Genomic DNA, 41,745 nt, shown 5'->3' with positions numbered 1-41,745 from the left:
GAGGCGATGGCCTCCTCGAGGCCCTTCACGTGGTCAGGGTGATCAGCCGCAACGTCGGAAACGAGGGCGCTCGGCCCCTTGGGGGTTTCCACGACGATCGCGGTGACGATCGAGGAGTCCGTGGTCTCCAGTTTGTAGCCCTTGTTTTTCTTATCAAAGCCGTAGGTGGCTTGAACGATCCACGCGGGGTGGCCGTCGACAGTTGTCGATTCGCTCTTGTAATCGGTCACGGTGGGGTTTTCCCCGAACTGCTCGACGACATTGAGGTGGGTCGCGTAGCACTGGAACATCGTGACCGCCATGTGTTCGGTGCCGGGGTACTTTCCTTCGACGTCCTCTTGCCACTCGATGCGCCCGACCGTGACGACGCTGTACCAGAACGACTCCACCTGTTTCGAGTAGGCGCCGGAGTCGTAAAGGTAGGGCACGTTTTCGTTTTGGTACCACACCGAATCCCAGCCCTTGGGAGTGGTGAATTGCAGCCCGCCGCCTTTGATCGAGCTGCCGCGCTGGTCGCGGGACACCGTCGGTTTCGTTGACATAAGGCACTGTGAGGTGGGCGCCTCGGTGAAGATTTCAGGGGGCGGCTCATGCGGGGCGGCCGGGGTCGGCTGTTCTTCGGTGCGGTTAGGGTCGCCCTTGGTGTTGACGCCGACCGTTGAATCGTGGCTCGCGATGGGGTCGTTTTCAATGCTGCGCATGGCAACTTGCGAAACGAACAGCCCGACTGCGGCGATGAGCGCGATGCCGCCAATGACGACACCGACCACGATCTTGCGCGAACCGTTTTCTTCACTCTCATTGCGGGAGTGCGCGTTGAGCGCCGCACCTGAATCGCTTCCGAATGTCGAGACTCCGGGAGTGCGGGAAGCGTCGGACTCATGCCTTCCTGCACCGGCCGAGCCCGCGGAAAAATCGGGGAGCGCAGGCTCCTGGGAGCCCTCCGGGCTCGAGCCTTCCTGATCGGGTGTGCTCACACGCGCCCCTTTCTCCCTCGTCACGATCGGTTGTGCTCGCCCCTATTCTCACACTGCGGGGCGTCGCGGACATTCAGAGGGCGTCTACCCAGGTCGCGATAGAGTTGTGGAGCGTGACTCGGGGTGCCCATGGGCCCAATTGCGGGCCTCGAGGGCTGAGATCATACCCGCCGAACCTGCTCTGGAAATCTACCTGCGAAGGAATGTCACTCGTGACGCAACCGTTTTCTGACGGAATCGAAAAAGCTGTTGAGACCGCGCGCGAAGCCACGCCGCTCGTGCACTGCCTGACCAACACCGTGGTTCAGAACGTCACCGCAAACGTGTTGCTCGCGGCGGGCCAGGCCCCCGCGATGGTCGACCACCCTGGCGAGGCCGCGACTTTTGCCTCGATCGCAAGCGGCGTGCTCATCAACACGGGCACGGTTGCGCCGCACCAGGTCGAATCGATGCCGCTTGCCGCGGAGGCCGCCGTCAAGGCCGGTGTTCCGTGGGTTCTCGATCCCGTCGCGATCGGTGCCCTCGACGTGCGCACCGCTCTCGCGCATCGTTTACTCGAGCTTGCCCCGACGGCGATCCGTGGCAACGCCTCAGAAATTTCCGCACTCGCCGGTCTCGGTGCAGGCGGTCGCGGCGTGGATACGACGGACTCAGTTGAGGAGTCCCTCCCCGCTGCCGCGTCCCTCGCGGAGCGCACGGGCGCCATCGTTGCGGTATCTGGCAAGCGTGATCTCGTCGTGTGGGACCGCGAGGGCGATATTCGTGCCCTCTGGCTCGAATCGGGCCACGACCTCATGCCGCGTGTGATTGGCACGGGATGCGCGCTGGGAGCCACAATGGCCGGGTATGTGAGCATCGCCCCCGTTCTCGAGCCTCTTTTTTCCGACGCCACCTTCGCCCCCATCGATGCGAAGGCGCTCGCGGTGCTGACCGCCCACGCACACTTCGGCGCGGCAGGGCAGCTTGCCGGCGAGCGAGCCTCGCGACCCGGCTCGTTCGCGGTCGCGTGGATCGATGCTCTCGATGAGCTGAGCGGGGCTGACATCGCTTCGCGCGTAAGCGTGGCGGAGGCTTCGGCATGAGCGCCTCATCGCGCGAGCGCGCCTCTCAGGTCGATTGGGCGCTCTATTTCGTGACCGATTCGGCGATGGCGGGTGGGGCGAAGAACGTTCCCGCCCAGGTTGCCGAAGCGATCGAGGGTGGCGCCCACGTGATTCAGGTACGCGACAAACACCTCGATGATACCGCCTATCTCGAGCTCGCGCGCAAGGTGCGCGCCGTGGCCCGCGAGGTGGGGGAGCGGCACGGTCGCGAGATCACGGTGATCGTGAATGACCGCGTGGAGGCAGCGCGCGAACTCGGTCTCGATGTTCACGTGGGCCAGGCAGACATGCCTGCTTCCCAGGTGCGCGAGATCCTCGGCCCGGAGGCGATCATTGGCGTGAGCGTGTCGAACACGAAGCAGCTTGAAGAGGTGATCGCCGAAGGCGCCGCTGATGTCGTGGGCATCGGTCCAATTTGGACTACCGCAACGAAAACCGACACCGACCCCGCCGTGGGGCTCGAGGGTCTCGCCTCGCTCACGGCACGTGCACACGAGGCCGGTATCGTGTCGGTCGCGATCGGCGGGATCTCGATCCGCAACGCGGGCGAGGTCGCGGCAACGGGCTGTGACGGCATCTGTGTTGTGTCGGCGATTGCCGCATCCGAGGACCCCGCGACATCCGCGACGTTCTTGCGCCGCGAGTTCGTCATGAACCAGCCACTCTAGTTTTCGTCAAAGGCTCATCCGCGAGCTGTTTTTCGAGGAGGAAATACCATGCGCCCACCCATTGCCCTCACGATCGCCGGAAGTGACCCGAGCGGCGGCGCCGGCATTCAGGCCGATCTCAAAACTTTCACGGCACTCGGCACCTACGGCTGCGCCGTCATCACCTCGCTCACCGCGCAAAATACGCAGGGCGTTGATGGTGTATTCACGCCCCCCGCGTCGTTCGTGCGCGATCAGCTCACGACTCTTCTGGATGACGTGTACATTGACGCGACGAAGATCGGGATGATCCCGAACGCCGAGGTCGCTGAAACGATTGCCACGTTCATCGAGGAGCGCCGCAGCGATTTCGGCACGATCGTGCTCGATCCCGTCATGGTCGCCACCTCGGGTGACATGCTCATGGCCGAGGACGCAATGTCGATCCTCCACGATCGCCTCCTCCCGCTCGCCGACGTGCTCACGCCCAACATCCCCGAAGCGGCACTGCTGCTCGGGGAGAACCCGGCGACCGACGAAACCGAAATGAAGGAGCAGGGATTGAAGCTCCTCAACCGCGGGCCGAAATCCGTGCTCGTCAAAGGCGGGCACCTTCGTGGCTCCGAGCTTGTGGACGTCTTCGTTCAGCGTGGCAATGTCGTGGATGTGCTCAAGGGAGACATGATCAATACGCGCAATACCCACGGCACGGGCTGCACCCTCTCCTCGGCTATCGCCGCGCAGTACGCCCGCGTTGCCGGTGGACTCGACGCGACCGATACCGGCGTGATCGCGAGCGCGCGTGAGTTCCTACAAAGCGCGATCACCCACGCGAAAGAGTGGGAGATCTCGAAAAAACCGGAAAGCGGGCACGGCCCAACCAACCACCTCATCACCGTTCAAGGAGGATAACCATGGCACTCATCGAACCAGCCGGCCCGCACACGGCCCGCATGTGGGAAGAAACCGCAGATATCCGCGCTCGCATCGACGCCCTGCCGTTTCTCCTTGAACTCGGCGCCGGAACGCTCGATCCCGAAAAGTTCACGTTCTACATCCAGCAGGACGCCAAGTACCTCGTCGCCTACCAAAAGACGATGACGACCCTTGCGGGCAAGGCACCCGGGCCCAAAGAACTGAGCTTCTGGGCGCAGTCAGCCGTCCAGGCGATCGCCGAAGAACAGGCAATGCAAGAACAATTGTTCACGAACGACACGGTTGCAAAGCACCGCGTCGAGGGGCTCGGCATGAGCCTGCACACGGCGGCCTACAGCAATTTCCTTCTCACGAGCGCTGCACTCGATTCCTACGCCGTGGCGACCGCCGCCGTGCTTCCGTGCTACTGGATCTACGCTGAATCCGGCGTAGCCGTGCTCGAAGCGAGCAAGGGAGCGCTCGACGGCCACCCGTATGGGACGTGGGTCGAGGCGTACGCTGACGAGGCCTTTACCGAGATCTCTCGCGATGCCGTGCGTCTCGTCGAGGAGGCGTGCGAAGTTGCGGGCGAGGCCGAGCGCGCTCGCGCTGTTGAGGCCTTCCGCCAGGCGACCCACTTCGAGGAGCTTTTCTGGACGCAGCCCATGGACGAGCCGGAGGATCGCATCCTTATTTGAGGCGCCGCGTTTAGGCTAGGTCTACACGGCAACACCGCTGTTCGAGAGAGGACTGAGCATGAGCGACCCACATCTGTGGCTCGAAGACATCACCGGCGAAGAGCAGCTTGCCTGGGTGCGCGAACGCAACGCCCGCACCGAGAGTGAACTCGACGCCGAGCCGCTGACCGCCGAACTCGAAGCGGAAATCCTCGAGATCCTCGACGCGAGCGACCGCATTCCCGCGGTGGCAAAACGCGGCGAGTTCCTCTACAACTTCTGGACCGACGCCGAGCATGAGCGCGGCCTGTGGCGCCGTACAACCCTCGAGTCGTACCGCACCGAGAGTCCCGAATGGGAAACTCTCATCGACGTCGACGCCCTCAACGAAGCCGAAGGCGAGGACTGGGTGTGGCACGGCGCCCACGCACTGCGCCCCGCCGAAGGCGAACCGTACCGCCGCTTCCTCGTGAGCCTCTCGCACGGCGGGAGCGATGCCGATGTGACACGCGAATGGGACCTCGAAACGCGAAGGTTTGTGCCCGAGGGCGAAGGCGGTTTTGTGCGGCCCGAAGCGCGCGGCTTCGTCTCGTGGATTGACGAGGACACCGTGTGGGTCGGCACGGACTTCGGTGAGGGCACCACGAGTAGCTCGGGCTACCCGCTCCAGGCGCGTATCTGGAGGCGCGGCACGGCCGTCACCGATGCCGAGCTCGTGTTCTCGGGCGAGCCAACCGACATGCTCGTGTACTCAAGTCACGACCAGACTCCTGGGTTTGAGCGTGACTGGGTCACGGTCATGCACACCTTCTACACGTCGACCACGTACGCCGTGAGTCGCGAAGGCGACGAGATCCAGCTCGTCAAGGTTGATGTGCCGAGTGACATCGACGTGAACGCGCACCGTGACCTCGCGATCCTGCGGCCCCGCAACGATTGGGACACGGGCGAGCGCACCTACGCTGCGGGAAGCCTCCTCGCGTGCGACTTCGAGGCGTTCATGGCGGGAAGTCGTGATTTTGACGTGCTCTTCGATCCCACGCCAACGACCTCGCTCGATGGCCTCACGATCACGAAGGACTACCTCGTTGTGACGGTGCTCGACGACGTCAAACATCGCCTCGACGTGCACTACCAGAGCGGCGATGGCAGCTGGGAGCGCGAGGATCTCTACCCCGAGCTCACGGGCTCGCTGAACGTTGCCGCGGTCGACTCCGACGAGAGCAACGACGTGTGGATCACCCGTAATGATTTCCATGCGCCCGTGACCCTCTCGCTTGCAAGCCTCGCCGGCATCCGTGAAGGAGACGGCGCAGGCGAGATCGAGACGATCAAAACCACGCCCGAGCGCTTCGATGCGAGCGGTGTCGAGGTCACTCAGCACTTCGTTGAAAGTGCCGATGGCACGCGCGTCCCGTACTTTGAAATCGCGAAGGCCCAGGAAACCGTCGGACCCCGCCCCACGCTGCTCTACGGTTACGGCGGCTTCGAAGTGTCCCTCACCCCGCACTACCTCGGTGCGATCGGTAAGGCGTGGATTGAGCGGGGCGGCGTGTATGTGCTCGCGAATATCCGCGGCGGCGGCGAATACGGGCCCGCGTGGCACCAGGCAGGTCTCAAGGAGAACCGCCACCGCGTGTACGAGGATTTCTCGGGAGTTGCGAAAGACCTCATCGAACGCGGCGTGACTGACGCCGATCACCTCGCCGTGCGCGGCGGCTCCAACGGCGGCCTGCTCACCGGCAACATGCTCACGCAGTACCCCGAGCTGTTCGGCGCCGTCGTGATCCAGGTGCCGCTTTTGGACATGAAGCGCTACTCGCACCTTCTCGCGGGAGCGAGCTGGATGGCCGAATACGGTGACCCCGACACCGACGACTGGGACTTCATCAAGACCTTCAGCCCGTACCACCTGCTGCGCGATGACGTCGAGTACCCGCCCACCTTCGTGCTCACCTCGACCCGCGACGACCGCGTTCACCCCGGCCACGCCCGCAAATTCACGGCCGCGCTCGAGGAGCTCGGCGCCCCCGTCAAGTATTGGGAAAACGTCGAAGGCGGGCACGGCGGTGCCGCGTCCAATGCGCAAGCGGCACGCATGAACGCACTGGTCCACGCTTTTTTGTGGGCAACCGTCGGAAAGAAATAAACCGAGCGCATGGACCTATACGACCGCCCCGCAGCGAACGAGCTTCTCGCCTCCCGCAATGACGTGATGACCGTCTACCGGGAGTTCGAGAATTCCGAAGGGCGCCTATTCCCGCTCAGGTATGTGCGGGCCGGCTATCAGTCCGAGCTTCCCACGATCATGGTTCTTCCCGACGGGCCGGGCGTTGCGAGCGTGTTCCCGTACGAGATTCTGCGGCGCGACATGGTCAAAAAGGGACTCGACGTCATCATGATGGAGCATCGAGGCGTGGGCATGAGTCGCGCGGATGCCCAGGGCAATGACCTTCCGGTCAACGTTATGCGGGTCGAGAACGTGCTCGACGACGTGCGCGCAGTGCTCGACCATGCCCAAGTGCCAAAGGTTGTGCTCTACGGGACGGGCTACGGCGCCTACATCGCGCAACGGTTCGCCCTGCGCCACCCGGAGCGCGTGTTTTCCATGGTTCTCGATTCGCCCTTCACGGGCGTGCGCGACGGGCGCGCCCTTCGCGAACTCATGCGTGACCTGTATTGGCGCGGAACGTTCGACGCGACCGAATCGATCGCCCGCGCCGTGCGGATGCTCGTCGAGCAGCGCGTCGTCCCCATCGATGAGACCGGCGTTGTGCTCGCCGCCGTCCACGAGTATGGCGGCGTGAACTCAGTACGCGACCTCGTGGATCTTCTCGTGCAGGGGCGCGGTCAGCTCGCGTGGGCATCGATTCACCAGATCATCACCGGCCGCGAGTGGTTCAACACCACGCCCTACGTATATGAAAACGACCTGGCTGGCCGGATTTCCGCGACCGAACTCGGATTTGCCGAAGCCAGCGACGGCAAGCCGCTCGACCCGCTCACCGTATACGCGCGTCGCGCCGCGCAGTTCCCGCCGTTCACGAGGGAGAGCTTTGACCTGGAAACGGCGAGGCGCTCAATCACGACTCCCACGCTCGTTGTGGGCGGGGCGCGCGATGTGATCGTGCCGCTGTGGCGCTCGCGCCTCGCAGCCGACGAAATCCCCGGCGCCCACGTCGGATCCGATCCGTCGAATCCGAGGCTGCGATTCATCTCCGCACACAACGTCGGCCACGCCCTCATTGACTCGCACATCGAGCTTTCGGTCGTCGCGATGCGCTGGGCCGCCGCGGGGGCGATCGATGCCCTCCTCGATCGCGACATCAGTTCACTCAATCGCAGTGTGCGTAACGAGGCCTACGGCCGCGGCATCCGCACGGCGCTTCTCGCCGAGCAATATTCGCCGCTCAAACTCTGGTCGGTTCGCTCACTCGCCGCGGGGCCGCTCGCCTCCGCCGATGCCCGCGGACCTCGAGGGCTCACTCGCCGCTAGGACTCACTCGCTTCTAGGGCCGCCTTGGCACGCGACCTGCACGTAAGAGTTCGCAAACACGAGTTCGTACGGCTCGCGCGCGCTCGTGATGACGGATGCGCCGTTGAGTCGTTCAGGTTTGGCGCTTGCATTCGCGGGCCACTTCGCATTTGCCCACTCGGCCCAGCCGCCCGGGAATTGCTCCTGCTCGCGCGCCCCGTACACCCCCGCGACGCATTCGGGTGCCCGCTTCGTCTCGCCGTGCATCCACTGCACATCGTTCGTCGCCACGAGCGGGGCCATCAAGCGAATGTCGCTCGCGACCGTCACGCCCTTGGGCACATGCGCCTGCCCCTCTCGAGCGGCATTGGCGAACTCCGAATTCGGGTTGAGCGCCCCGGTTGCGATCCACGTGAGGGGAAGCGAGGTTGCGAGATACGCGGTCGACAGGACCGAGAGGGCAACGCCGAGGCGTTTCGTCCACAGCTGTGCTCTTTGCGGCGTGAGCGGGCGTTCACGCAGCTCAGCCAGATGCGTGAGCGCAGCTCCCCGCACGTGCGGGAGGGTCGCAAGGAGCGCCGCGAACGCGATCGGCATGAGGAACGAGTTGTAGTGCCACTGCCAGGTCCAATAGTGCTCGACGGAACCGAGGAACCGCCAGGCAAGCGTAGGAAGAAGACCGAGCGCAAGTGGGCTCGTGACCCCCACGATGCCCATGAACGCCACGAACATGAGCACCGTTTGCCACTTCACGAGCGGCGTAAAGACCTGTGCGATCGGTGCGAAATTCTCGGTGTACACGTACGCGCTCGCGGGGCTCAGCGCGGGCAGAATCACCCAGGTGGCGAGGACAAACCACACGAGGCCCCACGCGGCAAGCAGCAGCGCGTAGCGGGGTTTCCTTTCCGACGTTAGCCTCGCAACCGTCGCGCGGAGCCTCTGCGAGGGGCTTCCCGCTTCGGGCCCGGGTGTGCGCCACATCCACGCCATCGCGAAGCCGAGCATCATAACGGTGAGGCCCAGATCTTCTTTGACGAACACGAGTGCGCCGATCCACAGGAGCGCTGCCTTCGATCGGTTCTCGAGGAAGGCGGCGAGACCGAATGCCACGAAGAGAACGGCGAACGCATACTCGTGAAACTGCACGTTCTGGCTACCTTGAAGCCCGAAGGAGAACGCGTAGCCGGCGCCGGCAAGCATGCCGAGCCGCGGACCGAGTTTCGCGATCGCGACGCGCGTAAGCGGGTACGCGCTCGCGCCAAACAACGCGGCTTGCGCCCATAAAAGCATCGCCGGCGATGGCCACAGCCACCACAGCGGCGCGAGGAGCGCGAGAACGGGGTGGAAGTGGTCGCCGAGTAGGTTGAAGTTATCGCCCTTGATCGGCACGATCGGGGCATTGACGTGCGCATACTCCTTGACGGCTTCGGCGAAGATACCCAGATCCCAGCTGGGGAAGAAGTACGAGTCCCACTGGAGCATCGAGAGCCACCCGTAGAGCGTGGTCGCAGCGAGCGCGAGGCCGAGCGGGGCAAGGCGCATGGGGTCCAGGACCGCGTCGAGGAAGGCATCAGTGCGGGATCGTGGGCGCTCGGGCGTGCTTGGGGCTGTCACGCACCTCATTGTGCCAGGTTCCGACTACCTCAAGGCCACGTTGCACGGTTCAGTGACACGTACTGGCTGCCCCGATCACTGTGGTGAATCAGCTGGTTTTCATGGATTCGCCCGGTAGTCGTTAACGCATGCACCAAAGCCTCCATCGGCAGCGCATCGGTACGCATCGTTGAGCGTGTTGCACCACCAATGATTTTTCGGCTGTAGGCATCCACGACAAACGCGGTGTAGGCGAATCCTGACAGGGTGCGAACGTAGGTAATGTCGGCAACCCACAGCTTGCCTGGGGCTTGTGCACGGAAGCTTCGCTGCGCCAGGTCCGGACGATGATCCGGTGTGTTCGTGCTGAACGTTGTCACAGGGGTTCGTCTACGTCTGCGGCCACAAACACCGGCGAGCATCATGAGACGTGCGGTCCTGTCGCGGCAGATATGGAAGCCTTCACGGTTCATCGCGTGCCACATTTTACAGATGCCGTAGACCGAGAAAATCTCCGCATGCACGCGTTGAATCTCTGGGATGAGCAGACTATCGCTTAAGGCTCTTGCGCTGGGAGCGCGTGTGGTGGCTTTGCGGTAACCACGTGGGGTGATGAATCCACGATCTGCTTGTTTAAGGACTCGGCAGATGGCCTCGACCCCAAAATTGATCTTTGTGCGCATCGATGTAGGAGAGCATTTGGTCGTGGGTCGATCGAGTTCCGCTGCGAAAAAGCCGACGCAGTCTTAAGGATCCCGTTCGCTCGTTTCAACTCGCGGCTTTCTCGGCGAAGACGCTTAAGTTCTTCTTCCATTGTTTCGCCGCCTGACGCGTCAGAACCATCGCGCGCTGAAGCGCTGTCACGGCATCAAGCCCGCAACGTGTGGTGAGACACTCCAAGGAGCTCACCGACCTCCGCATAAACGCGTTGCAGTGAGCAAGACTCCAGGCGGACCATTTCGACGACCGGGTGGACCGCCTTTTCCGTGACTCGACGGAATACTTCCTAGGCATAGTGCCGATCCTTCCTTAGCTGGGGTAGGAACTAACCCCAGGACGTTTCAAACACCACACCAGTCTGGATATGCGTTGTCCGACGGGAATGGGCGAACGGACTCGTGCAAGCATAGGCCGCTACGCTCCTTGCCTGAGGACCCGAAAAACACTGCAGTTGAGAGGGAGTCCACGGTGGCTGGCGCTAGCACTGGGCATTCATTGAGGGTAGAATTACGGTGTCATTACCTACCCCTCCCCCTAGGAAAGCGATGAAATCCCCTGCCTTGAGACGCTCTGCCTTTGCGCGGGCCATTTTCGCCATCATCCTCACGTGCGTGCTTATCACGCAGCCACTCTTCGGTGCCGGTACTCCGGCACTTGCAGAGCCAACCGAACCGAAGGTAACCATCGCCCTAGACCGGGTGACAGGTGACAAACTCCCCACGGGTTCCGAGAACAAATACGCCGTCACAGTGACGTGTGAGTATATGGATGCGTCGGTCAGCGACAAATGCCTTGATGACGGCACGATCGATATCAACGGCATTCCAGAGGGCTGGACCTGGAAGCGCACCGGACAAACATACAAGACGAGGGTGGCGAGTCCTGACCCGCAGCTTCTTACGAATGTCGACGGAGGAAAACAGGGTGCTTCTTGGCGGTATGAATTCGTTGTTATTCCTCCGAATCACACAACCCCGAACAATACTTCCTGGAAACTGACAGCAACGCTAAAGTCGAAGAACCATGAAGAAGGCCTGAACAGCGCGGCTGTGACCACGACCGCTGTCGCCGAGAAAAGCCTTAAAGTTACGAAGAAGACAGTACGAGGATCGACGTGGCCGGGCGACACGTTTAGGTGGATTGTAAAAGCCGACCCCTACAAGGGAAATGGCAGAGACCTCGGGGATCATCTTCCGACGAAGATTGAATTCACGGATATTCTGCCAGAAGGATTCGAGGTAGTTGGCATGAAAAAAAATTCTGTCGACTTTAAAGGTTATGACTATAATCCTAAGACGCGAGAGCTGACATGGGGCTACGATCAGGAGTACCCTGATTGGGGCGCTAAACATATCCCGACATTTGAGATTCTGACGACCGCGCAAGAGGATCTTCAGGCTGGCCGCCATGAGAATAAGGTGACCGCAGTGGGAACCTACCGAGAGGCGGACGGTAAACTCACAACCGAGGTAGCTGAAGACGATGCGGAAGTAACCAGCGGGACAAGACCCGAGGGGCGTGGGGTCTTTTACAAAAATGCTCGAGGTGTGATTTATAGATCCGGAGACGGCGTTCGCCATTATGCGGATGGTATCGTGCCTCGAAGCTATCGAGACGCCAGAGATGCTGATTGGAATGATAAACGTCTCGATTACTCCCTCGACTACGACAGGCTCCAGCCGCCAACCAACGGTTCTCCTGGAGAAAAAGCGAAAACTTTGGTGGAGGGAACGTACACCCTGGGCGTGAACGCAAGTCAGGGCGGAGAAGCACTGGTCGCGGATAGTCCTCTTTATCCGTTGACGTTGAAGTACCAGGATGATGTGCCCTGTATGGATTCCGGCTTCGTTGATGACGGCTACCTCTACAGATCCCGAACAGACGGCAATCTTTGCCAGAAGCCGGCTTTCCACGTGACCGCTGTCGAGGTCGCTCTCTCTGGTTTCGCCGATAACCCCTCCTCGATAGACGTCGGCGATTTCACTCCCGTAGCGGTCCTGAATGACGGAACTGAAGTCAATCTCGACCCGCTGGGTACGGTTAAAAGGCGTTGGTTGGATAAAGAATACGATGAATCTGTTGTATTTACGGTCCCAGAAGATGCAAGAGGAAAAGTATCCCGAATCGTTGCGGATCCAAGAAGGCCGCTCCAAGGGGCGAATAACTGGAAATTGACCCTTGGTGGATTTGCGGAAGAATCGCTTTCGCCCGAGGCGATCCTTCAGAACGAGAAATCTCAGGTCAAAGTATGGGCTAATGGTGAAGAAAAACCTTTCCTAGAGGGGGAGTCGCTTCCGGCCACATTGCACCTCCTAGGGAGCCTGCACCACGTAAATATAGGTAGTTCAAGTAAGGGTACACCTCTTTCGCCTCTGGAGGCCGGAAATGTAGCTTCCGAGAATATTGAAACGCAAAACCTCTATTTTGGCTACCGGGGTCTTAAACGGGATTCGGGAGATCTCATCGTAAACAACCTTTTGCCGAGGGGGGTATCCCCCGTCACAGATTCTTCCGAGTATAAATACCCTTCGAGTCACGCCGCAAAAGATCCGCTCACAAAACTGAGTACTATAGAGTTCTATAGTGGTGTCTCCGGTGATGTGACACGGGTAGTTGAACCTGAAATTATCGAGAATTATCGTGATGGTCGCACTCTTATCCGCTGGAAAATTCCTCATAGGTGGCTGGAGGCGGATAGTGATGGGTACGTCGAACTTTCAGGAAAAATCTATGTTGACGCCCGCCCTCATTATGCGGGCGAATTTGTGAGTGAGGTTTACCTTACCGACACTGAAGAGAAAAATTTGCGCTGTATTGGGCATATTACGGACGATACTTTCGACGTCGACGGTCTTGCTGCTACTGATCAGACGTGTTACGAGAAGCGCACATTTAGCATCGATGCTCCTACCGGGTATCAGACTTTGACGCTGGCGAAAGCTGTGAAGGGGCCCAAGGAGGATTCATTCGCGTATTCCCCGAGTAAGGCCGTTGTGTCCGGTGGCGATGGTGATGTGACGTATCGGGTCGAGGCTGTGAATTCGTCAAGCGACCCTATGTCCAAAATTGTGTTTTATGACGTACTTCCCTACAAGGGGGATACGGGCGTGAGTTCAAATCTCGCTGATACACCGCGCGGCTCAACTATGTCGGGAAAGTTCACCGGCGTGGAAGACAATATCCCTGAGGGCGTGACGGTCTTTTATTCGACTTCGACGAATCCGTGCCGCCCGGAAGTGCTCCCGAATGCCAATAACACCGGTTGTGAGAACAACTGGTCGAGTAAAGCCCCGGAAGACTTAGGCTCGGTCAAAGCCCTTAAGTTTGTGTATGAGGGTGAGTTGGGGCAGGGTAAGTCGCTGACTATCGACTACAAGATGTCCGTTCCCGAGATGGGGCCGAAGGACGTGTTGTGGAACTCTGTGGCCGCTAAGGCGAGTTTCGGTGAGGGCACGACTTTGCCGGCTATTGAGGCGCCGAAGGTTGGTGCCGCTCGCGTTGCGGAGCCACAGTTCGCGGTCGAGAAGAAGGCCGGTGGGGCGATTGCCGAGAATGGTGAGTGGTCCTCGACCTACACCGTGACGGTGAGGAACACGGGCCCGTTCGAAGGTGCGATTCCCCGCGTGACCGATACGCCTATGCTTCCGGACGGTTTTGAGTTCAAGAAAGTCCTGGTTGATGGAGCTGACACGAACTTCAAGAACGGTGCATTCCCCGTTACTCAAGGCGAGAAGCTCGCTCCGGGTGCCTCGAAGTCGTTCAAGGTCGTGATTTCCGGTACTTATGAGGCGGCTGAGGTTGATTGGGCTGCGGTTGCGTCGTGTGAGGCCGGTGACGGCGGCACTGCGGGTGGTCTTGTCAATAGGGTCACGATGGATGGTGACACTGACGGCACTGAGAACAACACTGCGTGTAATCCGGTGAAGAAGGATCCGAAGTTTGCGGTGAAGAAGGAGGCCTCGGGTGAGGCGTCTGCTGTGAATGGTGAGTGGTCCTCGACGTATAAGGTGACGGTGTCGAACACTGGTGAGGTGAAGGGCACGTCGAAGGCTGTGACGGATACGCCTTCGGTTCCGGCTGGTTTCACGGTTTCGAGTGCGAAGGTCGATAAGGGCGAGCCTGTGAAGCTCACTGATGGTTCGTTCACGGTGACGGATGGTGTTGAGCTTGCTCCTGGTGAGTCGGAGTCGTTCACGGTTGTGATCTCGGGTTCGTTCGATCCTTCGAAGGTTGTGGAGTCTGAGGTCTCAGCGTGCGCCGGTGATGGTGCTGTTGAGGGTGCTCATGGTTTCGTCAACGAGGTCACGATGAACGGTGATAGTGATGGCGATGGCAACAACACGGCGTGTACCACGGTTGAGGATGATCCGAAGTTTGCGGTGAAGAAGACCGGTGAGGGTGAGGCGACTGCCGTGAATGGTGAGTGGTCCTCGGCCTATACGGTGACGGTGTCGAATACTGGTGTGCTTTCGGGTACGTCGAAGCCGGTGACAGACACGCCTGTGCTGCCGAAGGGCTTCACGGTCTCCAACGCGACTGTTGAGGGTAAGGATGTTGCTCTTAGGGATGGTTCGTTCACTGTGACCGATGGCGTGGAGCTTGCTCCTGGTAAGTCGAAGACGTTCACGGTTGTGATCTCGGGTTCGTTCGATCCTTCGAAGGTTGTGGAGTCTGAGGTTTCTGAGTGCGCCGGTGAGGGTGCTTCTGAGGGTGCTCATGGTTTCGTCAACGAGGTCACGATGGATGGTGACACTGACGGTGCCGAGAACAACACGGCGTGTGCCACGGTTGAGGATGATCCGAAGTTTGCGGTGAAGAAGGAGCCTGGTGAGGCAAGCGCTGATCAGGGTTCATGGTCCTCGGCCTATACGGTGACGGTGTCGAACACTGGCGTGCTTTCGGGCATGTCGCAGCCGGTGACGGATATGCCTTCTGCGCCTGAGGGTTTCGTGATTGAGAACGTGAGTGTTGAGGGCGAGGACGTGGCCCTTGCTGATGGTTCGTTTACGGTCACTGAGGGTGTTGAACTCAAGCCTGGTGAGTCGAAGTCGTTCGCGGTTGTGGTGTCGGGTTCGTATGAGCCGGCTGGGGCTGATTGGGCTTCTGCCGCGAAGTGTGCTGGTGAGGGTGAGGACTCGACCGGCGGTGGTTTCGTCAATCAGGTCACGATGAACGGTGATAGTGACGGCGATGTGAATAACACTGCGTGTAATGCGGTGGTGAAGGATCCGTTGTTTGCGGTGAAGAAGGAGCCTGGTGAGGCGAGCGCCGAGAACGGAACATGGTCGTCGACCTACACGGTGACTGTGTCGAACACTGGTGAGGTGAAGGGCACCTCGCAAGCGGTGAAGGATACGCCTCGTGTTCCTGCTGGTTTCACGGTGACGAGCGCGATGGTTGAGGGCAAGAAGGTTGCCCTGAACGATGGCGCGTTCACGGTGACGGACGGCGTGGAGCTTGCCTTTGGTGGTTCGAAGTCGTTCGAGGTTGTGGTCTCGGGCTCGTATGACGCGAGTGCTGATTGGGCTGCGGCCGCGGCCTGTGACACGAACAGTGGCGCTCAGGGTGGTTTGTTCAACGAAGTGTCGATGCCTGGCGATAGTGACGGTGAGGGTAATAATGCCGCGTGTAATGCGGTGGATAAGCCCGATACGCCTGCCGCGCCTGCAAAGCCGGCGAAGCCGGTGAAGCCGGAGCCTGGTTTGCCGTTGCCGCGTACTGGTGCCCCGATTGGGTTGAGTGCTGCAGCCGGCCTCTTCGCGGTTATTGCGGGGTGCACGATCCTGGTAGCGGGCCGTCGCAGCAGGCGTTCCTAAGGCGGGCCGGTGGTCCTAGGTGATGGCCTAGGGCGAGGCTGATCCCAAGGACGTGCCCTGAGAGCACGCACGGGGGGTGGTGTTCACAGTCGACTACGACTGCGAACACCACCCCCCATCTTTTTGCCCAGTGACTCGTACGCCCAGACCGCATACCTCACCTCATCGAAACTCGCGATGCACTGAAGGGGCCAGCGTGATCGCTATGAGTGGGGGCGAGGAAACACGCGTGGTATCAATGCACGCGTGTTTTCATTAGCAGGGAACAACGTGTTTGTCTCCACCTCGAGGCGGAACAAATGCATGTGGAGGCAGCGGTAGCGCCTATCCTGGGCATCATGGTTGACCTGCTCGTGAGCTCCCCGTTGCTGACTCTCGTCGTCACGATGGCGCTCGGCACTCTCGTTGGAGCAATTCCCTTTGGCCCCCTCCGTTTCGGGCCCGCGGGTGCGCTGTTTGTGGGGCTCGCGATCGGCGCGCTTGATCCGCGCCTCGGAAGCGGGCTCGACCTTATCGAGGCTCTCGGCCTTGCCCTGTTTGTGTACACGATAGGCATTGCCTCTGGGGCGTCATTTTTCAGACAACTTCGAGCACAGGGTTCACTACTTCTTGGCGGAGTTCTGCTCCTCGGGGTGCAGGCGGCGCTCTCGCTTCTCGCCGGGTACCTCTTTGGGTTTGGTAGCCCCATGGCCGCGGGAATGTTTGCCGGGTCAGGCGCGGCAACGCCGGCGCTCAGCAGCGCGAACGCGATCGTGCCAGGCGATACGAATCCTTCCGTGGGCTTCGCCCTTGCGTATCCGCTCGCCGTGGTCCTCGGCATGGTGCTCATTCCGCCGATCCTGCGGTCAAAGATGAGTGGGAAAAACGATCCCTCGTCAGTTTCGGCGACCGACCTTCTCGATATCACCGTCGACGTTGAGACATCGATGAAGATTAACAAAATCCCAGGGATTGCGTCCGTTCCGGGAAAGGCCGGTGGTGACCTCCGTATTTCCTACCTGCAACGAGGCGAAGAGGTCCGCGTCGCACATCCCTCCGAAACGCTTTACAAGGGAGACCGCGTTCTCATGGTGGGCGTCCCGGACGCCGTGCATGAAGCGGCAGCGCTTCTCGGGCGCGAAAGCGAGACACACCTCGCGAACGACCGCACCAAGGTCAACTTTCGACGCTTCGTCGTCTCAAACCCGCAGCTCGCCGGACGCACCGTCGCGGATCTCCACATTCCCACGCGTTTCGACTCGATTATCACTCGCGTGCGCCGCGGCGACACCGACATGCTCGCCCACGCCGAAATGACGCTGCAGTTGGGAGATCGCGTCCGCGTCGTCATGCCGCAAGACCGCCGCAAGGAGCTCGCGGAATTCTTCGGAGACTCCGAAATGCGCATTACCGAAGTGGATTTTCTGAGCCTGGGTCTTGGTGTTGCGCTCGGCATCATGGTGGGATTCGTGTCGCTTTCGGTTGGTGACGCGAGCCTCGCCCTCGGAAGTGCCGCGGGCCCGCTCGTCGTTGGGCTCATTCTTGGGTATATGGGTCGCACCGGGCCGATTGTGTGGACCCTCCCCACGAGTGCGAACCTCACCATTCGGCAATTTGGTCTTTTCTTGTTCCTGACAACCGTCGGACTCAAAAGCGGCCAAGCCTTCGCTGGTACTGCGTTCTCCGTGACCGGCCTCCTCGTGGGTGTCGCCACTCTTGTGACCCTTGGGGTTGCCTTGCTTGCGCTCTGGGGCGTCGGAGCCGCTCTCGGACTCAGCGCTGCGCGCACTGCGGGGGCTGTTGCGGGCTATGTGGGGCAACCGGTTCTTCTCAACCATGTGAAGTCCTTCGTTGATGACGAACGCACCGACCCTGGGTATTCGTCGATGTTTGCGGCGGGAATGATCGCCAAGATCCTTTTTGCGCAAGCGATCGTTCTGCTCTAAGGATCTTTTGCGTCCGCGCTCATGGGCTGCCCAGTCCCGGCGCGTAGTTTCGAGGTATGCTTCCGTTTCTCGAGATTATGAATGCGCATAAAAAGATCATGGTGAAGCCCGAGGATGCGCTTGCGGGCCGGGATGATTACCCCTACCCGCTCTCGCGCGACCATCTCGTGCTTGGCACCGACATGCTCGGCGAAGGCGCTCCCGAAGGCTCGGGCGAGATTATTGTGGCCGGAGGCTGCTTTTGGGGCATCGAGCGCATCATGTGGCAGATTCCCGGGGTGTGGACAACGGCAACCGTATACGCGGGAGGCTACACACCTCACCCCACGTACGAGGAGGTGTGCACGGCGAAAACGGGCCACGCCGAGGCCGTGAAGGTGATCTACGAGGATGAGGGTGCGCTTGTGCGCGTGCTCACCGAGTTTTGGCAGCAGCACGACCCCACGACTGAAAACCGCCAGGGCAACGACATCGGAACGCAGTATCGAAGCGCGATTTTCTGGACTGAACCGGCGCAAGAACCCCTCGTGCGCTCGTCACTCGAGGCGTATCAACAGGCGCTCTCGGCCGCAGATCGCGGCACGATTTCGACCGTGATTGCACCGCTAAGCGAAGCGGGCGCAGGCACCTACTACTATGCTGAGCCCGAGCACCAGCAATACCTTGCGAAGAACCCCGCGGGGTACTGCAATCACGGCTTCAACGGGGTCGCCTGCACCTCTTTCACGGTGTAGAAAAACGACGTAAGGCCCCGGTTTGGGGCATGCCGGGGCACTTTTCTCCACCCTCAGCCGTGGGGCCATGCCGTGGGGCAAGCCATGAGGTCAGGCCATGAGGTCAGGCCCATGTGACGACGCGGGGTAGGCCGCCCGGGCCCGGTTGAGCGCCTCGCGTTCCGTGATGCCGAGCGTGCGGGCGAGGGCCTGCACATCACGAAATTCAGGTCCGACGGTGGCCACGGAACCGTCGGACCGCACCGACACCTTGACGGCCACCTTCACGCCCTCAATCTCGACTTTCTCAAACCTGCGCGTAAGAATGCGCCGGTCGAGCGGGGCGTACCGCACGCCGAGTGAGCCGGTGAGGTCGAGGAGGAGGTCGGCGAGGCGAATCTCCTCGCCCTCGCGGGCGAGCGCGTGAACGGTTACGGCGGGGCGGCCGTGCTTCATGATGATGGGCGTGAGCCAGCAGTCGAGCGCGCCCGCCTCGAGCATCGCCTCGATGATCCCGGGCCAGAGGCGCGGGTCGGCGTCGTCAACGTTTGCCTCGAGCTGGATGACCTGATCGGGGGTGTCATGGGCATCATGCATGGGGGTAGCGCTCCCCGATGAACACGCGCACGACGTTGGGGCGTCCCGGCGTGTCTTTTGTGCCGGCGCCGATGCCGACGGCGCGCGTCACCATGCCCGGCATGGGGCCGTAGCCAGCCGCGAGGCCGCGCATGAGGGCAACGCCCGTGGGGGTTGCGAGTTCGCCGATGCCAGGGGCGACGCCCGACGGGGGCGCGGCCGCCGCGTGCGGGCCTCCCGCGACGTGCTCGGGCAGCGGGTGTTCGTGATCGTGCTGGTGACCGTGTACATGAGCGTGCGAGTGGGCATGGTCGTGGTCGTGAGCGTGGGAGTGCCCGTGCGGGCGGGGAGGCAAAAGGTCGCCGGCGACCGTCGGCCACCCCTCGGCGAGGTAGGCCGTTGCGGGAACCGGCACCGGAATATCACCGTGAGCGGCGCGGATGCGGCCCGAGCCGACGGCGATCGTGCTGCCCGTTGCCTCACCGATCCCGAGTTGGCGCCACGCCTCGCATGCGCCGATGACGTCGGCGATCGAATCGAGCGCGCCGACCTCGTGGAAGTGGACATCCTCGGGGTCGATGCCGTGCGCGCGGCCTTCCGCCTTGGCGAGCATGCCAAAGACGCGCAGACCGAGGTCGATCGTGCGTTCGGGGACTGCCCCTCGCGCACTCTCGAGCATGTCGCGGATCGAGGTCCACGTGCGGTGCGGCGGGTTTTCCACGAGCAGTTCGACGTCAACTTTGAGGCTTCGCTGCCCACAGCGGTCAACGGTGCGTTTCGTGAGCTTTACGGAGCCGGGGATGACGGTATCGAGCACGGATTGGACGCGCTCGAGGTCCGCTCCCGCATCGATTAGGGCTCCAAGCAGCATGTCGCCTGCGATCCCTGCGGTTGCGTCGATCCATGCGATCGAGCCGGAGGGGGAGTCAATGTGGAGGTCGTCGCTATGTCCCATGGCAACCGATTGTAATCCGCGCGATAATGGGCAATATGAGCGAACGAGTTGATCACGTGAAGCCCATTCCCGCATCTTTGGTGAGCGCCGCCGCTCGCATCGGCGGCCCCGACGAGACGCTCACCGATGAGCAGATTTCGAGATTTGTCGCCGAGCAACTCGCGACAGCCGATCTCGACGGCAAGCGCGTGTGCGTGATCATTCCCGACGGCACCCGCTCCGTGCCGCTTCCTCGCGTGATGCCCGCCGTTCACGACGCACTCAAGAACCGCGCTTCGCACATCACGGTGCTTATTGCGCTCGGCACGCACGCCGCGATGAGCGAAGAGAGCATCGAGCGGATGCTCGGCGCCGAGCCTGGAAAGCTTAAAGACGCGTACCCCGCGTTCGAGATCCGCAACCACGAATGGGACAACGACGAGGAGATCGCCGACCTCGGCGAGATCGGTGCCGACACGATTGCCGAGCTCACGGGCGGGTTGCTCACGGATGTTCCCATGCGTGTGAACATCAATCGCCACGTCGTCGAAGCGGACGTCAACCTTATCGTCGGCCCCGTGTTCCCCCATGAGGTCGTGGGCTTCTCTGGCGGCAATAAATACTTCTTCCCCGGCTGCTCCGTGCACGACGTCATCGACATCTCGCACTGGGTGGGGGCGCTCATCACGGCGAGCCGCATCATCGGTGCGCTTGGCATCACGCCCGTGCGAGAGCTCATCGACGCGGCGAGTGCACGCATCGAGACGACCAAATACTGCCTCGCGATGGTCGTGCGTTCGGCGAGCAGCGACCTCCACGCGATGAGCTTCGGCAGCCCCGAGAGCGCCTGGGCCGCGTGCGCGCAGATTTCGGCTCACACGCACATCCGCTACGTTGAGGCGCCGTACAAGCGGATCGTCGCGATCATGCCGGAGATGTACGAGGACATCTGGACGGGAGCAAAGGGCTTTTACAAGCTCGAGCCCGTGTGTGCCGACGGTGGCCAGGTGATCATCTACGCCCCGCACATCACCGAGGTTGCCGCCATGCATCCGGGCCTTCGCGACATCGGCTATCACAACATCGAGTACTTCACGAAGCAGTGGGATCGGTTCAAAGACCACCCGTGGGGCGAGCTTGCCCACTCGACGCACGTCACGGGCCTTGGCACGTACGACCCCGAGACCGGCGAAGAACACAACCGCGTGCGCCGCGCGTTTGCGACGCAGATCCCGCCCGAAGTATGCGAAGAGTACAACGTCGAGTACGTCGATCCAGCGTCACTCGATCTCGAGGAGCTTCGCCGCGACCCCGACACCCTCGTCGTCGATCACGCTGGTGAGGTGCTCCATCGCCTCGCGAGTGAGCGGCAGGCCCTGTGAGCGTGCACGAAAGCCCGCTCCCCACCCACCTCGCCTCGCGCGCCGACGTCGCCATGGGCGAGCTCGCCCAGCATGAGCGCGTCGGCATCGCCTATTCCGGAGGAGTCGACTCCGCGACCCTCGCCGCGCTCGCACTGCGCGCCCTCGGACCCGATCGAGTCGTGGCACTCCTCGGCGTCTCGCCCTCGCTTGCGCGGCGAGAGCGCCGGATCGCGCACGAGGTCGCAGACGACATCGGGGTGCAGGTTCACGAGATAGAGACGCACGAGGGAGAGCGCCCCGAGTACGTGGCGAACGGCGTAGACCGATGCTTCTTCTGCAAGGACGAACTGTTCACGCGGATCGATAGCGAGCTCCTTGATGAGCTTCGCCTCGACGCCGTGGCCTACGGCGAAAACGCCGACGATGCGAAGCGGCCCGACCGTCCAGGCGCCAGCGCCGCAACGAATCACGCGGTGCTCAGGCCCCTCGCGAGCGCCGGCCTCACCAAAAGCGATGTGCGCGAACTCGCCCGTGCCCTCAGCGTCCCCGTCGCCAACAAACCCGCAGCGCCGTGCCTCGCTTCGCGCATTCCCCACGGCGAGGAGGTCACGCCCGCGAAACTCCGCCAGGTCGAGGACCTCGAGGATGCCGTTTTTGACCTCGGCTTCAGCGATTGCCGCGCGCGCCACCACGACCGCGTCGCCCGCCTCGAATTGCCGCGAAACGAGCTCGCCCGCGCCGTGGAACCGGAGGTGCGTGCCGCCCTGGTCGCCGCCGGTAAAGCAGCAGGATTCGCCTACGTGAGTCTCGACCTCGACGGTCTCCAGTCGGGCGCGTTCACCCTCAGCATCATGAACGCGAAGGGAACGCTATGAGCGCGCACAAGGGGGCCGACGCCTCCCTCGCCAGCATCGCTAACCTCGATTTTGACCGCGCTAGTCGGCGCGGCGCACCCGAGGCGATTCTGTGCGACGCGAAAAGCACCGATCAGCTCGTGCGCATTGCCCACGCGATCCGGGAGCGTTCACGCGACACGGGTTCGGCGCCCGCGCTTGCCACCCTGTTTACCCGCCTCGACACCGATAAAGCCGCTGCACTCGGCGAAGAACTGCCGGGCTTCTTCTTTGACGAAGAAGCGTCGTTAGGGGCGTGGCCGGCGTCGGAACCGACGCCCACCGGCGGGCTCGTGACTATCGCATGTGCCGGCACGAGTGACCTTCCCGTCGCGCGCGAGGCGGAGTTGACCGCGCGCTACCTGGGCCGGCCCACGCGGCTCATTCCCGATATTGGGATCGCGGGACTACACCGGCTTCTTGAACGCTTGCCTGAGCTGCGTGAATCGGCGTGCATCATCGCCGTTGCGGGCATGGATGGGGCACTTCCCACCGTGATCGCCGGCCAGGTCGCGTGCCCCGTCGTCGCGCTGCCCACGTCCGTGGGCTACGGCGTTGCCGCCGGAGGAATCAGCGCAGCCCTCACGATGCTCTCGGCGTGTGCGCCCGGCATCGGGGTCGTCAACATCGACAACGGATACGGCGCGGGGCACCTCGCCGCGCAAATTGCACGGTGGGCGCCCCGCGATACCGAGTAGCGTTAGCTAACGGCTATAGAAGCCCCATCGCGCCCGGCAGCCACAGGGATAGCGTGGGCACGAACGTGACGACGAGCAGCATGAGGAATAGCGCCGCGAGGTACGGCAGGAGCCTCGGGATGACCTTCTCGATCGTCGTGCCCGCGAGGCTCGTGCCGATGAAGAGCACCGAGCCGACAGGCGGGGTCATCGTGCCGATGCACATGTTGAACACGAGCACCACGCCGAAGTGGACCGGGTCCATGCCGATGCCCTCTGCGATAGGCAGGAAGATCGGCGTGAAGATCAAGATCGCGGGCGTGATGTCCATGAAGGTGCCAACGACGATGAGGACGATGTTGATCAGCAGGAAGATCACGATCGGGTTGTCGGAAACGCCGAGCAGAAGCTCGCTAATCGCTTGCGGCATGCCTGTGTAAGCCATGACCCAACTCATCGCCGAGCTCGCGGCGATCAGTAGGAGGATCACGCCGGTCGTGCCGATCGTGCGGGCCATGATCGCCTTGATGTCGCTCCACGTGAGGCTGCGGTACAGGAGCGAGAGGATGAGGCAGTACGCGACGGCGATGCCCGCACCTTCTGTTGCGGTGAAGATGCCCGCGACGATGCCACCGACGACGATGACGATGAGCAGAAGCGCCGGGATCGCCTCGAGAATGGTTTTACCGGCCTGCGCGGCGCTCACGTGTCCCGAGGTCGGGTACTTCTTGCGGATCGCATACACGAGCGCAACCGCGATCACGGTCAGGCCCATGAGGATGCCCGGCACCGCACCGGCCATGAACAGCGCCGCGATGGACGTGCCGCCCGCGATCATCGAGTACACGATGAAGGCCGTGGTCGGAGGAATGAGCAGGCCCGAGGGGGCCGACGCGATATTCGCTGCTGCGGTGAACGCGGGGTCGTAGCCGCGCTCGCGCTGCTGCTTGCTCATGGTGCCGCCGATTGCGGCTGCCGCGGCGACCGCCGAACCGGAAAGGGCGCCGAACAGCATGTTGCCCACGATGTTCGTGTGCACGAGCGAGCCGGGAACACGGCCCGTGACGAGTTCTGCGAGCGCGATGAGGCGCTTGGCGATACCGCCGTTGTTCATGATGTTGCCCGCAAGAATGAACAGCGGGATTGCGAGCAGCGTGAACGACTCGAGGCCCGTGTTCATCTTCTGCATGACGACGAAGATGGCCTGGTCGGGCGGCAGAATCATGAGGATGCTCGCGAACGCGGCAACGGAAATGCCAATGGCGATGGGCACGCCAACCGCGAGCAGGAGGAAGAAGGTGCCAAACAGGAGCAGGGTGACCGTCATGGTGCTCATGCGCGGGCCTCCTTAGTCTCGGTGGGGATATCTGCGGCGGCTTCGGCCACGAGCGTCTCGTCGTCGGCGCCAAGGTCGGTGTCGGGCAGGGTTTCGCCCGTGAAGTCCTCCCAAAGGTTGATGATCTGAGCGAGCACCATGAAGACGCCGCCGACGGGGGCCGCGCCATAGGAGAGGCCACGGGGGATCTGGAGGATCGCGGATGGCGCATCGAGGGAGATGAGCGTGAGCTGCGTGCCACCCCACACGATCACGATCGCCGCAAAGGCAAGCGCGAGTGCGTCGACGAGGATCAGGACGATGCGCTTTCCGGCCTCGGGGAGGCGGTCGCGGAAGAACACGAGAGCCATGTGCTTGCGGTTGACGAACGCGTATGCGCCGCACAGGAAGCAGGCCCACATGAGCGAAACGGTGACGAGTTCCTCGGTCCAATCGGCAGGATCCGAAAGAACGTAGCGCGTGAACACCTGAATGATCACGAGGAGCGCCATGGCGGCGAGTAGAACGCCGGCGATCACGAACAGGGCGAGAGTAATGCCTTTCTTGAGCTTGAGCATGGTGTCGTACATGGCCTTTACGCCCCCTTGCGTGCGTGCTCAATGGCGTCGAGCACGGTGCTCACGCCGTCGTACTTGTCAACAAACTCGGGCACGATGCCCGAGGTAAGCTCGCGGAACGGCTCGCGGTCCACGTCCTTCACGAATGTGACTCCCATGGCCTCAGCATCCGTGATGGCCGTGGTGATCGCCTCACTCCAAATGGTCTTGTGCTGCTCGGTGGAGGCAACCGCGGCTTCGCTGAGGACCTTTTGGTGGTCCGCATCGAGGAGCTTCCACGTTGCCTCACTGAACGAGAGGACGTCGGGAATCATGGTGTGCTCGGTGTAGGTAAAGACCTTCGCGACCTCGCCGTGCGCGGAGTCGGTAAGGGCGGTCTCATTCGATTCGGCGCCGTCCACGAGGCCCGTTTGGAGGCCCGTGTAGATTTCGCCGAACGGGAGGATGAGCGGTGTGCCACCGAGCTTGCTGATGAGTTCGGTTTGGGAACGGAAGTTCTGCACGCGGATCTTGAAGCCGCGCAGGTCGTCTGGCGTTTCGATCGCCTTGTCGACCGTGTAGAAGGACCGCGCACCCGAGGTGTAGTACGTGAGCGTGCGAAAGCCGTCCTCCGTGCTCGAATCGAAGAAGGTGCGCATATCGCCCGAGTCCATCGCGCGGTAGTAGTGCTCTTCGTCATCGAAGAGGAACGGCAAGCCAAAGGCGTTGTATCCGGAGGAGTACGGGGCGATCGAGGGCGCCGCACAGCGCACAATGTCGACGACACCGCGGCTGAGCTGCTCGATCATTTCGGTCTCGCTTCCGAGTACGCCGTTGCCGAACACCTCGATGCCGATGTCTCCGTTCGAGCGTTTATTGACCTCGTCGACGAAAATTTCGAGGGCCTTCGAGGTGGGGTGTTTGTCGCCCAGCGTGTGGGCCAAGCGCAGTTTGACCTTGCCGTCCTTCGTGAACTTTCCGGATGAGCATCCGGCGAGCGCAGCGGCGGACAGCGCGGCGGCCCCGAGGCCGAGCGCCGATCGTCGTGTCATGCGACGAGTCATGTTGCCTCCTTGCAACGGTCGAGGGGAGGGGATTTACATGCCGATCATGTCGAATTGTTCGAACGAGACCACGATCGTGTGTTCGCTCGAATCCCATGGGGTTTTAATGCGGACGGTGGACGTTTCGAGATCGTAGAGCCACACAGTGGCCTGCGAGTCGAAGTCGCTCGGGTGCAGGGCGTGCGGGATCTGCTCGCCGTCGATGCTCACCCAGAAGGGTGCCTGGCCATGGGAGATGGCCTGGAGTTCGAGCGTCGTGATGCGGGTGTCGAGGTCTCCTTCGTGGGTGAAGGTATAGACGGTTCGGTCACCGGCGGTCATGGTCACTGTTGTCGAAGAATAACGTCCGCGCGTGTAATCCATGCTCACGCCGTCGTCTTCGTAGAGCGTGAACTGGCCGTCGCGTCCCGGCGCGGTGACGAGTGTGAGGGCGTCGACCGTTTCGGTCGACACGCTCATGTGATCCTCGCTTGCGAGCGGGACGATGCCGCCTTCGCGCACGAACGTGGGGATCGAGGCGAGCGTGACGGGGATGTCGTAGCTGCGCCCACCTTCGTAGCGTTCACGGGTGGCAAGGTCGTAGAACGTTTCGTTCGCGGGGAACGCTACGGTTTTCGTGTCGGCGCCCTTGTCGACGACGTTCGCGATGAACAGCGAATCGCCGAGCATGTAGTTCACGCTCTCGTCCCACACCGCGGGATCGTGCTGGAAGGCGCTCACGAGCGGTTCCGCGATTGGAAGTCCCGTGCGGTGCGCGCGCTCCATGAGCGAGTACAGGTACGGGAACAGGCGGTAGCGCAGTTGGATCGCCTCTCGCACGAGAGGCGTGAGGCTCGGGTACATCCACGGCTCGGTCACCGTGTTGTCGCTGTTGACGGAGTGGATCGAGAAGCGTGGCTGGAAGATGCCGTTTTGAACCCACCGCACGAACAGTTCTCCCTCGGGCGCGGGGCCGTGGAAGCCACCGATGTCGCCGCCCTGGTTAGCAACGCCCGACAGGCTCATGCCGAGCATTGTCGCGATGTTGCCCTTGAGAGTTTCCCAGCACGTGTGGTTATCGCCCGACCACGTTTGCGCGAATCGCTGGATTCCCGCGTAGCCGGCGCGGCACACGATGAAGGGGCGCGCGTTCGGGTGGGCTTTTCCGATCGCGTCGGCGGTCAGCGAGCACATGATGTTTGCCATGATCGAGCGTGCCTCGGCGAGGGGAGCGCCGTAGCCGTCAAAATCGCAGCGGGCATCCTCGTCAACGATCGAGTCATACTCGCAGTTATCGTTCCAAATTGACGCCGTGCCGAAGTCGAGCATGTTCTCGGTGAGATCTTTTTCCCAGCGCTCGCGGGCCTTGGGGTTCGTGAAGTCAACGAGGTGGCCGGGGCCGCCCCACCAGCGCGCGGGTGCCGGCTCATTCGACTCGGAGGCGCGCACGAACACGCCGTCCTCGATCAGCTCGGGGATGCGCGGGTGGACGTTCAGTACGCCTGGCTTGACGTTCGGGGAGACGACGATGCCGCGCCGCTTTGACTCGGCGAAAAACGCGGCCGGGTCTTTGAAGCGTTCCGTGTTCCACGTGAGTACGCAGCGCTTGAGGCCCTCGTCGGTTTCCTGCTGGCAAAAGCCCGAGGAGAGCTGAAAGCCGTCCATCGGGATGTTTTCACGCCGCGCGTGATCGTAGAAGTTGAGGATCGCGTCGTCTGCATCCTTGGGCAGCTCGGGGTAGTACATCGAGCTGCCGAGGTAGCCGAGGGCGGCGGCGGGAAGCATCGCCGAGGTTCCCGTCAAAAGCGTGTAGCGAGTCACGACCTCGCGGACGCTCGGGCCGGCAATGAGGAAAAGATCAATATCTCCGCCGTCGGTCCGGTAGGTCGAATGGGCGGGCCAGTAGTTGGAGTGGGAGCGGCCCATGTCAAAATCGCACGCGAACGTGTTGTGGTAAAAGTATCCGACGGCTGCCCCGCTCACCTCGTTCGCCTTGATGTAGAACGGGATGTGCTTATAGAGGGAATCGGCCCTCTCAGCGTCGTAGCCGAGGCAGTCCTGGGCGCGCATCGTCATGAACGATTTCGCCTTGTTGAACTCGCCGGTTTTTTCGCCGAATCCGTAGAAGTGGTCGCCCGCGGCAATTTCGCTCGTGTGGATGCGCCGCTGATTGCGATCGAGCCGGTACCCGCGATCGATGAGATCGGCGTGGAGGAGGGAACCGTCGGAATCGTAAACCCGGAGGCGGAAGGGCTCCCGGTCTATCTCGATCCTCAAGCGCTCCCCTCGCACGGTCACGGTGGGGGAGTCGGGGTCGTTCTCGAGGGTGAGGGGGGAGGGTTCGAGTCGGGTGCGTTTGGCGCCCATGTAGTCGTCGAGTTCATCGCGCCAGGCCGTGGTGACGAGGCTGTAGGACGCCTCGCGGAATGCGCCGTCATCGGTAAAGCCCGCGCGGATGCGAAGAATCTCGGGTGTGACGGCAAGCAGACGGATGGGGGCGGCATCCGTATGGAGGGTGACGGTGGCTCCTTCCTGTGTACTGGAAAGGAGCGTGGTGGCGTATCGCATCTTCGGGATCCCTGGTCGCGGCGGCATCGTTGATTCCTGACTCGATCAGGTTTGCACATATCGCAGCGTTATGCAACCGGTTGCCGTCGCGCTGGCCTCGGGGGTAGTCTCGACGTGACTGCACAGGACAACGACGTCGCCGAGAGCTCAAAATGCCGAACGAACACCCCGCACCACCGCCCCGCGCACTCGCGCGTCGCGTCACGATCTACGACATCGCGAAGCACGTGGGAGTGAGCGCCTCTACCGCTTCGCGTGCCCTTCACAAACCCGGCCGCGTCAGCAAAGCCACCGAAGAGCGCGTCAAGGAGGCAGCGGCAACGCTCGGCTACCGCGCAAACCCGGCTGCTCGTGCCCTTCCCACGGGCCGCACCGGAACCATCGCACTGCTCGTTGCCGACATCACGAACCCCGTGTCGTTCGAGATGGTTCGCGGCGCCGAACGCGAGGCAGAAAAGCACGGCTACGTACTCGTCACGTCCGAGTTCCGCGAGGACCACGTGAAGGAAGCCTCCCGGGCCCGCTCCCTCGCGCCTTCTGTTGACGGTTTCGTTCTCGCCAGCTCCCGTTTGGACGACGACGCGATTGCGACAATCGCGGCTCTCAACCCCGTGGTCACGATCAATCGCGAGTCACCGTCGGCCTTTTCGGTCCTTGCGGATCACGAGCCGGCCCTGCGAGAACTCGTGCGAATCCTCGCTGCAGAGGGGCACGACCGCCTTTGCTACCTCGGGGGCCCCGAGAGCTCGTGGACGAATGCGAAGCGCCGGGCGGTCATCGAAGCCGCTGCCCGCGACGAGCAGATCGAGGCCCTCACGATCGGCCCGAACCGCCCCACCCGCGAAGCGGGGCAGCGTGCTCTCGACGTGGTGCGGGATACCGGCGCGAGCGCCGTGATCGCCTACAACGACATCATGGCGATTGGCCTCCTCACCGCCGCACGAGACGCTGATCTTCGCATCCCCGAGGACCTCTCGATCGCCGGCATCGACGACATTTTCGGCTCCGACTTCACTTGCCCACCGCTCACCACAATCGCCGCGCCGCTCGACGACATGGGCGCCGCGGCTATCCGCCACGTGCACGCCGCGCTCAGCGGCGAGCGCGATCGTGGAACCGAAAGGTACCCCACGCAGCTACTCATGCGAGGCTCCGTCGGCCCCGCACCCCAACCGAAAGGGAGAAAGTGACAGTGACGCTCGACCTCAACCCCGACCGACTCTTTCCCGCCGACCCCGAAACGCGCGCCCTCGCACGCGAAATCTATGCCGAGGTGAAGGACCTTCCAATCCTCTCCCCGCACGGACACGTGGACCCGCGCCTGCTTCTCGACAACGAGCCGTTCGCGGACCCCACGACCCTGTTCCTCACCTTCGACCACTACGTATTCCGCATGCTCCACGCGAACGGCGTCAACCTCCGCGATGTGGGCGTGGGCACCGCCGATCCTGTCGATCCGCGCGAGGCCTGGCGGATTCTCTGCGCCAACTGGCACGTCCTCGAGGGAACCGCGAGCGGATACTGGCTCACGGATGAATTCGTGTCGCTCTTCGGCATCGACGAGGAACCTAGCGCGCAAAGCGCCGATCGGCTCTACGACCAAATCTCCGAGAAACTGGCGACCGAAGAGTTCCGCCCGCGTGCCCTTTTCGCGCGCTTCAAGATCGCCTTCCTCGCGACGACCGACGACCCGCTCGACGACCTCGAGGCCCACGCAGAACTCGCGCGCCTTCACGAAGCGGGCGAGCTTTACGGGCGAGTGGTCCCGACCTGGCGCCCCGACCGCTTCCTCGACCCGAACAAGCCGGGCTTTACCGAGGCCGCAACGGCGCTCGTGGACAGCGTGGGCGGCGACCCCCGCTCGCTCGCGGACTACCTGCGCGCCCTCAAGGCCTCGCGCGAACGCTTCATCAAGGCCGGTGCGATCTCGGCCGACCACGGAGTGTCGACCCCGTACACGATCGACCTCGACGACGACGCGCTGGAAGCGCTCCTCGTGAAAGCGGTCGATGGGACGGCGAGCGAGGCCGAGAAGCGCGACTTTACGGGCGCGATGCTCGTGCGCTGCGCCCAGATGAGTGTCGAGGACGGCCTCGTCATGACGCTGCACCCAAGCGTATTCCGCAACCATTCGACGGCGACGTTCGAGCGGTTCGGCCCCGACACGGGCCACGACATTCCCGAGCAGGTCGAATACACGCGCAACATTCGCCCGCTTCTCGAAAAGGTGGGGCTTGAGGAGGGCTTCCATCTCGTGCTCTTCGGCATCGATGAAACGATGTATTCGCGCGAGGTTGCCCCGCTCGCAGGCTTTTATCCGAGCGTGTTCATCGGTGCCCCCTGGTGGTTCATCGATGCGCCCGACGCGATCATTCGCTTCCGCTCCGCGATCACCGAAACCGCGGGATTCACGCGGGGTTCCGGTTTCATCGACGATACGCGCGCATTCCTCTCCATTCCTACGCGCCACGACATGGCGCGCCGCTGCGACGCGGCGTTCCTCGCGCGCTACGTGATGGAGGGGCGCCTTCCGAAGTCAAGCGCGCTGCGGATCATCCGCGAACTCACGATCGATCAGCCCACGCGAGTGTTCAAGCTCGAGGGCACGCTTCAGAAGGGAGCGAAGTGATGACAGAGCTCAAGCGCAATGCCGATATTTCCGCAAAGGGAGGCCTTGAGCGCCGCCCCGTGCGGAGCGTTCACCTCGGCCTCGGCGCGTTCTTTCGCGCTCACCAGGCGTGGTACACGAGCGAGGTCGACACGAACGGCGAATGGGGCATCTCCGCGTACACGGGCCGCAGCCCCCGCGCCGCGGAGCAGCTGAAATCTCAGGACTGCCTCTACACGCTCGTCGTGCGCGGTGCCGAGGGCGACGACGCGCAGGTCATCTCGGTTATTTCCGAAGCGCACGCGGCCGGCGATCTCGAGGCGTTGTGCGAGGATCTCCGTTCCCCCGGCGTTTCGCTCGTGACGCTCACCGTGACCGAGGCTGGATACGGCACGGATGCAAAGGGGAAGCTCGATCGTTCGAATAGCGCGGTGAAGGCAGATCTGGAAGCGCTTGCGCAGTACGGTGCGAGTGCGGGGGAGGGGGAGTCCGACGCTTCCCTGCCCACGCTCGAGACCGCACTTGCGCGCCTCGTACTCGGCCTCGATGCACGCCGCCGCGCGGGTGGCGGCACAATCGCCGTTGTGCCGTGCGACAACCTTCCCGGCAACGGCCCTCTCACGCGCGGCGTGATCGACGAGTACGCGGCGTTGCTGGGGGAGGAGAGCGCCGCGTGGATCAAGGACAACGTTTCAGTAGCCTCGACATCGATCGATCGCATCACTCCGAAGGCGACAGAGGACGACCTGGAAGCGGCCCAGGAGCTCACGGGCTTTGAGGATGCTTCACCCGTTGTGACCGAGCCATTCGCCTCATGGATTATCGAAGGCGAGTTCCCTGCGGGGCGCCCCGAGTGGGAGAAAGCCGGCGCGATCTTCACCGATGACCTCGAGCCCTACGAAAACCGCAAGCTTTGGCTCCTCAACGGCGCGCACACACTGCTCGCGAATGCTGCGGTGAACCGCGGTTACGAAACCGTCGCCGACGCGATCGGGGATGCCGAGGTGCGGGCCGAAGTTGAGGCGCTCTGGGATGAAGCATCGCGCTATCTCCCCGACGAAGTCGACGCGCCCGCCTATCGCGAAGCCCTCCTCGAGCGTTTCGAAAATCCTCACATCAAGCACTTGCTCGCGCAGATTGGCAACGATTCGCTCGCGAAGCTCCGCATTCGTATCGTGCCGATCGCGCTCAAGGAGCTTGCCGCTGGCCGCGAGGCGCGCGGCGCTGTTCCCGCGATTGCCGGATGGATTCGCCGACAGCGTGACGGTATCGCGGCGCCCGATGCGCAGCAGGGCGTGATTGACGAAGCGATTGCGAATGCGAGCGACGGGGGCGTGGAGCGGGCTCTCCTCGAGCTCCTCGAGCCGGAGCTCATGAACTACCCCGAGTTTGTTGAGCGCGTGCTCGAATCGGCTTAACGGCCGCTTTGGTTTAGCAGGGCTCGGCGATGATGGCCACTCTGCCGCCTCCGGCTCGCGTCGCGATGAGCGTCGCCGCATTGGGGGCGCGGCGCTCGAGCTTGAGGTCGCTTCGAAGGCGCGCGGGATCGATATCCATGCCGCGCTTTTTCACCTCGAGCGTGCCCACCTTGAGATCGCGCAGCCTCGTCGCGATTTTCTTGACCGTGAACGGCATGACCTCCCGCACCCGGAACGCGCGCGCGAGGGGCGAGGCGAGAGCCGCGTCGGAAGCCACATCGCTGCTGAGGTAGGCAATCGACTCCTCGATCGTGTGCGCGCCGAGCTTCCTCGCGAGCGTCCCGAGTAGACCCGCGCGGATCACGGCGCCGTCGGGCTCCCACAGATACGTTCCAATATCGCCGACTGGCGGATTGCGCAGCTCAGCCTCGTCGAGCGAATCGGGAACGAGTTGGGCGGGGCGACCGTCGGAAGTGAGAACGAGGGCAGAGCGAGCGATCACTGCGCCCTCGGGGAGGGCGCCCGAAGGTCCGACGGTGGCCTCGCTCGGCACCGTGAGCTTGCCTTGACCGACGCGCCTCGCAAGCGAGCCGAAGTACATGCATGCTTCAAGGACTTGTCCGTGCCAGCTCACCCACTGCGTCTCGGTGCCCTCCACGAGATGCTCGTGGTCGATCGCGGGGGCGAGTTTTGCGCCGACAGCTCCGACCTTCTCGGCGGTCGCGCGCACGAAGGAGAGCGAGGGCATTGCCTCCTCGGGATCGTGCACGCGGGCCGTGCGGCCACGGCGGCTCTCGCGGCGCGCCGGATCGAACCACGCGGCATCCACGCGCGAAAAGTCAAACTCCTCAGCGCGGCCGAGTTCGATGCGCGCATTCGGGAAGGGCTGCACGTTCACCGTCGCGAGTGCCGCCGTTTCCTCATCGCACTCCACTCCAACAACATCGAGGCCGAGCCCCGCCTTCGCGATCGTGTCCCCGCCGAGGCCGCAACCGAGATCTGCCACGCGCTCAGTGCCCGCGTCGCGAAAACGGGCCGCGTGATGCGCGGCAACCTCGAGGCGTGTGGCCTGCTCGAGGCCGTGCGAAGTGAAGAGCATGCCTCCCGCGAAGTCCCCGAATTTTTCGCGCGCCTTCGCGCGTAGCCGCGACTGCGTGAGGGCTGCAGCGATGAGCTCAGGGGAGTGGCCCTCGCCTCGCAGATGCTGTGAGAGCGCAAGAGAGCCCTCCTCGGTGTACTCGGGAAGAGAATCGAGGAGGACCATGCCCTCGGGCGTGAGCAGTTGCGAAAGACCGGAAGAACTCATGCCCTCAAGGCTACGCGACCATCTACTTGAGCGAGCCCGCGCTCAGACCGCCAACGATGCGGCGCTGGAACACGAGCACCATGATGATGAGCGGAACCGTGACGATCACGCCCGCCGCCATCTTCGTGCCGTACGGGGTATCGAACTGCGAGATACCCGTGAACTTCGAGATCGCAACGTTCGCCGTCTGCATCGACGGGTCGTTCACCATCGTGAGGGCGATGAGGAACTCGTTCCACGCGGCGATGAACGTGATGATCGCGGTCGTGAAGATGCCGGGCGTCGCGAGCGGGAGGATGATGCGCGTGAACGCCCCGAGGCGGGTTGTGCCATCGACCATCGCGGCTTGCTCGAGCTCGACGGGGAGCTGGCGGAAAAACGCGTTGAGGTTCCACACGGCGAGCGGGAGCGCGAAGCTGATCGTCGGGAGGATCATCGCCTGGTACGTGTTGATCCAGTTGATCGGCGCCCAATCGTAGCCGCCGCTGAACAGCTTGAGGAGCGGAACGATGAGCGTGATCACGGGAAACATCGAGGTCGAGACGATCGCAAACATCACGAGGACCTTGCCCCAGAAGTTGAGGCGCGCGAGGGCGTAGGCACCCGCGGTCCCGAGAACGAGCACGAGAAGGGTCGTGCCACCCGCGACGATGAGCGAATTGAGAAGCGCTCGACCGAAGTTGTTCGCCGGGTCGAACACGGCCGCGAAGTTCTCGAACGAAATCGGGTTCGGGATCAGGTCGGTCGAGCGGCCCATGCTTGGAAGGCGCAGCGAGCTCACGAGCATCCAATAGAACGGCGCGAGGCAGTAGATGAGGATGAACGCGACGCCGAGGCCAACGACAACCTTCGCCCACAGATTGCCCTTTTTCTTTTTGGGCGTGATGGGCGTGCGCGGCTGATCGGTTTCGGTTGCGGTGTGGGTGGCGGCGGTACTCACGGCATGCTCCCCTCGGTCACGGTGGCGTTTTTATTCGCGAGCAGGCTCGGTCGCTTCTTTTTCTTCTTGGGTTTCTTTTGTGCGCTATCGCCGAGTACATCCGCGCCAAGCAGCTTGATGAACACGAAGGCCACGAGGCAGATGTAGCAGAACAGCACGATCGAATACGACGACGCCATGCCGTAGTTGGTCTTCGTTGCGGCATCCTGAGCGAGCATCGAGAGGGTTTGCCCGGATTCGAGCCTGCCAAGAAGCACGTACGGGAGATCGAACATGCGCATCGCATCGAGCATGCGGAACAGCACGGCGACCACGAGCACGGGGCGGATCATGGGAAGCGTGATGCGCCAGAACATCTGCCAGCGGTTCGCGCCATCCACCTTCGCGGCCTCGTAAACCTGCTCGTCGATCGTCTGAAGGCCCGCGAGGGTCAAGAGACCGATGTACGGGGCCGTCTTCCAAATATCAGCGATGAGAACAGCGGCCTTTGCCTGCCAGCCCTCGGTCGTCCACAGCACCTGATGCTGGATGAGCTTGTTCGCGATGCCGTTCGCATCGAAAATGAGCTGCCACATGAGGGCCGAAACGACAGTGGGGATCGCCCACGGCACGAGGATCGACGCGCGAATGAGGCCCGTGGCCCGCATAGCGCGCGCCATGATGAGCGCCATCGCCACTCCGAGCACGGTCTCGATGCTCACGCCGATGATCGTAAAGAGTGTTGTGTTCCAAAACGCGTTCCAGAAGCCCGCGCCCGCGCCAACTGAGGTGAAGGCGTCGAGGTAGTTCTGGAGCCCCACGAACGTGTCGCCCTGCTTGATGAAGCCGGTCTCGGGGTCGATCCCGCCGCCCGCGACGAAGAACGATTGCCACACGGACAGCACGAGCGGGAATCCCACGACGATGGCGAGAAGGAGCAAGGTCGGGAGGAGGAGCAAGTACGCGAGGCGCCCCTCGCTCCTCGGTGCTGATGGTTTGGGCATGTAGTTTCCCATCCTGGTTCGAGCAAAAACACTGGGCCCGCAGCGGTTTGACCTCCGCGGGCCCAGCCGGTGAATGAAGCGTTACGCCTGAAGTTCCTCGAGGGTCTTCTGGAGGGCGTCGAGCGATTCGTCGACCTCCTTCGAGCCGGAGAGCACGTTGTACGCCGCCTCCTGGATCGCCTGCGTCACGTCGCCGTATTTGACGACCTGCGGGCGGGAGGTGCCGGCATCGACGGCAGCCTTAAGAGTCTTGTAGTACGGGTACATCTCGAGCACCTCGGGGTCGTCGTAGACGGCGGAGTGCGCGGGCGCTTCGCCGGTCGCGAGAGCCTGGGCCTTCTGCTGTTCCTCGCTCGCGAGGAAGGCGATGAAGTCGATCGCCGTACCCTTGTTCTTTGCGAACGCTGAGATGCCGTAGTTAAGGCCGCCGAGCGCGGTTGCGCCCTCGCTGTTGCCCACGCCCGGGACCGGGCACACGTCGAACTTGCCGTTGACCTTCGACGAGCCGTCCTCAGCATTCGCCATATTCCACACGTACGGCCAGTTCTGGAGGAACGCGAGGCGACCATCCTGGAAGGCCTGGCGGCTTTCTTCTTCCTTATAAGTGAGGGCTTCCTCGGGGATGTACTTGTTGTCGAAACCATCCTTGGCGGCCTTGAGGCCTGCCTTCGCCTCGCTGGAATTTGCCTGCGGCTTTCCTTCCTTATCGAAGAGGTCCTTGCCCGCGGACTTTGCGAGACCAGTGAGCTGCACAGTGAGGCCCTCATACTTCGAGTACTGCGAGCCGAAGCCGAGAGTATCCTTGCCCTCCTCGGTTCCGCGGATCGCCTCGATCAACTGGTACATCTCCTCGAAACTCTTCGGGGGCTCGTTCGAGCCTGCAGCCTCGATGAGGTCTTTACGGTAGTAGAGGAGCTCGGCGTTGGTCGTGTAGGGCACGGCGTAGAGCTTGTCGAAGTACTTGCCGGTCTCGACGGTCGAGGGGAGGAGCTTATCGAGCTCGAACCTATCCTCGGGAAGCTCGACGACCCACTGCTGGGCCGCGAACTCGGCGGTCCACACGACATCGAGACCGAGCACCGTGTAGGCATCGGACTTTGCCTGGGCGTTGTTGATGAGCTGCGAGCGCTGTTCATCAGCCGACTCGGGAAGTTCGATGAGCGTGACCTTTTCGTCGGGGTGCTCATCGTTCCACTGCTTGATGAATTCCTGGAACTTGCCGGTGTTGTCCTTGCCGCGCACGACGCTAATAGGACCGCGCTCCTCGAAATCAGCCTTCGCCGCGCCGGAACCACCGGAAGAGCCATCGGAGCACGCAGCGAGGCCCGCGGCGGCGGCGCCAGCTGCGGAGGCGGCAAGAACTGAACGACGGGTGGGTTTAAACATGAGGGGATCCTTCCACTGCGTTCCGAACGCATCGGTGCATTCGGGCCCGGGCAACGTTACTCCGGGTTCTTCCTTATTGTAGGTCACACCCGGCCTACCTCACACATTGGGCGGTAAGCGCGAGACGTGTCGCGGGCGTGTACGTTGGTGAAGCACGACCCCCTGTCATGAAAGATCCCAAAATGCACGTGAGCCTCGACGAATGGCGCGCGACGGTTCTCGGCCTCGCCGCTCTTGCCCCCGACCGCATCGAAGATGCCCCTCTCCAGGGCGCACTTGGCCGGAGGCTCGCCGAGCCCCTCACCTCAAGGATCCCCGCGCCGGAATTTCGCATGAGCGCGATGGATGGTTTCGCGGTGAGCGCGCGTGAGCTTGGGCTAGGGGAGGGGTCCGACGCCTTTCCCGCCCATCTCGAGGTCACGTATGACATCTCTGCGGGCCGACCAGCCGTTGGAAACCGCCGCCCGGGAACAGCCGCGCGCATCATGACGGGCGGGCTCCTGCCCGATGACCTCGACACGGTGATTCCGGTCGAACTCACTGACGCTGACCCAACCGCGGCCGAGACTCCCGCGCGCATCACACTCTTGATTCCCGAGGCTGGACGCGCGAAAGCCCTCGCTCCTGGCCGCCACGTGCGGCAAGTCGGGGAGGAGATCCCCGCTGGTGATCTCCTCGCGCGCAGGGGCGATTTCGTGACGCCCGAGCTCATCGGTATTGCGCTTTCGGTGGGCGTGACGCACGCGCGGCTCACGAGGCCGCGCAGGGTCGCGATCATCATGACGGGCGATGAACTCGTGACGGACCTTCGCGGCGATGCCGGTGTGCGCCGCGGCGCCGTGCTTGAGTCGAACGGGCCGATGCTTCAAGCGGCGTGCGCAAGGCTCGGCGCTGAGGCGAGCATCCACCACGTTGGGGATGATCCCGCGGAACTGATCGGGCTTGCGCGCTCGATCGCGCCGCGCCACGACCTCATCGTCACAACCGGTGGCGTGGGCTCAGGCGCGCGTGACGTTGTCAAGGCAGCATTCGGAGAGGGCTTTGGCGAGGCGCGGGGCCTCGGCTGTTCGAGGTTCGAGCATCTCGCGATGCGCCCAGGCGGGCCTCAAGGAGTGGGGCGCCTCAGCATTGAGGTCGACGAAGGTGGCGCCGCGATCCCCATGGTGCATCTCCCAGGGACGCCCGTTGGCGCTTTCACCGCATTCCACCTGTTCGTCGCACCGCTTCTCGGCTCGCCTTCGCGCCCCATCAACCTCCCGCAGGAGAACGTGCGCCGCGAAGAAAAGCCCCTCAAGGACGGCGCGACCGTGAAGCCCGCCCACCTCACAATCGAGCACGGGCGCCTTATCGCGACCGAATGCGAGGGCAGGCGTTTGCGGCCGTTTGCCGAAGCCAACGCCCTCGTCATCCTCGAAAGAGACCGCGCGCGCGTCCTCTCGCTCGGCGGGAGCCTTCGTGCACGATAAGGAATAATGGGCGAAAGCCCACGCAAAGGAGAGTTAGCATGAGCCCCAAGGCCGATGACCCGAAGATGATCGAAGCGCTCCAGCGCTTCATCGACGCCTCCGCGAACGACGCGGGCTTCGAGCCGCCCTTTACCGAGGCCGACCGCGATCTCATTCTCTCCCTCACGGGTGTCGCCGCCCACACCGTCGTGCGCCCCGCGGGCCCCTTCGCGTCGATGGTTGTCGGCTACCTCGTGGGCTCCGGTAAGGCCGAAAGCTGGGCCGACGCCCACGACCAGGTCAAGCGCTTCGTGCGTGCCTACATCGGCGACCCCGTCGAAGGCGACAAGTGACCCTCGGATTCGACACGGCGGGTGAAAAACCGCTCGCGCTGCGCCCTTCAAGTGCGCTGTGGATCCCCGCGATCACGTGGGCCATCATCGCGTTTCTCCTCGGGGATGCGATCCTCAAGAACCGATGGGACACCGTGCTCCAATTCGGCCCGTGGCTCGGACTCGCCGCCTCCCTCGTGTGGCTCATCCTCTTCTCACCCGCGACGTTCGTCTATCCGGGCGGTGTGGTCGTGCGCAACGTCCTGCACGAGTACAGCGCTCCCTATTCCGCGATCGAACACATCGGCCTCGGCGCCATGGTGTCAATCCGCGCGCGCACCGAAAGCGGTACTACGCGCACCGTCACCGCATGGAACGCTCCCGGCATCGGCCGCGACAAGCCCGCCGACGCCCACGTGCGCATCTCGGGCCGCGACCGCTATGCCGAGCGCGGGCACGTTGGCCCCGCCGAACGCCTTCGAAACGACCAAGAACGCTCCCCGTCGCGTGTACTCGTGCACGCGTGGGAAGCGTGGCAGGTCAAGCATGCCAAGGATTCCGACGCCCGCTCGGAGACCGCGGTTCTTCAGTCCAAACTGAGGATCATCCCCCTCGCGATCCCGGCTGCGTTCCTCATTCTCGGGGTGCTCACGGCAGCCCTCTAGCGTCGGACCCTCCCAACCCTGCACATACGAAACGAGCCGGACCCCGCCCCTCGCCCCGGAAACTCGGGGGAGAGCGGAACCCGGCCCGCACAAGCCGAAAAGGCGATCAGGCCTTCTTGCCCACTGCCGTCCAGTCAGTCGTCTCAAACTGCGCAGCGCCAACGTTCACAAAGCCCTCTGTGAGACCGATGATCGTGGGCGACGCGTAGAACGGAAGAACCGTGTACGCCTTCGCCTGGGCGTTCGAGAACTCGTTCGCGAGTTCCGTGCGCTTCTTCGGGTCAAGCTCGGTCTGGATCTTCTTGTTGAGCTCGTCGACCTCCTCGGGGGCGAACCCTGTGAAGTTCTGCCCCGAATCCTTCAGGTATACGTTCGGGCTTGACTGCTCAGCAAAGAGCGTGCCACGCCAACCGAACGACACCGCAGCGAATCGACCCGGAATCACGTAGTCATCGAAGTACTTATCGCTCGGAACTGTCTTCAGATCCACCTTGAAGCCCACCGCGTTGAGGTTCGTCATGATCTGACGAGCTCGATCCTCACTCGACTTCGTCTCTGCCGGGATGATGATCGAGAATGCGAGGGGCTTGCCGTCTTTCTCGTACACATCACCGTTCTTCTTGTAGCCGGCCTCCTCGAGGAGCTTCTGCGAAGCCTCGGGATCGAACTTAAGATCCGCGTATGAATCCTCGTAGCCCTCCTGCCCCGGCATGTAGATGAAGTTATTCACGAGAATCACGGGCGACTCAAGCGGCTCCATGACCGCGCGGGCCACAGCGTTGCGATCGATGCCGCGGAAGATCGCCTCGCGCACCTTTGCATCACCAAGCGCGCCCTCGGCGCCGCCCACGTTAAGCGTGAGGTGCGCCCACGAAAGTCCGTTCGACTTTTGGATCACGGCATTCTTGCGACCCTTTGCCTGGCCATAGGTATCACCATCGGCAATCTCGATGTAGTCGAGCTCACCGTTCACGAACGCCTGCGCCATGTTCTGCTGGGTCGTCACCTTGAACACAATCGTCTCGAGCTTCGGTGCACGGCCCCACCACTTCTCGTTGCGCTTCACGGTAATGACACCGCCTGTGGCATCGATGTTGTCGATCTTGAACGGGCCGCGGGTGAGGGTCGGCTCGGTCGTTTGACCGTTGAACGCTTCGGGGGTCTCCGAAATCGCCTTCGGAAGGTTCGGGTAGAGGTACACATTCCAGAACGGGAACGTCTCCGCGTATTCGATCTCCGCCTCAAAGTCGCTGATCTTGCGGATCTCCTTGATCGAGCTCCAGCCGTTCGTCGAAGCCGTCTGGAATGCCTCGTTCTCGCCGTTTTGGGCTTTATGCTGAGCGATGAGGTCGTCAACTGTGACGGGCGTGCCATCGCTCCACACGGCCTTCTCGTTGTACTTTACCGTGACGATCTGCGGATCCTCACTCGTGAGCTCCGCCGACGTGAGGTAATCGGGGTCGAGTTCAACGTCGCCGTTTTCCGACGCCTTGAGCGGAGTCTCGGGGCACACGGTCTCCATGATCGCGGAGAGAGAAACCTCGTTGCCATCGATGTGCTTCTGGTTCCAGTTCGCGGGGACCTGGGAGATCGATACCGTAAACGTGCCGCCATCGGGGACCTGGTCGTAATCGACGCGCTCCCAGGCGGTCGAGGGGAGCTTCATCTGCTCCTCGACGGCTTTTTCGTTTGCAGCGCTTGCCTGCTTCGCACGCTCCTCGGCGCTCTGCTGCGAGCACGCGGTGAGTGCTGCTGCGGCGCCAGTCAGGGCAGTGCCCTGAAGGAAGAGACGGCGGGTGCTTGTGAAAGCCATGATGGCCTTTCTCGAGAATGGTCAGGGGACTCTTCTGATCGTATCGCCCACGCCACAGGATGCTCGACAAAAGTCCTGTTGAGAGCCTTCGCTGTGGGCCAATGAACATTCATTGTGAACAAGAATGACCCCGCCCGGTCGCATGCGACCAGACGGGGCCTTCGGTGGTGTGGCGAGTAAGCGCTTAGGCTATTCAGCCTTCCTTGCCCGGCTCGTAACCAACGGCCGTGTAATCGACCGTCTCGAGCTGCGCGGAACCGATATTCACGAGCCCCTCCTTGAGGCCGGTGATGTTGGGCGTCGCGTAGAACGGAAGCACGGTGTAGCTCTCGGCAACCTTCTTTGAGTACTCGTTCGCGAT

Annotated in this window: 33 protein-coding genes, 1 pseudogene and 1 riboswitch (1 of these 35 cut by a window edge); of the genes and pseudogenes, 18 read left to right on the top strand and 16 right to left on the bottom strand. The window is 62.7% G+C overall.

Annotated elements, in window-relative coordinates; translation table 11 throughout:
• Window positions 1–977 (bottom strand): hypothetical protein (locus M3B90_RS04935; protein WP_259888908.1); only part of this gene is annotated, 977 nt, incomplete at its 3' end.
• A 109-nt stretch (window positions 978–1,086) separates the two neighbouring features.
• Window positions 1,087–1,198, top strand: a riboswitch (TPP riboswitch).
• On the opposite strand from M3B90_RS04935, the gene thiM reads away from it, so the two are divergent.
• The 6 genes from thiM to M3B90_RS04905 all read left to right on the top strand — a co-directional run bounded on the left by thiM (window position 1,181) and on the right by M3B90_RS04905 (window position 7,815).
• Window positions 1,181–2,059 carry a hydroxyethylthiazole kinase gene (thiM, locus tag M3B90_RS04930; protein WP_396122459.1) on the top strand — a complete coding sequence of 293 codons (879 nt, stop codon included), beginning with the start codon at window positions 1,181–1,183 and terminating at the stop codon, window positions 2,057–2,059. (Overlaps the previous riboswitch by 18 nt.)
• Window positions 2,056–2,748, top strand: coding sequence for a thiamine phosphate synthase (gene thiE, locus M3B90_RS04925; protein WP_259888906.1), 693 nt, complete (start codon window positions 2,056–2,058; stop codon window positions 2,746–2,748). The genes thiM and thiE overlap by 4 nt, the downstream gene beginning before the upstream one ends.
• 48 nt (window positions 2,749–2,796) lie before the next feature.
• Window positions 2,797–3,639 (top strand): bifunctional hydroxymethylpyrimidine kinase/phosphomethylpyrimidine kinase, encoded by an 843-nt coding sequence (gene thiD, locus M3B90_RS04920; RefSeq protein WP_259888905.1) that lies wholly within the window; start codon window positions 2,797–2,799, stop codon window positions 3,637–3,639.
• Between the two features lie 2 nt (window positions 3,640–3,641).
• The gene (locus M3B90_RS04915) at window positions 3,642–4,340 is read left to right on the top strand and encodes a TenA family protein (protein ID WP_259888904.1); all 699 of its coding nucleotides are present in this window, start codon (window positions 3,642–3,644) and stop codon (window positions 4,338–4,340) included.
• Between the two features lie 58 nt (window positions 4,341–4,398).
• A complete protein-coding gene (locus M3B90_RS04910; RefSeq protein WP_259888903.1) occupies window positions 4,399–6,468 on the top strand; it encodes a prolyl oligopeptidase family protein in 2,070 nt (689 codons plus the stop codon).
• A 9-nt stretch (window positions 6,469–6,477) separates the two neighbouring features.
• On the top strand, window positions 6,478–7,815 hold the full coding sequence (locus tag M3B90_RS04905; RefSeq protein WP_259888902.1) for an alpha/beta fold hydrolase: 1,338 nt from the start codon (window positions 6,478–6,480) through the stop codon (window positions 7,813–7,815).
• A gap of 3 nt (window positions 7,816–7,818) precedes the next feature.
• Here the strand turns inward: M3B90_RS04905 and M3B90_RS04900 are convergent, their stop codons facing one another.
• The 3 genes and pseudogenes from M3B90_RS04900 to M3B90_RS04890 all read right to left on the bottom strand — a co-directional run bounded on the left by M3B90_RS04900 (window position 7,819) and on the right by M3B90_RS04890 (window position 12,260).
• The gene (locus M3B90_RS04900) at window positions 7,819–9,408 is read right to left on the bottom strand and encodes a DUF2079 domain-containing protein (protein ID WP_259888901.1); all 1,590 of its coding nucleotides are present in this window, start codon (window positions 9,406–9,408) and stop codon (window positions 7,819–7,821) included.
• Window positions 9,409–9,446: 38 nt separating this feature from the next.
• Window positions 9,447–10,401, bottom strand: a pseudogene (locus M3B90_RS04895) (IS3 family transposase); the annotation flags it as partial.
• Between the two features lie 713 nt (window positions 10,402–11,114).
• Window positions 11,115–12,260 (bottom strand): hypothetical protein, encoded by a 1,146-nt coding sequence (locus M3B90_RS04890; protein WP_259888900.1) that lies wholly within the window; start codon window positions 12,258–12,260, stop codon window positions 11,115–11,117.
• Between the two features lie 789 nt (window positions 12,261–13,049).
• Between M3B90_RS04890 and M3B90_RS04885 the strand changes: the two genes are divergently transcribed.
• From M3B90_RS04885 to msrA, 3 genes are all read left to right on the top strand, one after another.
• Complete coding sequence (locus tag M3B90_RS04885) at window positions 13,050–15,923, top strand: DUF11 domain-containing protein (RefSeq protein WP_259888899.1); 2,874 nt, start codon at window positions 13,050–13,052, stop codon at window positions 15,921–15,923.
• Window positions 15,924–16,222: 299 nt separating this feature from the next.
• Complete coding sequence (locus M3B90_RS04880; RefSeq protein WP_259888898.1) at window positions 16,223–17,848, top strand: aspartate:alanine exchanger family transporter; 1,626 nt, start codon at window positions 16,223–16,225, stop codon at window positions 17,846–17,848.
• Between the two features lie 56 nt (window positions 17,849–17,904).
• On the top strand, window positions 17,905–18,582 hold the full coding sequence (msrA, locus tag M3B90_RS04875; RefSeq protein ID WP_259888897.1) for a peptide-methionine (S)-S-oxide reductase MsrA: 678 nt from the start codon (window positions 17,905–17,907) through the stop codon (window positions 18,580–18,582).
• Window positions 18,583–18,672: 90 nt separating this feature from the next.
• Here msrA and larC read toward each other — a convergent pair whose 3' ends face one another.
• Both larC and M3B90_RS04865 read right to left on the bottom strand, forming a co-directional pair.
• Complete coding sequence (gene larC, locus M3B90_RS04870) at window positions 18,673–19,158, bottom strand: nickel insertion protein (RefSeq protein WP_259888896.1); 486 nt, start codon at window positions 19,156–19,158, stop codon at window positions 18,673–18,675.
• A complete protein-coding gene (locus M3B90_RS04865) occupies window positions 19,151–20,092 on the bottom strand; it encodes a LarC family nickel insertion protein (protein ID WP_259888895.1) in 942 nt (313 codons plus the stop codon). Before M3B90_RS04865 ends, larC begins: the two co-directional genes overlap by 8 nt.
• A 26-nt stretch (window positions 20,093–20,118) precedes the next feature.
• Here M3B90_RS04865 and M3B90_RS04860 point away from each other — a divergent pair, with 26 nt between their 5' ends.
• From M3B90_RS04860 to larB, 3 genes are read left to right on the top strand one after another with little or no spacing between them, the layout of a single operon-like run.
• Window positions 20,119–21,453: a lactate racemase domain-containing protein gene (locus M3B90_RS04860; protein WP_396122458.1), complete on the top strand. Its 1,335-nt coding sequence runs from the start codon at window positions 20,119–20,121 to the stop codon at window positions 21,451–21,453.
• 53 nt (window positions 21,454–21,506) lie between these two features.
• Window positions 21,507–22,310 (top strand): ATP-dependent sacrificial sulfur transferase LarE, encoded by an 804-nt coding sequence (larE, locus tag M3B90_RS04855; RefSeq protein WP_259888912.1) that lies wholly within the window; start codon window positions 21,507–21,509, stop codon window positions 22,308–22,310.
• Entirely contained in the window at window positions 22,307–23,026 is a 720-nt protein-coding gene (gene larB, locus M3B90_RS04850; protein ID WP_259888893.1) for a nickel pincer cofactor biosynthesis protein LarB, read from the top strand. Before larE ends, larB begins: the two co-directional genes overlap by 4 nt.
• A gap of 13 nt (window positions 23,027–23,039) precedes the next feature.
• On the opposite strand, the gene M3B90_RS04845 is transcribed toward larB, so the two are convergent.
• From M3B90_RS04845 to M3B90_RS04830, 4 genes are read right to left on the bottom strand one after another with little or no spacing between them, the layout of a single operon-like run.
• Window positions 23,040–24,341 carry a TRAP transporter large permease gene (locus M3B90_RS04845; RefSeq protein ID WP_259888892.1) on the bottom strand — a complete coding sequence of 434 codons (1,302 nt, stop codon included), beginning with the start codon at window positions 24,339–24,341 and terminating at the stop codon, window positions 23,040–23,042.
• Window positions 24,338–24,910: a TRAP transporter small permease gene (locus tag M3B90_RS04840; protein ID WP_259888891.1), complete on the bottom strand. Its 573-nt coding sequence runs from the start codon at window positions 24,908–24,910 to the stop codon at window positions 24,338–24,340. Before M3B90_RS04840 ends, M3B90_RS04845 begins: the two co-directional genes overlap by 4 nt.
• A 5-nt stretch (window positions 24,911–24,915) precedes the next feature.
• Window positions 24,916–25,941, bottom strand: coding sequence for a TRAP transporter substrate-binding protein (locus M3B90_RS04835; protein WP_052126804.1), 1,026 nt, complete (start codon window positions 25,939–25,941; stop codon window positions 24,916–24,918).
• A gap of 33 nt (window positions 25,942–25,974) precedes the next feature.
• Window positions 25,975–28,488, bottom strand: coding sequence for a TIM-barrel domain-containing protein (locus M3B90_RS04830; protein WP_259888890.1), 2,514 nt, complete (start codon window positions 28,486–28,488; stop codon window positions 25,975–25,977).
• 152 nt (window positions 28,489–28,640) lie between these two features.
• Here M3B90_RS04830 and M3B90_RS04825 point away from each other — a divergent pair, with 152 nt between their 5' ends.
• Genes M3B90_RS04825 through M3B90_RS04815 form a run of 3 tightly spaced genes read left to right on the top strand, consistent with a single transcriptional unit; the run spans window position 28,641 to window position 32,514 of the window.
• The gene (locus M3B90_RS04825) at window positions 28,641–29,678 is read left to right on the top strand and encodes a LacI family DNA-binding transcriptional regulator (RefSeq protein WP_259888889.1); all 1,038 of its coding nucleotides are present in this window, start codon (window positions 28,641–28,643) and stop codon (window positions 29,676–29,678) included.
• A 2-nt stretch (window positions 29,679–29,680) separates the two neighbouring features.
• Window positions 29,681–31,117, top strand: coding sequence for a glucuronate isomerase (gene uxaC / locus M3B90_RS04820; RefSeq protein ID WP_259888911.1), 1,437 nt, complete (start codon window positions 29,681–29,683; stop codon window positions 31,115–31,117).
• Window positions 31,117–32,514, top strand: coding sequence for a mannitol dehydrogenase family protein (locus M3B90_RS04815; protein ID WP_259888888.1), 1,398 nt, complete (start codon window positions 31,117–31,119; stop codon window positions 32,512–32,514). Before uxaC ends, M3B90_RS04815 begins: the two co-directional genes overlap by 1 nt.
• Window positions 32,515–32,527: 13 nt before the next feature.
• Here the strand turns inward: M3B90_RS04815 and M3B90_RS04810 are convergent, their stop codons facing one another.
• The 4 genes from M3B90_RS04810 to M3B90_RS04795 form a co-directional block, all read right to left on the bottom strand.
• Window positions 32,528–33,820, bottom strand: coding sequence for a class I SAM-dependent methyltransferase (locus M3B90_RS04810; RefSeq protein ID WP_259888887.1), 1,293 nt, complete (start codon window positions 33,818–33,820; stop codon window positions 32,528–32,530).
• Window positions 33,821–33,842: 22 nt separating this feature from the next.
• Window positions 33,843–34,760 (bottom strand): carbohydrate ABC transporter permease, encoded by a 918-nt coding sequence (locus tag M3B90_RS04805; protein WP_259888886.1) that lies wholly within the window; start codon window positions 34,758–34,760, stop codon window positions 33,843–33,845.
• Window positions 34,757–35,743, bottom strand: a complete 987-nt coding sequence (locus tag M3B90_RS04800; protein ID WP_259888885.1) for a carbohydrate ABC transporter permease — start codon at window positions 35,741–35,743, stop codon at window positions 34,757–34,759. Before M3B90_RS04800 ends, M3B90_RS04805 begins: the two co-directional genes overlap by 4 nt.
• Before the next feature lie 81 nt (window positions 35,744–35,824).
• Entirely contained in the window at window positions 35,825–37,129 is a 1,305-nt protein-coding gene (locus M3B90_RS04795; RefSeq protein ID WP_259888884.1) for an ABC transporter substrate-binding protein, read from the bottom strand.
• A gap of 167 nt (window positions 37,130–37,296) precedes the next feature.
• Between M3B90_RS04795 and M3B90_RS04790 the strand changes: the two genes are divergently transcribed.
• From M3B90_RS04790 to M3B90_RS04780, 3 genes are read left to right on the top strand one after another with little or no spacing between them, the layout of a single operon-like run.
• Entirely contained in the window at window positions 37,297–38,595 is a 1,299-nt protein-coding gene (locus M3B90_RS04790; protein ID WP_259888883.1) for a molybdopterin molybdotransferase MoeA, read from the top strand.
• Window positions 38,596–38,633: 38 nt separating this feature from the next.
• Window positions 38,634–38,927: a DUF6457 domain-containing protein gene (locus tag M3B90_RS04785; RefSeq protein ID WP_055089089.1), complete on the top strand. Its 294-nt coding sequence runs from the start codon at window positions 38,634–38,636 to the stop codon at window positions 38,925–38,927.
• A complete protein-coding gene (locus tag M3B90_RS04780) occupies window positions 38,924–39,571 on the top strand; it encodes a hypothetical protein (RefSeq protein ID WP_259888882.1) in 648 nt (215 codons plus the stop codon). The genes M3B90_RS04785 and M3B90_RS04780 overlap by 4 nt, the downstream gene beginning before the upstream one ends.
• A gap of 106 nt (window positions 39,572–39,677) precedes the next feature.
• Here the strand turns inward: M3B90_RS04780 and M3B90_RS04775 are convergent, their stop codons facing one another.
• The gene (locus M3B90_RS04775; RefSeq protein WP_259888881.1) at window positions 39,678–41,384 is read right to left on the bottom strand and encodes an ABC transporter family substrate-binding protein; all 1,707 of its coding nucleotides are present in this window, start codon (window positions 41,382–41,384) and stop codon (window positions 39,678–39,680) included.
• Window positions 41,385–41,577: 193 nt separating this feature from the next.
• On the bottom strand, window positions 41,578–41,745 hold the 3' portion of the coding sequence (locus tag M3B90_RS04770; protein ID WP_259888880.1) for an ABC transporter family substrate-binding protein. It continues 1,566 nt past the right edge of the window; 168 of the gene's 1,734 nt are visible here — the last part of the coding sequence; its start codon lies beyond the right edge, outside the window — the gene reads right to left on this strand; its stop codon occupies window positions 41,578–41,580.

This window comes from Dermabacter sp. p3-SID358, assembly GCF_025147465.1.
Taxonomy (GTDB): domain Bacteria; phylum Actinomycetota; class Actinomycetes; order Actinomycetales; family Dermabacteraceae; genus Dermabacter.
Note: the sequence above shows the minus strand (reverse complement) of the source record. Positions and strands in the feature narration are given on the sequence as shown.

Coding starts and splice junctions, on each gene's coding strand:
- M3B90_RS04825 (WP_259888889.1), top strand. CDS start 28,641: ATGCCGAACGAACACCCCGCACCACCGCCCCGCGCACTCGCGCGTCGC.
- M3B90_RS04905 (WP_259888902.1), top strand. CDS start 6,478: ATGGACCTATACGACCGCCCCGCAGCGAACGAGCTTCTCGCCTCCCGC.
- M3B90_RS04815 (WP_259888888.1), top strand. CDS start 31,117: ATGACAGAGCTCAAGCGCAATGCCGATATTTCCGCAAAGGGAGGCCTT.
- M3B90_RS04865 (WP_259888895.1), bottom strand. CDS start 20,092: ATGGGACATAGCGACGACCTCCACATTGACTCCCCCTCCGGCTCGATC.
- M3B90_RS04830 (WP_259888890.1), bottom strand. CDS start 28,488: ATGCGATACGCCACCACGCTCCTTTCCAGTACACAGGAAGGAGCCACC.
- thiE (WP_259888906.1), top strand. CDS start 2,056: ATGAGCGCCTCATCGCGCGAGCGCGCCTCTCAGGTCGATTGGGCGCTC.
- thiM (WP_396122459.1), top strand. CDS start 1,181: ATGTCACTCGTGACGCAACCGTTTTCTGACGGAATCGAAAAAGCTGTT.
- larC (WP_259888896.1), bottom strand. CDS start 19,158: ATGCATGATGCCCATGACACCCCCGATCAGGTCATCCAGCTCGAGGCA.
- M3B90_RS04860 (WP_396122458.1), top strand. CDS start 20,119: ATGGGCAATATGAGCGAACGAGTTGATCACGTGAAGCCCATTCCCGCA.
- thiD (WP_259888905.1), top strand. CDS start 2,797: ATGCGCCCACCCATTGCCCTCACGATCGCCGGAAGTGACCCGAGCGGC.
- M3B90_RS04800 (WP_259888885.1), bottom strand. CDS start 35,743: ATGCCCAAACCATCAGCACCGAGGAGCGAGGGGCGCCTCGCGTACTTG.
- M3B90_RS04810 (WP_259888887.1), bottom strand. CDS start 33,820: ATGAGTTCTTCCGGTCTTTCGCAACTGCTCACGCCCGAGGGCATGGTC.
- M3B90_RS04910 (WP_259888903.1), top strand. CDS start 4,399: ATGAGCGACCCACATCTGTGGCTCGAAGACATCACCGGCGAAGAGCAG.
- M3B90_RS04915 (WP_259888904.1), top strand. CDS start 3,642: ATGGCACTCATCGAACCAGCCGGCCCGCACACGGCCCGCATGTGGGAA.
- M3B90_RS04785 (WP_055089089.1), top strand. CDS start 38,634: ATGAGCCCCAAGGCCGATGACCCGAAGATGATCGAAGCGCTCCAGCGC.
- msrA (WP_259888897.1), top strand. CDS start 17,905: ATGCTTCCGTTTCTCGAGATTATGAATGCGCATAAAAAGATCATGGTG.
- M3B90_RS04795 (WP_259888884.1), bottom strand. CDS start 37,129: ATGTTTAAACCCACCCGTCGTTCAGTTCTTGCCGCCTCCGCAGCTGGC.
- M3B90_RS04775 (WP_259888881.1), bottom strand. CDS start 41,384: ATGGCTTTCACAAGCACCCGCCGTCTCTTCCTTCAGGGCACTGCCCTG.
- M3B90_RS04845 (WP_259888892.1), bottom strand. CDS start 24,341: ATGAGCACCATGACGGTCACCCTGCTCCTGTTTGGCACCTTCTTCCTC.
- M3B90_RS04835 (WP_052126804.1), bottom strand. CDS start 25,941: ATGACTCGTCGCATGACACGACGATCGGCGCTCGGCCTCGGGGCCGCC.
- M3B90_RS04880 (WP_259888898.1), top strand. CDS start 16,223: ATGCATGTGGAGGCAGCGGTAGCGCCTATCCTGGGCATCATGGTTGAC.
- M3B90_RS04840 (WP_259888891.1), bottom strand. CDS start 24,910: ATGTACGACACCATGCTCAAGCTCAAGAAAGGCATTACTCTCGCCCTG.
- larB (WP_259888893.1), top strand. CDS start 22,307: ATGAGCGCGCACAAGGGGGCCGACGCCTCCCTCGCCAGCATCGCTAAC.
- larE (WP_259888912.1), top strand. CDS start 21,507: ATGGGCGAGCTCGCCCAGCATGAGCGCGTCGGCATCGCCTATTCCGGA.
- M3B90_RS04790 (WP_259888883.1), top strand. CDS start 37,297: ATGAAAGATCCCAAAATGCACGTGAGCCTCGACGAATGGCGCGCGACG.